The 57,671-nt window shown below is 46.5% G+C and carries 46 protein-coding genes and 1 pseudogene (1 of these 47 only partly in view); 15 read left to right on the forward strand and 32 right to left on the reverse strand.

Going from position 1 to position 57,671, the window contains the following annotated elements:
- Both OXH39_15435 and OXH39_15440 read right to left on the reverse strand, forming a co-directional pair.
- On the reverse strand, nucleotides 1-518 hold the beginning of the coding sequence (locus OXH39_15435) for a VWA domain-containing protein (GenBank protein MCY3551853.1). It extends 1,039 nt beyond the left edge of the window; 518 of the gene's 1,557 nt are visible here — the first part of the coding sequence; its start codon is at nucleotides 516-518; its stop codon lies off the left edge, out of view.
- A 28-nt stretch (nucleotides 519-546) separates the two neighbouring features.
- Nucleotides 547-1,500 (reverse strand): 50S ribosome-binding GTPase, encoded by a 954-nt coding sequence (locus OXH39_15440; protein MCY3551854.1) that lies wholly within the window; start codon nucleotides 1,498-1,500, stop codon nucleotides 547-549.
- Nucleotides 1,501-1,745: 245 nt separating this feature from the next.
- On the opposite strand from OXH39_15440, the gene OXH39_15445 reads away from it, so the two are divergent.
- The 4 genes from OXH39_15445 to OXH39_15460 all read left to right on the forward strand — a co-directional run bounded on the left by OXH39_15445 (nucleotide 1,746) and on the right by OXH39_15460 (nucleotide 8,511).
- The gene (locus tag OXH39_15445; protein MCY3551855.1) at nucleotides 1,746-3,248 is read left to right on the forward strand and encodes a M28 family metallopeptidase; all 1,503 of its coding nucleotides are present in this window, start codon (nucleotides 1,746-1,748) and stop codon (nucleotides 3,246-3,248) included.
- 130 nt (nucleotides 3,249-3,378) lie between these two features.
- Entirely contained in the window at nucleotides 3,379-4,998 is a 1,620-nt protein-coding gene (locus OXH39_15450; protein MCY3551856.1) for an AAA-like domain-containing protein, read from the forward strand.
- A 169-nt stretch (nucleotides 4,999-5,167) separates the two neighbouring features.
- Nucleotides 5,168-6,532 carry a trypsin-like peptidase domain-containing protein gene (locus tag OXH39_15455; GenBank protein ID MCY3551857.1) on the forward strand — a complete coding sequence of 455 codons (1,365 nt, stop codon included), beginning with the start codon at nucleotides 5,168-5,170 and terminating at the stop codon, nucleotides 6,530-6,532.
- Nucleotides 6,529-8,511 (forward strand): DEAD/DEAH box helicase family protein, encoded by a 1,983-nt coding sequence (locus tag OXH39_15460; protein MCY3551858.1) that lies wholly within the window; start codon nucleotides 6,529-6,531, stop codon nucleotides 8,509-8,511. The genes OXH39_15455 and OXH39_15460 overlap by 4 nt, the downstream gene beginning before the upstream one ends.
- A gap of 73 nt (nucleotides 8,512-8,584) precedes the next feature.
- Here the strand turns inward: OXH39_15460 and OXH39_15465 are convergent, their stop codons facing one another.
- The 5 genes from OXH39_15465 to OXH39_15485 form a co-directional block, all read right to left on the reverse strand.
- On the reverse strand, nucleotides 8,585-9,637 hold the full coding sequence (locus OXH39_15465) for a hypothetical protein (GenBank protein MCY3551859.1): 1,053 nt from the start codon (nucleotides 9,635-9,637) through the stop codon (nucleotides 8,585-8,587).
- Between the two features lie 218 nt (nucleotides 9,638-9,855).
- Nucleotides 9,856-11,973 (reverse strand): M6 family metalloprotease domain-containing protein, encoded by a 2,118-nt coding sequence (locus OXH39_15470; GenBank protein MCY3551860.1) that lies wholly within the window; start codon nucleotides 11,971-11,973, stop codon nucleotides 9,856-9,858.
- A complete protein-coding gene (locus OXH39_15475; protein MCY3551861.1) occupies nucleotides 11,966-13,264 on the reverse strand; it encodes a hypothetical protein in 1,299 nt (432 codons plus the stop codon). The genes OXH39_15470 and OXH39_15475 overlap by 8 nt, the downstream gene beginning before the upstream one ends.
- 82 nt (nucleotides 13,265-13,346) lie before the next feature.
- Complete coding sequence (locus tag OXH39_15480) at nucleotides 13,347-15,644, reverse strand: SPFH domain-containing protein (GenBank protein ID MCY3551862.1); 2,298 nt, start codon at nucleotides 15,642-15,644, stop codon at nucleotides 13,347-13,349.
- A gap of 176 nt (nucleotides 15,645-15,820) precedes the next feature.
- Nucleotides 15,821-17,236, reverse strand: a complete 1,416-nt coding sequence (locus tag OXH39_15485; protein MCY3551863.1) for a beta/gamma crystallin-related protein — start codon at nucleotides 17,234-17,236, stop codon at nucleotides 15,821-15,823.
- A gap of 339 nt (nucleotides 17,237-17,575) precedes the next feature.
- On the opposite strand from OXH39_15485, the gene OXH39_15490 reads away from it, so the two are divergent.
- Nucleotides 17,576-18,448, forward strand: coding sequence for an SdiA-regulated domain-containing protein (locus OXH39_15490; protein ID MCY3551864.1), 873 nt, complete (start codon nucleotides 17,576-17,578; stop codon nucleotides 18,446-18,448).
- A gap of 31 nt (nucleotides 18,449-18,479) precedes the next feature.
- On the opposite strand, the gene OXH39_15495 is transcribed toward OXH39_15490, so the two are convergent.
- Together OXH39_15495 and OXH39_15500 are read right to left on the reverse strand one after the other, a co-directional pair.
- Nucleotides 18,480-18,719, reverse strand: a complete 240-nt coding sequence (locus OXH39_15495) for a hypothetical protein (protein ID MCY3551865.1) — start codon at nucleotides 18,717-18,719, stop codon at nucleotides 18,480-18,482.
- Nucleotides 18,720-18,767: 48 nt separating this feature from the next.
- Nucleotides 18,768-19,607, reverse strand: coding sequence for an ABC transporter substrate-binding protein (locus OXH39_15500; GenBank protein MCY3551866.1), 840 nt, complete (start codon nucleotides 19,605-19,607; stop codon nucleotides 18,768-18,770).
- A gap of 182 nt (nucleotides 19,608-19,789) precedes the next feature.
- Here OXH39_15500 and OXH39_15505 point away from each other — a divergent pair, with 182 nt between their 5' ends.
- Nucleotides 19,790-20,731, forward strand: a complete 942-nt coding sequence (locus tag OXH39_15505) for a DNA methyltransferase (protein MCY3551867.1) — start codon at nucleotides 19,790-19,792, stop codon at nucleotides 20,729-20,731.
- 90 nt (nucleotides 20,732-20,821) lie between these two features.
- Here OXH39_15505 and OXH39_15510 read toward each other — a convergent pair whose 3' ends face one another.
- The 6 genes and pseudogenes from OXH39_15510 to ftsH all read right to left on the reverse strand — a co-directional run bounded on the left by OXH39_15510 (nucleotide 20,822) and on the right by ftsH (nucleotide 25,925).
- Entirely contained in the window at nucleotides 20,822-21,262 is a 441-nt protein-coding gene (locus OXH39_15510; protein MCY3551868.1) for a glycine cleavage system protein H, read from the reverse strand.
- Between the two features lie 34 nt (nucleotides 21,263-21,296).
- Nucleotides 21,297-21,887, reverse strand: a complete 591-nt coding sequence (locus OXH39_15515; protein ID MCY3551869.1) for an IMPACT family protein — start codon at nucleotides 21,885-21,887, stop codon at nucleotides 21,297-21,299.
- Between the two features lie 8 nt (nucleotides 21,888-21,895).
- Nucleotides 21,896-23,008 carry a hypothetical protein gene (locus tag OXH39_15520; protein ID MCY3551870.1) on the reverse strand — a complete coding sequence of 371 codons (1,113 nt, stop codon included), beginning with the start codon at nucleotides 23,006-23,008 and terminating at the stop codon, nucleotides 21,896-21,898.
- Between the two features lie 97 nt (nucleotides 23,009-23,105).
- Nucleotides 23,106-23,519: a holo-ACP synthase gene (gene acpS, locus OXH39_15525; protein ID MCY3551871.1), complete on the reverse strand. Its 414-nt coding sequence runs from the start codon at nucleotides 23,517-23,519 to the stop codon at nucleotides 23,106-23,108.
- The gene (gene folP / locus OXH39_15530) at nucleotides 23,503-24,327 is read right to left on the reverse strand and encodes a dihydropteroate synthase (protein ID MCY3551872.1); all 825 of its coding nucleotides are present in this window, start codon (nucleotides 24,325-24,327) and stop codon (nucleotides 23,503-23,505) included. Before folP ends, acpS begins: the two co-directional genes overlap by 17 nt.
- A pseudogene (ftsH, locus tag OXH39_15535) lies at nucleotides 24,324-25,925 on the reverse strand (ATP-dependent zinc metalloprotease FtsH). Before ftsH ends, folP begins: the two are co-directional and overlap by 4 nt.
- 692 nt (nucleotides 25,926-26,617) lie before the next feature.
- Here ftsH and OXH39_15540 point away from each other — a divergent pair.
- On the forward strand, nucleotides 26,618-27,328 hold the full coding sequence (locus OXH39_15540) for a hypothetical protein (GenBank protein ID MCY3551873.1): 711 nt from the start codon (nucleotides 26,618-26,620) through the stop codon (nucleotides 27,326-27,328).
- A gap of 81 nt (nucleotides 27,329-27,409) precedes the next feature.
- Entirely contained in the window at nucleotides 27,410-27,592 is a 183-nt protein-coding gene (locus tag OXH39_15545; GenBank protein MCY3551874.1) for a hypothetical protein, read from the forward strand.
- 14 nt (nucleotides 27,593-27,606) lie between these two features.
- Here the strand turns inward: OXH39_15545 and OXH39_15550 are convergent, their stop codons facing one another.
- The 3 genes from OXH39_15550 to OXH39_15560 form a co-directional block, all read right to left on the reverse strand.
- Nucleotides 27,607-28,497: a hypothetical protein gene (locus tag OXH39_15550; protein ID MCY3551875.1), complete on the reverse strand. Its 891-nt coding sequence runs from the start codon at nucleotides 28,495-28,497 to the stop codon at nucleotides 27,607-27,609.
- A 101-nt stretch (nucleotides 28,498-28,598) separates the two neighbouring features.
- Nucleotides 28,599-29,420 carry a phytanoyl-CoA dioxygenase family protein gene (locus OXH39_15555; GenBank protein MCY3551876.1) on the reverse strand — a complete coding sequence of 274 codons (822 nt, stop codon included), beginning with the start codon at nucleotides 29,418-29,420 and terminating at the stop codon, nucleotides 28,599-28,601.
- A 3-nt stretch (nucleotides 29,421-29,423) separates the two neighbouring features.
- On the reverse strand, nucleotides 29,424-30,182 hold the full coding sequence (locus tag OXH39_15560) for a HEPN domain-containing protein (GenBank protein MCY3551877.1): 759 nt from the start codon (nucleotides 30,180-30,182) through the stop codon (nucleotides 29,424-29,426).
- Between the two features lie 182 nt (nucleotides 30,183-30,364).
- On the opposite strand from OXH39_15560, the gene OXH39_15565 reads away from it, so the two are divergent.
- From OXH39_15565 to OXH39_15590, 6 genes are all read left to right on the forward strand, one after another.
- Nucleotides 30,365-31,153 (forward strand): phytanoyl-CoA dioxygenase family protein, encoded by a 789-nt coding sequence (locus tag OXH39_15565; GenBank protein ID MCY3551878.1) that lies wholly within the window; start codon nucleotides 30,365-30,367, stop codon nucleotides 31,151-31,153.
- A gap of 11 nt (nucleotides 31,154-31,164) precedes the next feature.
- Entirely contained in the window at nucleotides 31,165-31,920 is a 756-nt protein-coding gene (locus tag OXH39_15570; protein MCY3551879.1) for an SDR family oxidoreductase, read from the forward strand.
- Nucleotides 31,921-32,025: 105 nt separating this feature from the next.
- Complete coding sequence (locus tag OXH39_15575) at nucleotides 32,026-32,421, forward strand: NUDIX domain-containing protein (protein MCY3551880.1); 396 nt, start codon at nucleotides 32,026-32,028, stop codon at nucleotides 32,419-32,421.
- A 103-nt stretch (nucleotides 32,422-32,524) separates the two neighbouring features.
- The gene (locus OXH39_15580; GenBank protein MCY3551881.1) at nucleotides 32,525-33,361 is read left to right on the forward strand and encodes a phytanoyl-CoA dioxygenase family protein; all 837 of its coding nucleotides are present in this window, start codon (nucleotides 32,525-32,527) and stop codon (nucleotides 33,359-33,361) included.
- 15 nt (nucleotides 33,362-33,376) lie between these two features.
- Complete coding sequence (locus tag OXH39_15585; GenBank protein ID MCY3551882.1) at nucleotides 33,377-33,889, forward strand: N-acetyltransferase; 513 nt, start codon at nucleotides 33,377-33,379, stop codon at nucleotides 33,887-33,889.
- Between the two features lie 432 nt (nucleotides 33,890-34,321).
- A complete protein-coding gene (locus tag OXH39_15590) occupies nucleotides 34,322-35,140 on the forward strand; it encodes a LamG domain-containing protein (GenBank protein ID MCY3551883.1) in 819 nt (272 codons plus the stop codon).
- 70 nt (nucleotides 35,141-35,210) lie between these two features.
- Here the strand turns inward: OXH39_15590 and OXH39_15595 are convergent, their stop codons facing one another.
- From OXH39_15595 to OXH39_15640, 10 genes are all read right to left on the reverse strand, one after another.
- Entirely contained in the window at nucleotides 35,211-35,981 is a 771-nt protein-coding gene (locus tag OXH39_15595; protein ID MCY3551884.1) for a hypothetical protein, read from the reverse strand.
- Nucleotides 35,982-36,098: 117 nt separating this feature from the next.
- Nucleotides 36,099-36,827, reverse strand: a complete 729-nt coding sequence (locus tag OXH39_15600) for a DUF4159 domain-containing protein (GenBank protein ID MCY3551885.1) — start codon at nucleotides 36,825-36,827, stop codon at nucleotides 36,099-36,101.
- A gap of 489 nt (nucleotides 36,828-37,316) precedes the next feature.
- Complete coding sequence (locus tag OXH39_15605; protein MCY3551886.1) at nucleotides 37,317-38,051, reverse strand: DUF4159 domain-containing protein; 735 nt, start codon at nucleotides 38,049-38,051, stop codon at nucleotides 37,317-37,319.
- Nucleotides 38,052-38,065: 14 nt separating this feature from the next.
- Nucleotides 38,066-40,531 (reverse strand): BamA/TamA family outer membrane protein, encoded by a 2,466-nt coding sequence (locus tag OXH39_15610; GenBank protein MCY3551887.1) that lies wholly within the window; start codon nucleotides 40,529-40,531, stop codon nucleotides 38,066-38,068.
- Nucleotides 40,532-40,543: 12 nt separating this feature from the next.
- The gene (locus tag OXH39_15615) at nucleotides 40,544-41,707 is read right to left on the reverse strand and encodes a PA14 domain-containing protein (GenBank protein MCY3551888.1); all 1,164 of its coding nucleotides are present in this window, start codon (nucleotides 41,705-41,707) and stop codon (nucleotides 40,544-40,546) included.
- A 162-nt stretch (nucleotides 41,708-41,869) separates the two neighbouring features.
- A complete protein-coding gene (locus OXH39_15620) occupies nucleotides 41,870-42,592 on the reverse strand; it encodes a DUF4159 domain-containing protein (GenBank protein ID MCY3551889.1) in 723 nt (240 codons plus the stop codon).
- Nucleotides 42,593-42,674: 82 nt separating this feature from the next.
- Nucleotides 42,675-45,044, reverse strand: a complete 2,370-nt coding sequence (locus OXH39_15625; protein MCY3551890.1) for a hypothetical protein — start codon at nucleotides 45,042-45,044, stop codon at nucleotides 42,675-42,677.
- A gap of 238 nt (nucleotides 45,045-45,282) precedes the next feature.
- Nucleotides 45,283-47,580, reverse strand: coding sequence for a hypothetical protein (locus OXH39_15630; protein MCY3551891.1), 2,298 nt, complete (start codon nucleotides 47,578-47,580; stop codon nucleotides 45,283-45,285).
- Between the two features lie 191 nt (nucleotides 47,581-47,771).
- Nucleotides 47,772-48,548, reverse strand: coding sequence for a hypothetical protein (locus tag OXH39_15635; protein ID MCY3551892.1), 777 nt, complete (start codon nucleotides 48,546-48,548; stop codon nucleotides 47,772-47,774).
- Between the two features lie 30 nt (nucleotides 48,549-48,578).
- A complete protein-coding gene (locus OXH39_15640; protein MCY3551893.1) occupies nucleotides 48,579-51,716 on the reverse strand; it encodes a sigma-70 family RNA polymerase sigma factor in 3,138 nt (1,045 codons plus the stop codon).
- Between the two features lie 283 nt (nucleotides 51,717-51,999).
- Here OXH39_15640 and OXH39_15645 point away from each other — a divergent pair, with 283 nt between their 5' ends.
- Nucleotides 52,000-52,212 (forward strand): hypothetical protein, encoded by a 213-nt coding sequence (locus OXH39_15645; protein ID MCY3551894.1) that lies wholly within the window; start codon nucleotides 52,000-52,002, stop codon nucleotides 52,210-52,212.
- On the opposite strand, the gene OXH39_15650 is transcribed toward OXH39_15645, so the two are convergent.
- From OXH39_15650 to OXH39_15665, 4 genes are all read right to left on the reverse strand, one after another.
- Entirely contained in the window at nucleotides 52,209-52,778 is a 570-nt protein-coding gene (locus OXH39_15650; GenBank protein MCY3551895.1) for a hypothetical protein, read from the reverse strand. The two genes, OXH39_15645 and OXH39_15650, sit on opposite strands and share 4 nt — an antisense overlap.
- A gap of 42 nt (nucleotides 52,779-52,820) precedes the next feature.
- The gene (locus OXH39_15655; GenBank protein ID MCY3551896.1) at nucleotides 52,821-55,937 is read right to left on the reverse strand and encodes a sigma-70 family RNA polymerase sigma factor; all 3,117 of its coding nucleotides are present in this window, start codon (nucleotides 55,935-55,937) and stop codon (nucleotides 52,821-52,823) included.
- A gap of 253 nt (nucleotides 55,938-56,190) precedes the next feature.
- On the reverse strand, nucleotides 56,191-56,934 hold the full coding sequence (locus OXH39_15660; GenBank protein ID MCY3551897.1) for a DUF1080 domain-containing protein: 744 nt from the start codon (nucleotides 56,932-56,934) through the stop codon (nucleotides 56,191-56,193).
- A gap of 18 nt (nucleotides 56,935-56,952) precedes the next feature.
- The gene (locus tag OXH39_15665; protein ID MCY3551898.1) at nucleotides 56,953-57,450 is read right to left on the reverse strand and encodes an NUDIX hydrolase; all 498 of its coding nucleotides are present in this window, start codon (nucleotides 57,448-57,450) and stop codon (nucleotides 56,953-56,955) included.
- Between the last annotated feature and the right edge of the window lie 221 nt (nucleotides 57,451-57,671).

Below are 57,671 nucleotides of genomic sequence, written 5' to 3' on the forward strand. Positions count from 1 at the left end.
AAAGCTAAAGTGCCATCGGCATCTAAAACGACTGGGCTTGTATCCCCTTGTGGTGATACATAGTCTGTTTTCGGTGTGGCGGGTAAGTCAACCGTTGGTTGATTCGGCGAATCCACCTTCACAAGATTTTCAGTCCCGTAATTAACAGGTTTTCCCACTACCGGAGATAGTCCATCCCCGATTTGTCGCGCGTTAGCGGGACCACCTTGTTTGCGTGCTTCTGTTTTTGGAGTATCTGCTGGATGCTGCGTCTCCATCTGCCACAAGCCTGCTTTCGGTTTCGGCGGTGGTGGCGGTTCCTCTTTTGGTGCAACACTTGGAGCAGCAGGCTCGACAAAAGTCACTGGCTTAACCGGTAGTGGCGGTCGCTCGACATGCGTTATCGAAACCTCTATATCATCATGGAAGGGGACCAGCGGAACCTGCTTCGGAACTGCCCACCACATTGCCAACAAGAGTATGGCATGAATAAGGAGTGAGTATATGAGGTATGGAGATGTCCTCTTTCGTCTTAACATCTATACGAGTCCTTTTTGTTTAGAGGAACTATAGGTGAAATTCAACTACATCACCATCGTAAACAACATCATTGCGACTGACAGATTGTCCATCGTGCCATTGGGGACCCCATATCCGTGCGAACTTGAATTCAGCAAAGTCTTTGTGTAAACCGATAGCGGCATCAAGGACGGTCGAACCGGTGGGAAGCACAATCGGATCGTCATGTTCTACTGCTTCACCGGGAGCCTTGAGATAGACCCGCAAAATGTCTAATGCCCTATAGATTTCTTGCAATAAAACCTCTTTGCCTAAGTCGGTTTCGGCAGAAATTGGATAGATCTGAAACGATTCACCATAAAATTCTTTGAGAATTTCCAATCTATCCTCTGCTCCTACGGCATCCAGTTGATTCGCGACAATGAAGGGTTTAGTCTCTAACGTCTCGCAGTCTGCTTCGTCAAGAAACGCTACCACCATATCAAGATCGTCCAATAGATTATCGCTCGCGAGACTTACGATCGGCAAGACAAGATCGGCGTTACGGGCGAGCGTTAACACTGTTGAAGAAATAAAGTCTGACATGATAGAGGGTGTATCAATAAGTTGGAATTGGATGTTTTCGTATTGTAGCATTCCGACCATAGGTAGCGTCGTCGTATAGGGGGTCGGTGAAACTTCGGGTTTGGCGTTTGTGAAGTTTGCCAGTATTTGTGACTTGCCAGCGTTCGGTGGTCCGAAGAGGACTATCTGTCCAGCACCCTGCTTTGGAATATGCTCACTGTGGCTTCTTTTGCCGGATCCCTTGCTGCCTTTTTCTGAAGGATCTTTTCTGTATCTGGCGATACGGCGACGAAGATCGGAAACCACCTTTTCTGAACCTTTGTGTTTCGGAATGATCCGTAACATCTCCTCTAACAGGCTCAGTCGCTCTTCATCGGTTTTGGCGGCTTCGTGTTGGTGTTTGAGTTTATAGTAGGTCGGGGGCAGATTTGCTGGCATTTTTCGTCCACTTCCATAGGCGCGTAAATTTCAACACGCGTCAGTTTCGGAGCAAGAGAACTATCTTTATTTACAACCGCAGTGAAATCTGTTAAAATGAGAGAAACTCTTAAATAGGATACAAAATTTTTGCGCTTATGTCAAGGCAATTAAGACGCAGTTTGCAAGCCGCGATTAAAAAATGTCAAATCTTTTTCCTCCTCTGTATTATCCTTCCTGCCACCGCGGAAGAGGGAAACCAGTTCTTGAACCGTGGTGATGAACTGCTCAGACTCGTACAATCTGAGGCACTTGAGGCACAGGTAGTGGCATTGCAGGAAAACATCGCTCCAGGACGTAACTTACGCGCCTACCGCACACGCAGCGCACACCACCGAGAAGCAACCGATAATATCGTCCGTTACATTATGAGTCAGTTTAGCCGTTCGCCACGCTTGAAAGTCAGTGAACAGGTCTTTGGGGGCATCAGAAATGTGACGGCTGTTCTACCCGCGCGGTCAACTTCGTCCAGCAATCGCATTTTTATCGTTTGCGCGCATTATGACTCGCAAGCTGAGCGTGATCCGAATTGGAATCCGTTAGCCTCCACCGCACCGGGTGCAAACGATAACGGGACTGGTGTTGCGGCTCTGTTAGAAATTGCCTACCTTCTAAGTCGTTATGAATACAATCACGAACTAAGATTCGTTGCCTTAGGGGGCGAGGAACTCGGTTTTCTCGGCAGCCGTCACTACGTTAGAGAAGCTTCCGCTATAGGCAAGAGTGATGAAAACGACACCGCTTCTGTTCGCGAAAACATCGTCGGGGTTTTTAACTTAGATATGTTTGGTTTCAACTGGAAAAGCGACCTCGTTGAAATCGTCACCAATAACGATTCTGCATGGATAGGTCGCGCTCTCATAATTGCGAATACGTGGTATAACATCGGTTTGAAGATTCGTCGGACCCAAGATGAATTCGTTGATATTTCCTCTCACAAACCCTTCTGGGACGCTGGCTACAACTCTGTTACTTTAACTGAAAGCTCAACACCGTGGCGAGATTCTCAGAACTATGATGCCAATCCTTTCTATCACACATCCAACGACACTGCTGATAAGGTTAACTTCGGTTTAGTGAGAAAAGTAACACAACTTGTGCTCGTTACAGTGGACAGTCTCCTCACGTCCATGTTTGAAGCAACACGGGAGATTCCACAGGTGACATTGGCACTTCCAACGACTACTAAAGAGAGTAAATTGGAAATCAATGGAACGTTTCATTCAGATTTTCCGATTGATATCATTATTCATCCGAGTCAAACAGTGGCTACCTTGGATCGAGAAACGCAAACTTACACAGCAACAGTGCCATTACATCCTGGAGAGAACACGCTCCGTGTGACAGCACGCTATCCACTTGGTGCGACTTCAGTCGCACAATCGGTTATTTTGACAGAACCGTTCGCTTGGAGAGATGTAATCGTGTTTCCGAACCCCGCACGTTCAGACGGTTTAACCGAATTCCGCGTCACTGCAAATGTAGACATGACAGACATGCGGGTACACGTTTATGATTCCGGTGGGAACCTGATAAAGCGGATTGAAGGTGTCGCTGACAGGTTAGATCAACGTATCTGGCGGACATGGTGGAATCAGCAAACTTCTTATGGGTTAGCGGTATCGCCGGGTGTTTATGTCTGCCATATTTCGGTTGTTTCAAAGGGAGGGACGTATGCCTACCTGGAGAAATTGGCGATTTTGCGGTGAGGCATATTATGTGCTCAAGTAAACTTTCAAAAGGCAAGTTTTTTGGGGTGGAACAGAAACTTACATGTAGACTTTCAGTCCGTGATGTAGTAGGATAAATAACAGAAAAGACTAACAATAAGGAGAAAAAATGCGAAGTTTCGGAACACATGGACGCGTACGCCCTGAACAGCATTATATCGTCTCACGCAGCAAGGAGATTGCTGATTTCATCAGTCGGATCAAAGATGGCAAGTATATCGTGTTGTTCGCGCCGCGGCAAACCGGCAAAACTACTTTTTTTCGATTGGCAATTGAGGCCCTCACACAAGCGGATCCAACCTATTTCCCGATTCAATTGGACTTCCAAACGATGCGAAATGCCTCCCCTGCTACTTTTTACGATCGACTCTATCAAATGATTTGCATGCAAATTGAGAGCGTTTTCCAAAAACGCAGGGGCGTGCTTTCTCAAGCTTTAACACAGTTTCTGGAAAACACAACATTAACCGATGATTTTTCGATGCTGCTGTTTTTTAAACAGCTCACAGGTTTGTTGAACAGCGATTCTCACCAGGGTGTGCCTGCTTTCAAGAGGGTTGTACTCCTTATTGACGAGTTTGATGGCATCCCGAAGACGGTTGTGAGCGATTTTCTGTACGCGCTTCGTCAGATTTACCTTTCTGATGAGATGCAATGTCCGCATAGTGTCGGTATTGTAGGAGTAAAGAGTATCACACAACTTGACTACGATAGGTCCATTTCGCCTTTCAATATCCAAGACGAGTTCCGTTTACCTAATTTTACGGTTGAACAAGTGCAAGAGTTGTTTGGGCAATATACGGTTGAAGTCGGACAAGCCTTCGCACCGGAAGTCATTAAAGCCCTCCATAAACAGACAGCTGGACAACCCTTTCTTGTCAATCGGTGTGCACAGGTACTCACGGAGGAACTGGACATTCCCAAAACAGAAACGATTACAATGATAGATTTTGCCAAGGCACATAAGCGGCTCCTGGCGGAAGGGAATACCAACATTGATCACCTACGAACTAACGTCCGTCGCGACCGCCGCTTTGAAACACTCCTCTTGCAAATCGCCTCTTATGAAAACGGTTTGCCATTCAGTCCAGATGACACTCTCATGAATGAACTCGTCACGTATGGGGTTATCGCAGAAGGAGTTGACGGTATGTGTGAGATTGTTAACCCGATTTATCAGCACCGCATCCTCCAGATATTCAAACCTACTTTTAACGGGCTTGAAAACGTGTACTTTCCGGAAGATAGCGGGGAAAATTTTATTGATTACCTCACACCTACAGGTGAACTTGCGATGGAATCCCTTCTCGATAACTTTCAGGCGTTTATCGCGCGTGCCGGTTTCCGCATACTGCAGGTACCGGATACCCCACAAGAATACGTCGGTCAGCACCTCCTTTACGCCTATTTGGATCACTTCGTCCGTGTCGTGGGTGCCGATATGTTTCTTGAAGTTCAAACCGGGCGGGGTCGAATAGATCTACTCATCGTATATAATCAGCGAAAATACATTGTTGAAACAAAGATATGGGAAGGTGTCCGGTATTATCAGGCAGGTAAAAAGCAACTTGCCGCGTACATGAAATTAGAGACCGCGGTAGAGGGATACTATGTCGTTTTCGATCATCGTCAGAATCCAGAAGCACAAGTAGAAACAGAGGAAGTAGATGGCGTAGAAATTCGGAGTTATGTCATTCCTGTTTTACAAAGACCGCCATCAGCAGTTTAGACGGCGTGTCGCAATTAAGAGAAAACCAAAAGACTGAGAAGAGAGAAAACACTTTGACAATTCCTCAAAAGTTGTGTTAGAATACACTATACAGAAATGGAGATAAAGGGAATTGGACAATGCTGGAAAACTATCGGATGGTAATATTTTAACCGATGGAGGTAATTTAATGAGAAAAAATATCAATTTCTATTTTACCTTGCTACTTACTGTCGTTATAGTTTCTTCGTGTGCGCAATCTGTTGATCAACAGAGCGATTTGGAACTGTTGACTTCTGTCGAAAACGCTTTTGTGAACATTGTAAACCGAAGTAAACCTGCTATTGTCGGAATTTTTGTTACAGCTCCGGAGGGATCTGAACCTCAACATCGTGTGGGATCAGGATTTATTTTTCGGGAAGAGGGCTACATTCTAACAAACGACCATGTTGTGCGGGACGCGCGACATATCATGGTGACATTGTTAGATGATACCAGATTTGAGGCAGAGCTTGTCGGGACAGATGTAAATACTGATGTCGCAGTTCTGAAGATTGAACGGGAAGAAGCCTTCCCCGTGCTTCCATTAGCGGATTCATCGAAGGTTCGGGTGGGACAATTCGCTATTGCTATCGGCAACCCATTCCGACTTGATTACACTGTAACGACGGGTGTTGTGAGCGGTAAAGGACGCGCTATTCTTCGCGGTTTTAGTTTGATTCGATACCAAGACTTTATTCAGACAGACGCTTGGATTAATACCGGTAGTAGCGGTGGTCCGTTGCTGAATATCCGCGGTGAAGTTATTGGCATTAATGCATTAATTCGGCGGCTTGATAGCGGTGAAAATACACCGGCTCCCGCGATGGCAGGGGCAGGATTCGCTATTCCCATCAATCTCGTGAAGACCGTTGGCGATCAACTGATTGCCAGTGGACGTGTTATCCGCGGTTACCTTGGTGTTTCGATGCGGGAGACAAGGCAAGGCATCCGCATCAGACCTGTCGGCGAAAATACACCCGCATACCTTGGGGGACTCCGACGCAACGACATCATTTTTGAATACAATGGCGAAAAAGTGCAGAAGTCCGTTGAACTCCAAATGCTTGTTGCTGAATCACAGGTAGGTAAGCGATCTGTGATTAAGGTTTTGCGGCAAGGACACGAAAGAACATTGAATGTGACTATCGGTGAAGTGCCACCTGAATGGACAGGGCAGGCTATTGATGTTGAATCTGTCTCTTGGAAAATGCTCGGTTTGTCGGTTCGGAAGCTGAGAACAGGCGATTTTGAAAGATATACTTACTTAACCGATGAGGATCAGGGCGTTATCGTTGAGAGCGTTAAGGAAGAGGCACCCGGAGACAATGCCAAAATTCCACGCGGTGCACTCATTGTTGCGGTTAATGGGCAGAATATCACCAGCATACAAGAACTTGAAGCAGTCCTCCAAAAGCAACAGGAACTTGAACAAGAGCTTGAGCAACTAATCCTCGATATTAAGAGTAGCCACGGTGAGGAAAAAATCACTGTAAAGTTAAAACCTGAAAAATGAAAACAGCAACTCCTCTGACGCTTAGAGACATATTTAGTCCCGGCGGACTTATATCGCAACAACTTGAAGGATATGAGTTCCGCCAAGAACAACTACAGATGGCACATGAGGTCGCTCGAGCTTTTGAAGCTTCCGAGCACCTGGTTGTTGAAGCCGGAACTGGTGTGGGTAAAAGTTTCGCCTATTTGATTCCCGCGATCTCCCTTGCACTCAAGGCGGAGCAGAAAGTTGTTATTTCAACAAATACCATCAGTCTACAGGAACAACTCGTCACGAAAGATATTCCTTTTCTACAGCGTGTACTCCCGCGCGATTTCAATGTAGTGTTGGCAAAAGGACGGCGTAATTACCTGTCCCGGAGACGGCTCAAAAATTTGCTGCATTACGAACGCGGATTGTTTGATACATACGAAGAGGTGGAAGAGGTCGCAGGGATTGAAGAGTGGGTAGACCGAACAATAGACGGGAGCAGAACTGACCTTGATTGGCAGCCTCAGCCGCAAGTGTGGGATAAGGTCGCTTCCGACAGGGATAATTGTCTCGGACGCAACTGTGAGACCTACGATACCTGTTTCTATTTCAAAGCTCGACGGGAAATGCACGATGCCGACCTGCTTATCGTGAACCACCACCTCCTTTTCAGCGATCTTGCGATCCGTAAGGACACCGAGGAAGCGATAGGAGTCCTACCTGATTACGACTACCTCATTATTGATGAAGCACACCACTTAGAAGCAACAGCAACCAACCACGCGAGCGTCAATTTCAGCAACACCCGTGTCAAATGGCTTCTCGATTCCCTTTACAATGATCGGAATGAAGGAGGTTTAGCGAAGAGGTTCACTTCACCACAACTGATGCTTCAAGTCGAGAAGGCGCGTGAACAGGCGAATATCCTTTTCAGTAATATCATTGATTTCATGGAAGAAATTGATGCTGCGGGAAGTTCAACTACGCTTACGCAGCGCATTGATGAAAGCGATTTCGTCAGAAATGTATTGGATGCTCCACTTGCTGATATTACAAAAACGCTGAAACGTCTCCATGAAAATGCCATCACGGACGATGATGAACAAGAAATTACTGCACACCACCGCTATTGCGAACGCCTCCGTGATGAATTAGATATGATAATTCGGCAAAGCGACCCGGATTATGTCTATTGGACTGAAATATCAACGCGCGGGCTGACACCGCGCATCCTTCTAAATGCCACGCCAGCAAACGTGAATCAGATACTGCAAGATCATCTATTCACTTTAAAAAGTAGTATCGTGATGACAAGTGCGACGTTGTCTACCAATCGTAACTTTGATTACTTTAAAAAACGGGTCGGGATAAGTGACTGTCGCGAACTTCTCGCCCATTCACCCTTTGACTTTAAAAAACAGGTCCAAATCCATATACCGCCTGGCATGCCACACCCAAACAGCAATGCGTTTGTACCAGCAACGATCCAAAAGATTAAGCACTATCTCAAGTTGACCCACGGCAAGGCGTTTGTCCTCTTCACGAGTTATAAGATGATGGATGAGGTGTACGAGTCCGTCGCACCTGACTTGGAGGAGATGGGGATTGACACTTTCAAACAGGGAGGCGATCTTTCACGAACAGCTATGCTTCAAGCATTTCGCGAGGATACGGACTCCGTTCTATTTGGAACTTCCAGTTTCTGGGAAGGCGTTGACGTGCGTGGTGAATCACTCAGCAATGTTATTATCACGCGGCTGCCTTTTGAGGTGCCAACGCATCCAGTAATGGAAGCACGGGTAAAACAGATTAAGGAACAGGGTGGAAACGAGTTCTTTGAATTCAGTTTACCGGAAGCAGTCTTGCGCCTGAAACAGGGATTTGGGAGACTCATCCGCACGCAAACCGATGAGGGAATTGTGGTTATTCTTGATCCGCGGATTAGAACAGCCAGTTACGGGAAACAGTTTTTAGATTCACTGCCAAACTGTGAGATTGTAGAAAAATAAAAACAATGCCCGCGGTATGTGTTACCACGGGCATCGTAATTCCTTCAATTTTCTCTTGCGAACGCGACTCTCATTAATAGCGTCTCGGTGCCGGTTGTGCGACGCGAATTCCCTTATCATGCGTGAAAGGGAACTTGAACTCTATTGTTTGATAGCGCTGTGCCCCGCCCGGTGGTGGAGCCTTCTCAATCGGTAAGATAACTTGCAATTCGATCGCGTTCGACTTGGTTTGTACAAAGGGTAAGAAGCCTTCAGCACTCTCACCTGGTGGGACACCCGTCCGACGTTGACCCACCTGTTTTTCAACGATAGGCATCCGTTTCTCAATTAAAATCCGTCGTGCAGTTTCAAGCCCATTTTTGACATAAAGCCCTGTTGCACGCGCCATGTATAAGAAACGCTCTTCTAAATCATCGTAATCCATCCCGTTATAGAGATTCTCACCTTGGTCAATGATTTGGCACTTTTTGACATCAAAGATGATATTTTCGCTTCGATTGTTAGTAATCTTCACGTAAAATACATCGGTTTTGTCGCCCTGAGGGAGTGCTTCCGTCTCATAAAAAGGTGAAAAAGCATTTCCTCGATTGTATTTCCGATCAAGATCGGGCCGCCGCCAATACGCGATGGAAACGGTGATCCCATCCTCGGTTTTGGTTAGGATTGGCTGTCTCGACTGAACGTCAAAGAGCTGGGGATAATCAGACATCATGATGACGTCAACGATCTTCCTATCTTCACCTGAACCTATTTCAATCTGAGTTTGCGTCTCGGGCCACTCGCTAAGGAAATTAGTCCATTCATTGTCGGCGTGTGCAAATTCGTCAAACGCGACGATGTAAGTTAACGCTTCCATGTTAGCATCACGCGCTTTTCCAATCCGGAATCCAACAGTACTCATACCGTATTTGTCCAGCACCGGTTTCGCGAGTGCCTCAGAAGGAACAGCTGGAATAACTACCTCTTCACTCGGGTTTTTACTCTGTTCCGTCATTGCCTTCGCTATATTGTGGACAGGTTGAATCGGTGATAGATTACTGAGCGCAGTACCACAACCCGCAACGCTAAAGGCGAGTATAAATAGTAAAGCGAAATTGAGTGCTGTAGATTTATTCAACCATTTCATTGATAATATTGCCTCCTTGGTTACCATTCTACGAATGGCAAGTTCGTTTTTCGCTCTCTACTCCGGGGCTACTCAACGAATCAGCACGTTATCATTTATGACTGATTTTGAGAACGCCGGATTAAAGTCCAACTGGCGCGTCTAAAACTGAATTTGCTTATTAAGTTAGCATAACTACAATTTTTAGTCAAGAAATATATGAGAAGAATTTGTTGGGATTATTTTATGACACTCAACTTCCCAATTTCTTGGACAAGCATATCCGCTTGCACTGCAGAAATACGATAGATATAAACACCTGATGCGACAGGCGCGCCGCTGCGGGTTGCAAGCGACCATTCAAACTTTCCTTGTGCGCCTGCATTCTCGTGCGTTTCACTATAAACAAGAGCACCTGTCGGTGCGAAAATCTCAAGGTTGATGTTATCCGCAACCTGTGAAGCAGAAAGCCGGTAGGCGAACGTCATCACTGTATCACCCGCACGGAACGGATTTGGATACACCCGCGTATCCTCAAAGGCGAAATCCCCCGCCTGAAGCTGCTCTATGCGCAATCTGTAAGAATCAACACTGCTGAATCCACCGTCGGATTCCACGACAAGGTAAAATATCCCTGTCCTATTGGGCTGGTAAATAATTCTCAACCCAGCGATGTCGGTAGCGTTTTCTCCAGTCGCATACACTTCACCCATCTCTGAGTAAAGAGATAAACGATAACCTTTGCCCGGTGGAATGTCAGCCAATGTTACTAAAATAGTGACATCGCGAACTGCCTCCAGTTTGTAAACGTCGCGCGTATCATTCAGATCGAAAAGAAAGGATTCGTAAGTCTGCCCATATTCAATACGGAACGCAGTCGCAAACGTATCGTTTGGTTCATAAGTATCCCCAAACGACACAAGGATTGGAATCGTAAGCCCTTCTGCTCCAATATTCGTAACTGAGATACCGGTAACAGTTCCATCGTTTGCATTACTGTTCGGCACGGTGCCGGGTGTAAAGGCAGTCTGTTCATCGTCAGCAGAGTAAGCGGCACCATCCGTTATCATTTGCACATCTATAAACTCAGCACCGTCTTTTTGAGAGATACCGAGGTGTTCAGGATCCGAGGGATCCTCAAGCCATATCTGTTGGGAAGCATCAAAGGTGCCAAGTGGATACGGGTTCGTTTCGTCAATATGCCAAATCAGAATACCGGACTCAGGCAGATGGGTATCAAAGGTCGCCCCTGACGTTTTGTTCCGATTTTCTATAAGGAAAAATTCTGTCGATTCACCACGAACGGGAGTTGCCGACGAGTGAATATCAATCTTGAAAAGTTTATTTGTTCCGGGGGCAAGTTCAAAGCTGGGGACATCAATTTGTTGGTTTTGTGTAATCTGAACGGGTTGAATCCAACCGAGACGACCGTTTTGAGGTCTCGCATCGAAATCCCATTTGAGGTATCCCATAATATGACTCGGTTCTAAGCCATTTCCGACTCCGAATGCCTCAGGTCCCTGATAGGGTCCGAACTGACTCATCAGCCCCCATTTATGGTCCCGTGCGTCTGTAAAATCGAATCCATAGACATCAGGCGCGCCGAAATCATGAAAAAACTCATGGAAATAGATTCCCAAGTGTGGGTGCTCAAAATCAGGTTCTTCAGCCACAATAGCAGCCGTATTGACGCGAACGCCATCATGAACAGCATTAACGGAAGGTATTAGAAGAGACGCAATGTCATCAATAACGCCCGTGGAAGCCTGGTCGTTGCCTGAATGAATAACGAAAACATGGTCTACAACACCGTCTGCGTCTCGATCATATTTTGAAAAATCGACACTTGCATCTACTGCTTCACACGCTTCGCGAACTAACTCCCGGTAACGTTCAAGGATTCTACTACCTTCGCCGTAATAGGTCATCGGCTTTTTGGCACGGATCCACGCGTTACCAGCCGGAATAACGCCGCCCATTGGACCGGGTTGGACATCCATCTGCCCGTAAGAATTTTCACGATAATAGGTTTTGAGAGAAACGCCTTCTGTCGCAAAGAGGTATCTATCAAATTCTGCGCCCTTTCTACGTCCCGGCATGTCAACAAAATCTATTTTCAAAGCGAGGACATATTCTATGCCGTCGGACTGCAAAACCCCTTGCTCTTTGACAAGACAACACCCGTCTAACGCTTCGAGAAACTTTGCTCTACTTTGAGGTGCTTTGGGGACCAATTCACCGCTTGCTGAGTCTTGATTAAAAAATAGATAGGGATTTGGGGGTGCCGTGATACCTAATGAAGAAAAAAGAAGAATAAGGATAGAGACGCAGCAGGTAGCTAAAAAGTGCTTAATCAAACTCGCCTCCGCACTTCCGGCACAGGATGTAGAATTGAATATCATCGGATTGGGCGTGTTGTATCATGAGATCGACTGCCTGTTGCGGCAGATCCGCTTCACATTTGGGACATTTGTAGATCGAACCTTCTGTTTCCGGGAATCGGGTAATATCCCCCCAAATATCCTGAAGCCAGTATTTGAATTCCCAAGGTATTTCGGTGTTGACAGCGGTCGCGATCTGAACAGCATGGCGGATTAGTTTTTGGCATTTGCGAATAGAAACAGGTTCATAGAGGTTCGGGGAATACTTAAGTGGAAGCTGTTTTCCCTCTGTCTCAGTTTGCGGGTTGAAATCTCGTGCGCGGGTCAGTAAGATTTGGTCTAAGAGTGCCCCTTCTTCCCTTCCTTTCGACCAAAGACGATAGTAGCCTGTCCGTTTAATATGAAAAAAAGCAGGGGGGTCGTTCGGTTTGTTACCGGTTGTGTCGTCTGATGCCGTATCCCACAGCCAACGTCCCCACTTGGAGGTATCATTAGGTTCAACCCAAATTTTCATGGCACCTGGTCCCCCTGCTCTATCCCACGGTTTTGCGAGTGCCTCATCCATACCGATCCAATAAGAGTCTTTGCTATATTCAAAGAAGGCACGTGCCCAGAGGTACCACTTGCCGGTTTTAGGCATATAAATTTCGTGTATTGCTCTTGTCCCTTCCTTGCTGTCAATAGCTTTTCCGCGAGAGGCTTCGCCATGGTCAACTACTCTCACACCCCTATCAAGATGGACAGCAGTATCTGCCTCAATAACAAGCGTATCCTTGGGTAGACGAGCGAGTTCTTTATCTCCGTCTGGCTCGCCCGGTTCTGTGGATTCCATGAGATTATAGTTTTTCGCAATCCTTTGGGAAACCTTCTCGAACTGTTTTTCAGAAAGATTTGCATCAAAAAAACAATCTCGGATGCCCTTCTTCCAGAGATCCAGCAGTAGGAACATCGCTTTCAGGTTACCATCTGGCCGTCTCCGAGTACCAACCACGATTAACATACCGGTGTCGTTAGAACGGCTGATTAAACACCGATGTAATGGAAAATCAGGGGCTTTGTGGGTTCTACTTGAGACAATAAGGGGTGAGTAATATTGGCACCTGTCGTCACACCCGGGGATCTTAGCGCGTTTGGCTCTACAGCATTCCGGGCAGATTAGCGTGCCATTAAGTGCTGGACAGACGCGTTTGCCTTTGTCAGAACGACACGTTCGACAACGCTGGCTTCTGCGCCGTTTTGCTGATGTTTGCCGTGTCTGACGTCGCATGTTTTCCCCTGAAGAATTGGTGCGGTTGAGAACGCGCACAAGAATTCAATCAAATACTCACACTATTAAGATAGGTATGCAATCAACTCGGACGATTGACAAGATCTGCGAGATATTCAGCAATCTTGTCTGTAATCTGTTGTGCATCCACATCCGCAAAGTTAAACAATTCCTTAAGCATTGGAGAGATGGCACCGGTATCAAGCAAGGCATTCGCGAGTCTCCCCATATTGCTCCGGTTGATACCGCCTTGTCCATCACTACCCATATCCAGAATTTTGATGCTATCAATTTTCTCAACGGGCTTCATCAACTGCTCAATAATATCATCGGCATCATTAATGAGTTCTAAGATCGCCTCTTGGACAAGGACGCGTTGTTCAGCAACATTCCGCGCTTCATATTCTGCCATTTCACCCTGTGCTTTTGCACGGGCTTCGGCAAGTACCGCGTCAGCGAGACGTTCAATAGGTTGTGCCTGTGCTTCTGCACCGATGACTGCCACTTCACGCTGCCATTCTGCCGACATCACCTCTTCCGTGGCTGTCACATTCACCTCGGCACCCATACGCTCGGCTTCCGCAACCAATTGTTCCTTCTCAGCGAGTGCAGTCACCTGCTGTTTATTAGCGACATCAATCTTTCGGTCTTCATCGCTTAAGGCAACACGCAATTCTTGATTGATACGGGACTGCTCCACATTCAGCATCTTGGCAATCTCAGCGAGTTCGACTTGCCGCATCTGGTCAATCTGTGCGGTTTCGACAACGAGGTTCTTTTCTATCTCACGTTGTTGGACCTGTTGTTCTTGAGCGAAACGCGTTGTCTGTACCACTAACTCACGTTCAATGTCTCGTAAGGATACACCCTCTTCTTGGGCTATCTTTGCTTTCTCTACCATGAGTTCTTTTTCAATCTCGCGGGTCTCAACCTGTTGCTCCTGGGCGATTCGGGTTATTTCTACTGCTAATGTTTTGGCAATTTCGGCGAGTTCGACTTGTCGCATCTGGTCAATTTGTGCGGTTTCAACGACGAGGTTCTTTTCTATCTCACGCTGTTGGACCTGTTGTTCCATAGCAAGCTGTACCGTCTGGACTGTCAAATCACGCTCAATGCTACGTAAAGATACACCCTCTTCTTGGGCTATCCTTGCTTTCTCTACTATTAATGCTTTCTCTATTTCGCGAACTTCAACGGTCTGTTCCTGTTCAATCCGCTGCATTTGGACAACGAGATGCTGCTCAATTTCAGCAAGCTGCACAACCTTGGATTGTTCAATCTGTTGTGTCTCCACGATGAGGTTCTTCTCAATCTCACGTTCAGCGACAATCTGTTCTTGTTGCACGCGAGCGACCTCAACGTCACGGTTCATCTCAATTTCACGTTCCTGGACGACCTGTTCCTGCGTGATACGTGCGCGCTCAACCTCTTGCTTCATCTCATATTCACGTTCTTGCACACCTTGTTCCATTTCAAATTGGAACTTGAGTGTCTCTGCTTCTCGTTCAGCGGCATAGATAGCGATATTCTTTTGCTGGTCGGATTCTGCCCACGCCTGCTCCTGTTCTGCTTCAAGCTTCTCTATACGGGCAGCAACTTCGATTTGAACGACAGCGACTTCTTTCCGTTCTTCTATGTCTACCTTTTCTCGATATTGATCAGCAGTGATTTCGGTAATTTTACGAATACCGACAGCGTCAAATCGGTTTTCAGCATCAAGTGTTTCGACGGGGGTTTGATCTACTCGAATGATCGAGACGGTCTCAAGGGTCAAACCGTTTTGCGTCTCCAAATCCTCACCGCATGCCGCTTGCACTTTGTCGGCAAATTCCTGACGTTTCTGGAGGAGATCCTGAATCTCACTTTCAGCTGCAACACTTCGCAATGCCCCTTCAAGTTTTGGTTCAATTAATTCTCGCACTGTCTCCGGTGTCATAGATTTATCACCGAGTGCTTGTGCAGCGCGCAAAATATCGTTTTCCTCAGGCTCGACTTTAAGGTAGAAAACGACTTCAACATCACCGCGGTTAAAGTCGTAGGTAATTAAAGCCTCTGTTCCCTCTCGAATAACCTCAATTCGCATGGTGTTGAGGGAAATCTCTTTGATTTCATGGATAATGGTGTTAACCCAAAGCCCGCCGGTGATACGGATTTTTTCTTTTGCACCACCAGTCCGTACCAACGCGATATCGGCTTTCGGTATCCGGTAGCGAATGACTATAGCGGCAAAGGTCACCAAACTTGCAAGCAGTACGACGAGGATAGCTGCCAACCATCGTATTATTTCGTTTTGTCCAAACTGATCGAGGTTATCGTAGGCAAACCAGCCAACAGCGATTGCTACAGCGATCAAGAAAACGATAACGGCAATGAAACGCATTCAATTCTCCTTTTTAGTTGTCAGTTATTAGTTATCAGTTTTAACCATCAACTCGTGCTTTCGCAAAAGTATCTGTAGACGAGTTGATGGTTAAAGTCACCCGTTTGTGAAGGACATAACACTTGCCCTGCACACGTTTAACCGAAAACTGAAAACCTAAGACTGATAACTATTCCCTACCGGAAAATCGTTTCGCTGCTGAGGTGCGTCCGGTAACGCCCCTTGAGCGGTTGACGTGGAGAAGTCTGCCACGCGAGGTTTGCTAAGTAACAGAGAGCGTTCTCAATGAGAGGTCTTGCTATCGTGGTCCGATGTGCATCACGGGTATCAACCGCAAAAGCGACGTAATAGCCGTCTCCCCATTGCAACTGGACACTGACAGCATCTCCATTATCCTCTCTAACTGCCAATTTTCGGTAACTTCCGTCATTCGTTACCCAGTGGTCGTCGGTTACAAGAGCGTCTACATTCACCTTATGGGGCCAGGTAAACATGCCTGTTTTCTGCCCATCATCAGTAATTCGTACATTTACATCATTGGAATTAATTACGCGGATTGGATGGCGCTCAACCGGGAGCCAGTCACCCCGCCATTGGGGTTCGGTCGTGTGTACACCATCGGGTCGGACAATATTGTTGTCCATCGCCGAAGCCCAGACGATTCCTCCCTTGCGAACAAAATCTTGAATTGCATCATCCGCGTCTTCAACGAAATATTCACCGTCATGTCCTGTTGCGAACCAAGTGAACCAGATGATGTCATACTCTGAAAGCGTAATACTTGAGAGTTTGATCGCATTGTTGGGATCACCCCGGTTGTCGGGATTGTCATTGACATGCACGGTCGTGAATTGGAATTCTAACCCCTCAAGCGTAGTGAGTGATTCCAATATTGCTGGCTCGCCCGTCATATTATCGCCAACAACAATTAGCACTCTGAATACGCCTAATGGCACAATCTTAATAGAAGAAATAATATCTGAAAATGATTGCGAATGAGGGAGTGATCTGAGATTCCGATGTGCCACGCGAAATTCTTGCGAGCTTAAAGTTATATTCAGCCGCCGTCCTTCAAAATTCACATGCTCATAGAAAATAACATGACATCCACTGAACGGGAAACTGGGTCCCCGCTGGATACGAATCGACGAAACCGTATCGTTCATACCAACATCAAACATTGAACTGACATCGCGCATGACAACGCTCCGCTGTCCGTTATAATCTACGTCGCGAAATACTTCGATGATGACCGGTACCGCCCCATACTCCGGTGGTGTCGGATGTGCTGATGGACTAAAACTAATAGCCGTGATCGCATCCCCGAAGTTATAGGGGATGTCGTGAATATTTGGATAGAACCCAGGGGCAAGTACGAGCTGGCGCCCCCTATAGTTCTCATGTTCGTGAAAAATGGCTTTGTAGTTCGGTGACGCGTTGAACCCCGGTCCCTTGTAGATCTTAATGGAAGAGATAATATCTTGTGCGCCAATCTCTCCGGTGTTTGGGATCGATTCAACCAGCGTAACCTTACGTCCATGAAAATTTACGTGTTCAAAGACTTCAACGACCAGCCTCGGCATATTGGTCATAACCCGCTCCTTGTTTTCAGGCGTAACCCGCAAACGCGATTGCGAGTTAAAATTAAAATACCATTCGCAGAGGCAGTTTGTCAAGGAAAAACGTTAAGAACTTCCCACGAGTCGTCTCTACTTCTTAATTGTAAACTTTTTTATATATTTCAGGTATAATGAAATACATAGTTAATGAGAGACTTTACTGCCGAATCCAAATATCCTTTTCACATTATAACTGAAATTCTGCTGAATGTCAAGGTGTGTTAATTTTCTTGATTCTCCGAAAAGAATATGATAAAGTATGCACAGGGACTTAGAAAGAACTCTTTGCCAATGCAAGATAGAGGTGCCGCGATGTCTTACAAAAGAGTACTTCTGATTATTTTAATTACCGGTATCAGCAGCGCGTTAGTCTATTTTCTCGTCCAAATGGAACAGGCGACAAAGAAAAAGACTGCAGAATCACGTCCAATCGCGCTTCCCTATAATTGGGTTGGGAGTATCACGAAGAAACAGATAGCAGAACCCTCCGGTATCACTTACCATCCGACTCGGCGGACGTTGTTCCTCGCTGATGATGCCGGTATTATCCACGAACTGAGCCTAAATGGAAGGCTTATTCAATCAAAAGGACTGAATGAGCGGGACATCGAAGGGATTACCATGGACCCAAGCACGGGTTTGCTGTATGCCGCGGTGGAAGACGATGAAGCAATCCTTGAACTTGATCCCAAAAACCTTACGATTCAAAGAGAATTCAGAATCGGCAGGAATTTTGAAGGGGAACTACTCCTGAAGAAAGGAGGCATGGGAATTGAAGCGATCGCTTTCGTGCCGGATGATTCGCATCCAGAGGGGGGTACTTTTTGGGTCGGCAACCAAACCTTTAGTCTCAAAGCGAGAGACGAGCCGTCTGTTGTATGTGAAGTCCTTGTCCCACTCCGGTCCTCAACAGACAGACAGACAACCGCCACTATCGTCCGTGCTCATAAGATGAACTTCATCGACATTTCTGGACTTGCTTACGATGCCCAAGGCGATTTTCTGGTGCTAATCAGTGACACAACAAATCTCTTAGTTGAACTCAAGCCGGAAGGCACCATTTTAAGCCAATACCTCTTGCCCGGGGACGAGCAGGAAGGGATTGTGTTGGATGGACTCGGCTATATGTACATCGCGCAGGAAACTGGGGAAATTATCAAATTAGCGGATCTACGCCTTCGGTAAATAGATAATTTGTGTGATGTCTCATTCACTTTTATTCTTCAATCATCTTCTGCCCCGCGTCTTTCTTTTTATCATCACTTTCAAGACGCAGGACAGTGATTCCCGGCACTAAATCCAATACCAAATTGATGGACGCATACTGTTCTGCTGTGTGCCCACAATCGGCTCGCCATAAGAGCTGCACATTTCCTTCATCATAGAGAACTCCATAGGCGAGTCTCTTGCCCTCAGCATCTTCTAAATGAAAATATCTACGACGTTTGGTATCCATGAATGTTTGTACGTGGACAAAAGCCTTACCAGAAATAACAAGTAGAAGTTACTCAAGACTGACAAAGTCGGCATCTACGCGATGCGGAATTATCCCTGCTGCGTTACCGCGATGGAGCAATTCTCTGACACCAGCTTTACCGTTTTCACCGTAATCAAGTGTATAATTATTGACGTACATCCCGACAAATTTATCGGCGAGATCGGTTTCCATGTCGCGTGCATAAGTCATAGCGTATTCCAGCCCGCGTGATCGGTGGTCGAGTGAGTACTGAATGCTTTGTTTGAGTAATGCTGTTATCTTGCGAATTTTCTCTGTGCCGAGATTGCGACGAATCACATTAGCACCGAGCGGCAATGGCAGCCCTGTTTCTTCATGCCACCATTCCCCCAAATCAATGACTTTGTGAAGCCCTTCGCGTGCGTAAGTCAGCTGCCCCTCATGAATAATAAGTCCTGCGTCCACTTCGTCCTGTTGAACAGCGTCCAATATCTTATCAAAGGGACGGGTCTCTGCCTCAAAATTAGGTTCAAAAAGGCTAAGTGTGAGGTAGGCAGTCGTCATTTTGCCTGGAATGGCGATGCGTTTGCCTGCGAGAGTATCTATCGGTGCTTTGGAGACAACAAGGGGACCGTACCGATCACCAATACTCGCCCCGCACGGCATGAATACATAATCTTTTGCGACATAAGCGTAGGCGTGCACGGAGATCGCTGTAACTTCAAGTTCGGCAGCAAGCGCACGCTGATTTAGGGTTTCAATATCTTCAATAACATGGACGATCTCAAAAGGACCCGTTGGGATTAGATCTTTCGCGAGCGCATAGAACATAAAAGCATCGTCGGAATCTGGACTGTGCCCAATCCGAATTTTTTCTGTCTGTGACATAGTATTCCTTTTCGGTGTTCAGTTTTCTATCAATTTTGATGAAATTTGGCAATCAAGATCACAAACCCATCATTAGAAGAACCGAATGATTCTGATCGGTATCTGATTGCAGTTTTTTTCCAGATGGCGTTATAATGTAAGTATCCGAAATAGATTTAGCCAATTGGAGTAAGTCCAAAACTATGGTGTCTCAAGTAAAACCCACATACCTCTATCTGACCGCCACACCGCAGGGACTCACAGAGTTAGTAAACGCAGAGTGCACTGCCCTAACCGGATCTGCGCCAAATGAACAAGGCATAGCACTTTCGGCAAGGTGCGTTGATGTTGCTCGGGGTGCGTATCTGAAAAGTTGCAGCGAAGTTCTTTTTGAAACGGCGAGTCTTGCTGAACTCTGCGCAAACATCAGAGCCATAGGTTTACACGCCGATGAATTTCGGGTATCAGTCGTGAAAAAACCCCGTAACCTGAAGATAAATTCTATGACACTCGCGCGGGATATCGGCAATGTTATCGATGGCGGTGCGAACCTAAGCCAACCGAAAGTTACCTTTCTCACAGTGGTCACAGCCGAGAAAATGTGGTTTGGGCGACTCCTCTCCGAATCTGATAATATCTGGCTCGCGCACAACCAACGTCCTCATGTAACGTCAAGCTCACTGCCTGCCCGGCTTGCGCGTGTACTCGTCAATTTAGTGGCATCTCCAGGGGATAGCCTGCTCGATCCTTGCTGTGGGACCGGTACGATTGTGATGTCCGCTGCACATAGTGGCATCCACGCGGTGGGTTACGATGTCAACCCGCGCATGATAGGTGCGACAACGAAGAATCTTCAGCATTTTGGACTCTCGGCAGATGTAGCATTAGGTGATGCTACACAAATTCGCGGGCAGTTTGACGCTATTGCGACAGACTTACCCTACGGCATCAATCTCGTTAAAGACAACTCCCAGGAGGAAGATATTTTGTTGAATCTACGGACATGCGCGCCGAAAGCAGCGTTCATCGCCCTTCGAGATCTCAGTAAACTCCTGACCGATTTAGGTTACCAGATTGAAGCTGTCTTACCGGTGCCTAAACTCAGCATCGTGCGGCGTATCTTCATCGTTTCTGTGCCACAATAATGTGGACTTTTGCAGTGTTGGCATCTGTGATAAAGTTTAAAAGAACAACTCGGTAATGCCTTATTACAAATGAAAGCCTGCTATGACCCATCAATAGTCTTCAATGTTTTCATAGAAGTCAGTTTCTGGTAGATACTCGTCCTCATTGAGTTCTTCTTCTTCATGCGCTTCATATTCTTTCCGGTTAAGGAGAGCATCTATTTCATTGGGATTCTCGATCCGAAATTTACAAATCCATCCATCACCTTCTGGGAAACGGTTGATAAGTTCAATATCATCTTCAAGCACATCATTGATTTCATAAATTTCGCCGGATATAGGGGCGTAGATATAGAAATTCCGTCCATCCGATGTCTCAATGCGCCCGATAATCTCGCCCTGTTCATACTCGCCGAGAGTTGGCAATTCTATAAAAATGATATTGCTATAAACCTCCTGAATCCGTTCGGTAATCCCAATGTTACACTCTTTTGAATTGAGAAACTCAATCCATTCGTGCGTTGTTGTATATTTTATCTCAAGATTTTTCATCACGAATTTCCTCCCATTAGACCTGATGGTTCTCTTACGTGACAATTCCAAGACCTTCGAGTTGTGATTGGAAAGGTTCAAGAACATTTTGCCGGATCTGAATCTGGATAATTGGGTCCGGGTCATACTTTATATCTATTACTTTCCCACCTGCACGTTTACACAAATTAACAACAGTCCCAATATCTGGATGATTGACTTTTAAATGTAAGTTTCGATAAAAGATACGGTTTTCTATAGTAGCACTTTGGAGGCATGCTCTTGCACACCGCCCATAGGCGCGAATTAATCCACCAACACCGAGATTAATACCACCGTAATACCGAGTAACAACACAGATAGTATTAGACAAGTCAAAAGCACGAATTGCGGAGAGGATAGGGGGACCGGCGGAGTGAGTGGGTTCCCCCGCATCGGTCGCATACTCACGGAGCGTGTCTCCACTGCCAATACTGTACGCATAACAATAGTGTGAAGCACGTGGGTTCCGCTCTTGCGCTTGACTCAGAAAATCTTTAGCCTGCGCTTGGGTATGTACAGATGCGGCCTCTCCAAAAAATCGAGATTTCTTTACAACATGATGTGTGCAGGCTATCCCTACGACAGTTCTGTATTCGTCAGACATACATCTTTCTAAAAAGTTTGCCCGATTGAAAAGGCGTACACACCTTTCCCTTGCACAATATGGAGGCGTTCTTCTGCGCCGACAGTGGGTATGAGTTGCGGTGTATACGCTGCGTTGAGTGTTATACTTCCGAGTCTAACACCGAGTCCGAAGCATGGACCTTCCGCTTTCCAGAGTCGTTCTTCGGTTTCAAATGAACCGTCTTGTAAGAGAGACACTGATGTGTAACGCTTTTGTGTGTCCCGAAGGTAGCCAACTCTAATACCAATCCAGTGTTGGTACCACACTTCGGCACCTACATTTGTCCGGATACCGTCATGGAAGGGTGGATGTACATCTAAGCCGATGCGCAAAGCCGCGTCCGATATTTCGCGCTGATAGGCAATCCCCGTTACAATTGTGCGCTCCATCATATTTGGAATGGAAGCGTCAGAAAAGGAGAGTCCGTTACTCAAATTCCGAGCGACGATCCCTACCTGAACTGCCTCCCCAATCTGTTGGATAATACCAACATTATAGGCGTATCCGTGTCCAAGGTCCTCGTTCCCGTCAGTGCCGATTACTTTAGAACGCAGCCATTTCGTATCAACCCCAACAATGGTGCCGCCGAATATATTTAACCCGTAACTCAAACCGATAGCAAGATTATTTTCAGGAAAACTGTTGAGTGCCTTACCTTGATAGTCCACTCGGCGGAATGCCCCATCCTGTGCAAACGAGAACCCTAATCCAAGCGTCCCGAATTTGCTCATCGGAAACGTCCAGTTTAAAGTTTCAATCCCGTACGCGTGCTGTTCATATCGACTATAATCCTCATAACTCGCATTGAGGTTCGGTTTCGAGAGCAAGGCAATGGTTCGTGGAAAACGGGTCGCGTGGATAACAAATCGGTTTCCTTCTGTTGTACCGATGCCAGCAGGATTACTCCCAAGGGCATTCGCCCCGCGCGTTAATCCAACGAAACTTCCGCCCATCCCCTGATGTTCAGCACCGAGCAACTGCTTGAGAAAACCGTCTGCTGATGCTCTTGCGTCCACCATTGAGGCAATGCCACTTGAAACAAAAAAGTGGAAGATTAAGTAAAGTAGAAGAGTTGCAACGCAACTTTGGATATATTTCATGTCTCACCTCACACGAAAGGGCTGCCCATAGGACACCGCTTTCTTAGGAATATGAAATTTAGGTATGTGAATGCAAATTTTGATAATCCACTCTAAATTAAGTGGAACAGAGTGTAACCTGTGCTACAGCATAAACATTTGTGTGAGACAGAGAGACAAATATTGAATTAATATTGCGTTCGTGCGCATAACGTTGGACTTCGCCGTGTAAAATAAGTTCCGGTTTGCCAACAGCGTCGGCTCGAATTTCTATATCTTGCCAGCGCATGCCAGTCGTCAAACCTGTGCCAAGTGCCTTGAATGCCGCTTCTTTAGCAGCAAAACGGGCGGCAAGCCGCCAGTATCGGGAGGGAGCCTCCCCACAATATGTGAGTTCCTGCTGCGTGTAGACGCGCTGTTCAAAACGTGCACCCCACCGACGAGACGCGTCTCGAATCCGTTCAACCTCAACAATATCAATGCCGATTCCCTGAATTTTGTGCTGGTGCATCGGTTTATCTGTAGAGTGCATCCGTCATTTGTGCAGCTCGGACATTTTCTTTGACATCATGAACACGCACAATGTCTACACCGTGTGAGATAGCCCAACACACAGTCGCGGTTGTTCCTTCAACGCGCTCGGTTACAGGAAGCTCTAAAATGTTACCAATAAACGATTTTCGTGATGTGCCAATGAGCAAGGGTTTCTGCAACCCTCTGAACTCCTCAAGACGTTTTAGGATCTCAAGATTATGTTCCATCGTTTTGCCAAATCCAATCCCTGGGTCGATAATAATCCGCTCGGCAGCAACGCCTTGTGCTTCGGCAATCTGTATACTTTTCTGAAGGGACATACAAATCTCACCAACAACATCATCGTACTGAGGTGATTGTTGCATTGTGCGCGGTGTCCCTTTAATATGCATCAGGATGAGGCCTGCTTTCATTTCTGCTACGACAGCAGCCATTCCCGTATCGCCGTGCAGTGCAGTGATGTCGTTAATGAGATGTGCCCCAGCTTCCAGAGCACATCGGGCGACCTCTGCTTTATATGTGTCAACGGAAAGCAGGACATCAACAGTGTCAGCAACCGCACGAATGACTGGTAGGATTCGCGCCAACTCTTCATCAATCGACACGGGTGATGCCCCAGGCCGGGAAGACTCACCTCCAATATCAATAAGGGTTGCACCTTCCACCGCCATTAGTTCAGCGTGCGCAACCGCTCGTTCAACATCAAGATAGCACCCGCCATCGGAAAAAGAGTCCGGGGTGACATTCAAGATGCCCATCACATGTGTATGGAGCCCTAAAGTGAGTGTTCTACCACGACAGTTCATACGATTGGCTTCGCAGGGAGCTGTGGACGTGGCCCGAGAATTTCATCAATCTCCTCGGTAACAAGGGTTTCCCGTTCTAATAACGCATCCGCCAGCAACTTCAAACCCTCAAGATTCGTTTCCAAAATATTTCGTGCCTTCTTATAGCACTCCGTTACGATGTCGTGAACCGCTTTGTCAATTTCAATGGCAGTTTTCTCACTATAATCCTGATGGACACTCAATTCTTTGCCGAGGAATACCTGTTCATCGCGTCTACCGTAGGTGAGGGGTCCCATGTGGCTCATACCCCACTGCGTAACCATTCGACGGGCAAGACTTGTGGCTTGCTCAAAATCGTTTTGTGCCCCCGTCGTCTGTTCGCCAAATATAATCTCTTCAGCGACTCTACCACCAAGTGCGAAAATGATATGGGCGAGCAAACGTTTCTTACTCATGTTATGCCGTTCTTCGAGGGGTAGTTTCGCTGTGACACCGAGGGCTCTGCCGCGTGGGACAATGGTACACTTATAGTTCGGATCACTTTCCGGGACGAAGTGTAACATGAGTGCATGCCCAGCTTCATGATAAGCGGTGACCGTTCTTTCTTCATCACTAATGACAAGACTCCGCCGCTCGGGTCCCATAAGCACACGATCCTTCGCTTCATCAAAGCACATCATGTCAATTTCTTCTCTGTCACACCTTGCGGCAAGCAGTGCGGCTTCGTTTGCCATATTCTCAAGGTCGGCACCAGAAAAGCCGGGGGTTGCCTTCGCTAAGATTTCCAAATTAACATTTTCAGCGAGTTTATAGGGTTCTTTTGTATGTACCTTGAGTATTGCTTCCCTGCCACGAACATCTGGAAGGTCTACAACGATCTGTCGGTCAAATCTACCGGGTCGAAGGAGTGCTGGATCCAAAACATCGGGACGGTTCGTCGCCGCGATGAGTATCACACCTTCGGATGCCTCAAACCCCTGCATCTCAACAAGGAGCTGATTTAGGGTTTGCTCGCGTTCATCGTGGCCGCCACCGATACCGGCACCCCGGTGTCTACCGACTGCATCTAATTCATCAATAAAGATGATACAAGGTGCATTCTTCTTACCGGTTTCAAATAGGTCTCGGACACGGGATGCGCCTACGCCGACAAACATTTCGACGAAGTCAGACCCACTGATACTATAAAACGGCACGTCCGCCTCACCTGCGACGGCTTGGGCAAGCATTGTCTTACCGGTCCCTGGAGGTCCCATGAGGAGGACTCCTTTAGGAATTTTACCCCCAAGTCGTTCAAATTTTTTCGGTGCTTTTAGGAATTCAATAACTTCTTCAAGTGCTTCCTTCGCCTCATCGACCCCTGCGACATCTTCAAATGTCACCTTTGTTTGATTCTCAGAATGGAGCCTTGCCCGGCTTTTGCCAAAAGAGAGTGCTCGATTTCCACTCCCTTGCATCTGACGCGACAGGAAAATCATCAAACCTAAAAAAATAAGCAGTGGAACGACAGTTGTCCCGAAGATAAGGAGCCCCTGTGGGAACTTAGATGGCGGTTTCACATTGTAATGAATACCGGACTGATCAAGTTTTGCCTGGATGTCGTAATCATCGATCGCATCGCGGCTTGCTCTAAATTCGCCTTGCCATTTCTGTGGAAGAGGATTTTCTTGCTCCTCAGGTCCTACACTTCGCATAACATCGGCGCGGATATCAGTAAGTACGCTTGCATGAAATTTCCCTTCAATCCATTCCTCATCTAAAACCAGATACCCATCAAATAGATCTGGACCGCGCGTTATATATTGATGAAAATCAGAGGTCGCCAGTTGATACACTGGATCTCTGCGGTTAAATAGTTGGTAGATACCAAGAACAACAAGTCCGGCAACAACTACCCACCAAATAACCATGCTTCTTGTATTTTTATTCACAACCAATTGCCTCTCTGTTAAAATCTAAATCCTGACATAAACGCGATTTCAAAGCCTATTTAAAAGTATAACAAATTTTTTTTCAAATTTCAACTGAATTTAAAAAAACAGGTATTCGCAACCCTCACATTCGGTCGTACAAATTTTTACTGGATAAATAATTATTTTTAAGGTATACTATTAGAGTGAAGAAAGCAAGAAATAGATACAACAAAATTTTTAAGTTTGCGTTGGAATGTTTACAATACACTCCCACGCGATAAAAAAGATATAAGGTTAACGCAATTGAACCCTGATATAAAGAGGGATAGGGCTGTGCGATGAAACTCAGTCCACAAAAATCTGATTTTACAGGTTATCCTGGAAAGGTGGAATCTATGAACCTTAACAAACAGATACTTGCGATAATCATCTTTCTGTCAGCGACGATGCCTCATGCATTAGGGCATGTCACAGGCGAAAGACTTCAAAATTTTCAATACAATGCCGACCTTGCACCGGTTGCCCCTATCGTAGACGGTTATCTTGACGATCCAGTCTGGGAGAGGGTAACCCCCGGGAAATTGGAACGAAACTTAATTACCGGAGAACACTGGAACCCATCGCCAGATTTCACTGGATCTTTCGCGGCAACGTGGCGCAACGGCTTCCTCTACATAGCCATCAAACTCGTAGATGACCAGCTTGAAACGCGCCAAAGGAAACTGCTTCGTGAAGATCATCTTATCCTTTACGTAGATCCACATCACTCAGGACGAAAGGATGACCTCTACCGCTACGCAATCCCAATTGGGAAAGAGATGGGCACCCTAAAAGCCCCATTGATGCGCGTCGCATGGGGAAATGATGGACAAACATGCGAACTCAGTTTCCGGCTCGATAATCTCGCAAGAAAAGGCAATAGTATTGGATTCAGCATTACTTATAACGATGTTGATAACGGAAACCTTCAACATAAAATCACTTGGGCACCGGAAGGTTATACCGAGGAGAACGATTACCTTCCCGATCTCGTTTTCACCGCGAAGATCGAACCAAATAGACAACAACAATTAATCCAATGGGGACGCATCAAAAGTCTCTATTAATTCTGCCATCGTAGGGCGAGGCGTGAAAACCTCGCCCTATAGTTAAAAAATAGAATACCACCAAATAACATCGGAGAATTCGTGTACTATATCGGAAAAACTTTGGAACTGATGGGCATCGCGTGCTTGGGTGCTGGACTCTATTTAGGCTGTGTCAATCCCTTTGATTACAGCGAATCCAAAGCAATGGGTGTCGAGATGGGTTTCCTAACGCTTGGTGTTTTAGTCTTTTTTGTCGGAAGACTCATTGAAAAACGCTCTTAGAAATCCGATATTAATTAATCGTTTAGTCTTATAATCGCAATCCCCTGTTCACCTGCCACAGAATAGAGCAACCACATGTCTCCATCCTCACAATAGATGGCCGGATCACGGAGTTCATGCACACGCTCGCGATCTAACCCACCCGTTGACGGCTTAATCGGCAGATCCGCACCCTCAAAATCGTATTTCGGCGCAATAACCTCTATCGGTTCAGATGGATGCCAATCGTTCCAATTATCTATCAATTGCACGGTGCTTTTACGGATACGTTCTGGACTATCACCATAGAGTGAGTAATAGACGGTCAAGGTATCGCCTTCAAGATGGTTCGCTGTATGGCGTGGGAAACCGGTGTTATCCTTTTCTGACTTGCGGCGAAAGAGTGGTGTGTCTCGCGGCATGAACGATGTTGCCCATTGCGGGGTTTGTCCCCGACTTATCCAGCCGTGATATGTCGCATACGGATACCCCTTCCACCAGAAAACACGATAATAGGCTCCCATCTGCTTATTCCGTATATCCGAGGCAGTGTAGTTCACGCCATCAGTTGAGGTCGCCCAACAAGTTGACTGACCCCCATAACTCCCATGAAAATACATAACGAAACGGCGGTTCTCTTCGTCTATATGTACATCCGGTGAAGCGATGTGGTCGCCCTCTCGGAACACAGTGTTGTCCCGATGTAGCACGCCCGGACGGTGGACAGTATAAGGTCCTTCAATAGCATCGGCATACGCCAAGCGGATATAGGCACCTCGGTGATGGGCAAAATAGAGATAGTATTTTCCCAAAGGGTTCTGCACCCACTCAGGCACCCGAACGAGTGAAGGTCCGTTGATATTGGAGAAACCGTGTTCTCTATCAAGTTCAGGCATCTCTGGGTGAATTAGCAGTGTTCGTTCCATATCTTCCTCTCTTAGGGCTTACGCAATTTTTTAGGAGTAACTACGACTACACGCCGTTGGCGAGGTTTTAAATCTCGCCAGCAATGCAAGTACTGAGTTTCTTAATCATGTGCTTGAAACCGGTATACTTCTTGCGCTTCTTCAGACATGTTGTCCCATATTTCTCCTGGAACCCGTGCGCCGAAGATTCCCGGGGCATCAGGTGCATGATGAAGCCGCCGGAAATAAACCAAGGCGAGCATGTGTCTAACGGTAGATTCTGTCCGATTCGGCATCGCTCGGTGCCAGCACCGCATATCGCGGACAACAACCGAACCCGCGGGCATCTCTAACTGAAATGACGGGTAATTTGCCGCGCGCTCTTCCTCACAAACGTTGTAGGGTGTATTACGGACTGCTTCGTCGTCAACGATGAGATGCGAACCGGGCCACACTTCCGTCGCCCCATTCTCTACTGTGAAATCAACAAGCGGGATGTTAACGACAATCGTTGAAACGGGTAGGGCAAAGGGTAATTCAGGGAAGAGTTGTCCCGAATCTCGATGAATCCACTGGATTTCGTTCCCCGGACGAGTTGAGTTACAACCGTAAGGCAGATACGCAAACACTTTCTCACCCATTGCTGCTTTCAGAATCGGCATGGCGAAAGGACTATCAATGATGCGCGGGTCCATGAACGGCATTTTTAGCATTGGGTTCTCACCGTTTTGATCGTTCCCCTCATTACTCAGCACATTTTCCATAGCAATATTAAGCTCTGCTATCCAATCGCGTGGGAGAACGCCTTCAATGACCACCAATCCTGCCTCACGTAAGAGGCGCGCTCCCGCATCAATGCTTTCTGATGTGAGTTTATTTTTCGTGCGTTCCTGATTGGAGATTTCCAGTTTTGGAATGTTTACTGTTCGTCCTGTGGTTTCCATCTACTAAGCCTGCCCTTCTGTTTGGTTTTGAGGAAGTTTTAGTTCGGATCGAATCGCTTGCCGAACCTCGCTACAAATACGTGTCGCATGCTGTGCCTTCTCAGCAGTTGCTGACTTTCCTGGATAGCGAAATTCCACGGCATACGGAGCAATCACCAAAAAATCTGGTTGCCAAGCACGCCAACTTGGAATCGTCGGAACAATCATATCCAACAATGCCAATAAGTCATGCGACCTTAGGAGCGGAATATCTGCCCCTTGGAGCCAAGCCTTTAAATATTTCTCTATACACTGTTGGGCGTGAAAGCAGATCATATCAAAGTCAGGATCTTCGGCTTGCTGATGTAACGCTATTGCGGCGTAATCACGTTCTGCTTTCTGTGCCCATTCCTGTGTCAGTGGATTCATAAGACCTTTTTCCTTTTTCAACGGCTTTGGCAAGAAACTGGTAGACTTATAGAGCACATCACCTTTTTCAGTGATTTCGCGGAGAAACCAATCGTTGTACGAAATGCGATAGGCGATTTCTTCAGGTGACCGCACAAGCAAATCCATCCTGAAACGCCGCGGGATGCGTTGGAGAATCTCCCCGGCTTGGCGACTTGTCTCGGATTCTGGAATGTCCATGATGACGAGCAAATCAACATCTGAATTTTCGGTCGGCGTGCCATACGCATAGGACCCGAAAAGGATAACTTGTAATGGAGCGAATTCACGAACGATGTCATCACAAGTCGCCTGAATGTCTTCACGGTTAACCATCTGCCTTCCTCCTATTTTCTAAAGTATAGCATACGCCGTAAAGGAAGTCAATGCTTATTGCTAAGGCAAGTCTAATCAAATCATAGAAAAAATTGTTGTGTACTCTTGCGAATTTGTATAGAATAAATTACATTCTATTGGAATCAGTTTTACAACAGCATTTACAGGCAAAGGAGCAAATAATGACCCCTGAAGTCGCTTTAGAAAAACGGGAGCAGATGATTGAAGAAGGTTTCTGCGTTGTTGACGATGTTCTGACCGAGGAGTTCTTGCAGGAGCTCCGAGACGAGTCGGAACGGCTTATCGCAGGACACGTGGAACCCGAAGATGTGATCTATCAAGGACAGCACGTCAACGTCCGCGGCGAAGATAATCCTCACATTCAAAAATTGTTGGAATGGCAGCCTGCACGCGAGGCATTAGAACAGATTGGATTCGGAGATTTTACAACCTCTGGCGGGATTATTATTCTGACGAAGGAATCCGGGGGACCGCCACTCTATTGGCATCAAGATTGGATGCGCTGGAATGATCCACTCAGCATCGCGCCGTGGCCCCAAACGATTTTTCTTAATTATTATCTCACCGACACAAACCGAGAAAATGGCTGTTTAAAGGTTATTCCAGGCACCCATCGCAAGCGAATTGATTTACATGACATATTGGTGCCAGCACATGAACAAGGCGCGCGGTTCATTGATGAGGACCATCCGATCATGTTCAGCGATCATCCTGATCAGGTAGATGTCTGTGCAAAAGCGGGTTCGTTAGTCATGGCGGATGCCCGTATCTTACATTCCGCCCACAGAAACTTTACCGATGTTCGACGGACCCTAATTCTCGCATGGCACAGTCGTCCTAATACAGTACCCGACTATTGGGATCGCGAAATCCCTGAGATTATTGCCAATCGCGACGAGGACGCCAACTATCCGATGTCTCGTATTCCTACGCATCTTTTACAACCATAGAGGGAAATATGATTCCGATTGACCTCAACAATAAAGTAGCGGTAATTACGGGTGGTTCCGGCGCGTTGGGACGCGTTATGGCAAGGACTCTGGCGGAAGCGGGTGCGGACATCGCAATCTGCTACTACCGAGATCAAGAAACGGCGCACCTCCTGCGAGACGAAATCACGGCTAAGGGTGTCCAAGCAACCGTTGTGCAGGCAGATGTTACGAATCAGGACTCGATAAACGCTATGCGCGATCTTGTCTCGAAGGAACTCGGTGCAGCGGACATCATCGTTAATAATGCTGTCATTCAGTATACTTGGACCTCTGTTTTAGAGCAGCCTGCTGAAGACTACGAAAGCCAGTTCCAGTCATGTGTTTTACACAATGTGTATATGGCGCAAGCCTTTGTCCCCAGTATGATTGAATCGGGTTGGGGCAGGGTCATCAGCATTAACACGGAATGTTCAATGCAGAACTTCGAGAGGCAGAGCGCGTATACATCTGGTAAACGAGGTATGGACGGGGTCTTGCGGGTGCTTGCCAAAGAAGTCGGAGCACACGGCATTACCGTCAATCAAGTTGCCCCGGGATGGACTATCAGTGAAAAGAGTGAAGCGAGCGCAGCGGACGAACATTATTGGAGCAAAGTTCCGATGCAACGCCGTGGGACCGCTCAAGAGATCGCCAACGTCGTGCTTTTCCTCGCGTCGGATCTCGCGAGTTACATCACAGGTGCTTATATTCCGGTGTGCGGTGGGAACGTAATGCCCACGATTTGATAATTTTGCTCCCTATTGAGGTGGATAAGGACTCTTTCAAGGCGAAGAACTTCAAAAACTGAGAGATGCCTTGGATCGCTTAGAAGAATAAAAAAAGGACAACTCGTGGAATTAAAAGTTTGCGCGCTCGGAATCTTGTTCAGGAATGGGAAAATTCTGTTGGGCAAAAGAACTAAACACCGGACTTCTTATCCGAATGTCTGGGATATGATTGGTGGACACTGCGAAAGTGGCGAAACACTAACACAGACCCTCATCAGGGAATTGCAAGAAGAAATCGGTGTTACACCAATTCAGTTTGAACACATCTCAACCCTGTTTGATTCCAATAACGACCACACCTACCATGTATTTGTCATAACGGATTGGAAAGGTGAACCAGAGAGTCTGCAGCCAGAAGAGCACTCAATGATCGGATGGTTTGGAATCAATAAGGCGTTGGAATTGGAACTTGCCTTACCTGTATATCGCGAATTATTCATCAGTATTGAAGACAACTGATTATATCCCACACTGAACCGGAAAGGTATTTTCCTATCGTGTGTGAAAGCCATCGTTGCGCTGGACATGTAATATCTATTACTTAAAATTAAGTGAGGGAACCATGGAACGACATAAACTTCATTATGAAATGATGAACAGATTCGATCCGGATGGAGAGACGGGAGAGTACTGGAAAGTGGATGTACATGCCACTGCCGAGGAGCTGCAAACGTTTGTCGAGACAGGTTATCTCATTCGAGAAGGGCTCTTTCAAGGTAAAGCACTCCAAAAACTGAGAGATGCTTTGGATCGTTTGGAAGAACGGGAATGGGAAAAACGAGATAGTGCTATTGCGGGAAAAAAAGGCTGGGGCTTCATCCCTCGTCACCTTATGGACAAAGATGAAGTATTTCTTGAGCTCTTGAAATTCCAACCGACCTTGTCAATTGCACGAGCAATGATGGGACCGCTCGTCCGTCTGCGTGGTTTAAGCGCACGTATCACTTATCCGGGTAATGGTCGGGAACACCAAACACCGTGGCACCAACACATGCGAGTGATTCCAAACCCAATTCCGCCATGGTTCTCACGTCCACACTGCATCGATTGTCTCATCTACCTTGACGATTTGAATGAAGATACAGGAGCCGTCGCTGTTGTTCCGGGTTCCCACGACTGGTTAGACAAGGCATCACCGACTGTACACGAATCTGTAGAAGGTGAAGTCGAACTACGGGTGAAAGCCGGTGGTGGTGTCCTGATCCACGGCAATCTCTGGCATCGGGGACTGCCAACACTACACGCCAAGCGGCGAATGTTAATTTTAAGTTATACACCGACGTGGTTGCGGAAGTCGCCTCACGGGGGCGCGCAACCGGAAGATGGGTTAACCCATGCTTTTCTTGAAAATGCCGATCTGGAAGAGCGGATGCTGTTGGGTGTAGGCGGATATTCCTAAAGCACAGGAGAAATTATGGAAGTCAACATTAGAGAGGCAATCCCGGATGACGCGCAAGCCGTTGCTTCAGTCCTTAATTCGGTTATCCTCGAGAGGCAATATACCGCGCTAACGAATACTGTCACAGAAGATGAAGAGCGTGTCTTTATCAAAGGGTTATGTCCACGGAGTGCAATGTTTGTCGCTGAGGTGGATAAAAAGGTTGTCGGTATTCAAGTCATCGAGCCAGATGGTTTGGCACGTTATACCGATTCGATGCGACATATAGCCACAATCGGAACCTGGATACAGTCAAATTTTCGTGGGTATAAGATTGGACGGTTGCTTGCTGAGACATCTTTCACGTTTGCGAAAGCGAAAAACTATGTGAAGATTGCTATTCAAGTGATAGCAGACAATACGCGGGCACTTCGATTTTATGGGAATCTCGGTTTTGAGAAAATAGGTATCGCCAAAAAGCATGTGAAATTTGAGGATAGATTCTGTGATGTGTTCTATCTGGAAAAGTTCCTAATAGATGACCCCTGAACGTGGCGTGACGCTTCGCGCGGTGCTGATAGACTTGGCGGGAAAAATGATAATGTGGTTAAAAACAGGAAAAAATTATTGCTTTTTTGTATTCCTTATTATATATTCAAATTAGCGGATGTTAACCGCGTGAGATTAAATGGACACCTCAAATCGTATGATGTAGTCCAAGGTTAGGTCCATGAGAACACCTTTTTAGCGTTTTGGTCTGTGGCAGGATAGAAACACTATAAAGGTGTTCCCATGGCTTTGAAAGCAACTTGGGTTATTGGAACCGTAATTCAGTGCATCCCCAAGGAGGCATTCCTATGTCGCTTTCGTTTATTTAGTCAAATCTATTCGGAAAAAGTTCGCCTTTTCCATCTTTTGAAACACGAACAGTTTTAACAGCGCACACTGATGGCGTGTGCTGCTTACAGAAGGAGACCCTCAATGAAAACTGCGCTTATGTTTAAGTTATTGATGTTAGGGCTAATTTCAATTGGACCGGTGCTGGTAGTCCACGCCCAAGTCACGGAGGATGACCTTATCATCTACTACAGTTTCAACAAAGACACGATCAAGGGGGACGATGTCACTGATGTGTCGGGCAACAAAAATGATGGTCTCATCAAAGGCAATCAGATCGAACCAGTGAAGGGAAAGGTCGGGGACGGTTTAGAGTTTCCCGGTGTCGCGACAGATTACATTTCAGTTCGGGAACACCAATACGTTGACCCGATTGAGCAAATTAGCCTCGTTGCATGGGTTAAAGCGGATCGAAGGGGCATGATCGCCTCTTGGGATCGGAGTGAGTTCTTCCGTTTTGCTGTAGGTGATGATGTCGGCGGAAACAACGGGACAACTTTTGTTGCCTTTGACACCTGTTGTCCATGTTGTCATGATTGGTTTGGCAAAACAGATGTCGCCGATGACAAATGGCATCACCTTGTCGCAACATTTGATGGGAAAGAAAAACGGATATACGTTGACGGCAAGTTAGATCAAAAGGAAGGTGCGCCCGCCAAAGTCATCGGTGCCGGGGCAGCACGGTATGGGTTTATTGGGATTGGTTCGGAAGCAGGTGGTTTTGATGCCGGTGTGGGACCGACATGGGCATATAGCGGAATTTTGGATGAGTTTATGCTGTTTCACCGCGCCCTCTCCGAGAAAGAGGTTAAACACCTCGCCAACGGACCTGAAAACCCGTTTGCCGTCGATCCGAAAGGCAAATTAAGTACGACTTGGGCGGACATTAAAGACGTTGAATAGAAACTGGGTAGGAAATTAACGGGCGGTGCCACGGTGCCGCCCTTTTTTTATGCCTTCCGAAGAACGGTATTTAGGCATCTACCGAGATTGCTTCCTGAATGCCGGGCCACTCTTTCCATATATCGGTGTAAGCCTCATAACCGTTCTGCTCACAATCAACGTGGCGCAAACGGAAAATAACAGCGTAGCGAATATCTGCCGCTGCGTTGGGTGCCGCCGTGTGAACGATCTGGTGGTGTGTCAGAACGACATCGCCTGCTTTACCGACTATCTGTTTCGGTCCTTCAGGTAGTTCTGGTCTCGGCATCCCGTCCGCTAATATCTCATGCCCTTCCTTTTTGAAATAGTCAGCGAAGAAACTGTGCGATTTGGGCCAGACTGTGAAGTTCCCGCTATAGGGTTCCGGGACATCGGCGAGATAAATCACAGCGAGCGCAGTAAACCCACGCCGATAAATCCCCTTTGCCATACCATTTTTACCGCTCCCTAACCCGTCAAGGTGTCCGTTAGGTTCGTTTGGATCCACGCGCAACGGACCCGGGAAACGCAGTGCTATCTGTCCTGAGTTCGGGATTTGAACGTTCCCTTCACCCATTAACGACTCCGAAAGTTGGCGAACAGGCGTTTTACTGAAGAGATCAACGATTGCGGGCGCGTTACGAATCTCGTCGCAATAGGATTGCGCTCGGTAGCGCTCTAAGTCTCCTTCGTTCATACCAACAGTACCGATGGAATGATTAATTTCCTGCCGCGCCGCGTCTACCATCAATTGTGGTACCACACCGGGGATAGAAATATAGCCGTTTTCATGGAACTCTAACTTCTGTTTACGACTGAGCATATAGGTTTCTCCAGTTTATAGGTGTTAAAGTATTCTGCCCGCCAAAAGTTATAACATCTCTAACCCGAATTGCCAAAAATTTTGTTCGAGCATCGGGCTGCACACGGTTATAAAGCATTAATGTGTGAGGGCATAGACAACCGCATTGATACCCATTTTTAATGCCATATCGGAATACTCACGCGGATAAATATCCTCTGCAGCGTGTTCCCAGGCATCCCCAAGATCCGTATTGAAGTTTATCATCATCATGAGCCGTCCCCTGTCGTCATAGACCCCGCGGCAGTACGCTGGATATCCGTCGAACCGTTCATAGGTTCGTCCACTATAAAGCGAACGGAGTCCGGGAATCTGCATTAATTTGTCTATCTTAAAGAAGCATCGGAAGATGGGATGCGAAATAGGAATGTCCACCGGCTCACGTTTTGGAAAAATCTTCTTGAACTCTGTATAAAACCATTTCCATTCACGTTCCCCGTGGAAATCATCGATGAAGATAAAACCGCCGCGTAAAAGATATTCACGTAGATTCTTTGCTTCTGCGCGGCTTAACCTGAGACTGCCTACCTCCAACATATAGGCAAATGGATACTCAAACAGTTCTCCCGATCCGACTTCAATGATCTTTTCATAGGGATCGGCATTGATATTCGTCTGCTTACGGAGTTGCCAGATGAAATTCCGGTCAGAGGCAGGGTAATCCACACGCCAACTACTACGTCGCGTGAGCTGCCCACCATACTTCAGGCGAACGAAAGTAAATAGGTCGCTGTCATTTTCTCCGTCCAGAAGAACAGTGGGTGTGAACACTATAACAAGTATCGTTAGGATCAAAATTGTTCGCATATAGTTATTCTCCACTTTCGTTCTGTCCGAATAGCTCTCTAAGGGTACGGGGTAGGCATAAGACCTACTGCTACTGCACGCCTACGGGATGTGAGGATAAATATTTTAGAGTAAAATCCGAAAATATGTTTACAGGTCGTCAGGGAACAAGGGCCCTACCACCGCTGGCGAGGTTTGTAACCTCGCCCTTGTGTTGGTGTATAGGTAATTACGGATTTTACTCTAAAAGAAGTACATATAGTGTAGCACAAAACGAACAGTTTATGCTACAAGTGAAATTTTCACCAAATCTAAAACGCGGATTGGGAGTTAAAATAGGTAGGGAAATGCCGAGAGTAATGAATCACTCCCAACGGGACTTGCGCACAAAGCAAATATTGGGATGAAACGATGGAAGGAAAGGAAGGATGACAGGATGGGAGCCTTCCAATCTTCCGATTCTGTGAGGAAAGGAAGGAATTTTGCGTAAGTCGTATCTCAATTTACCTCTTAATGCGTAAGTGCGTAGACAACGGCGTTAATTCCGAGTTTAAATGCCATGTCTGAACGTTCACGGGGATAGAAATCCTCGGCGGCATGCTCCCATCCATCTCCGAGATCCATATTGAAGTTTATCATCATCATGAGTCTACCGTTGTCATCGTAGACACCAAGACACCGTGCAGGACGACCATCTCGTTTTTCATAGGTCTTTCCTCTGAGAGCTGCACCTGCCCCGGGAACCTGCATCAGTTCATCAATGTCATAGAAACAGTGAAAAAGTGGATGCGAAATAGGGATGTCCACCGGCTCACGTTTCGGAAAAATCTTTTTCAATTGCTTATAAAACTGCTTCCATTGTCTGCCCCCATGAAAATCGTCTACTAAGATGAAACCGCCGCGCAGGAGATATTCGCGCACGTTTCCTGCCTCCTCGGATGTCAGACGCAATCGACTCACTTCCAACATATAGGCAAACGGGTATTCAAAGAGTTCTCTGGAACGGATGTCAACAATTTTTTCTTTTGACGAAACGTTAATGTTCGTGTGCTTCCGAAGTTGGAAGATGAAGTTGCGATCTGAAGCGGGCCAATCTATATCCCATATACTTCGCCATCCTCTATATTTTAAACGGACGAAGGTAAACTCATCTTCGGACGACGGAGCAACTTCCCGTTCACCATCTGGAAAAGCGATAGGGACAAATAGTATACCGATAATAACAAAAACGGTTAAAGCGCGCATCGTTGTTGTGACCTTTAGAAACTGTAATACCAAGTTGTCGTAATTTGAGTACCTTGGCTGGATTCAAACGCTTTTGCAATGTTAACCCTAACGATAAAATCATTTTCTCCAAACTGTAAACCGATGCCAATATTCCCTTTGGGATCGAAGGTATATGCCGGACCGGACACATTCCAAACCTGACCTTCATCAAGAAAAGCAATGGCAAACGCGTTTCTGAAAATATTCCAACTGGATAGATTGGCTAAACGGTAGTGATATTCGACGTTAAGCAGAAACCCTCGATCCCCTGCAAATGCGTACGGGGAAGACCGATGACCACTCTTATAATCTATTATACCCGCAGATTCTTCTGTGTGCCTGAGCCAAGGGTATCCCCTGAGTCCACCCATACCACCAATTACAAACTGGCGTTGAATTGGTAGCGATGCGTCGGAAAATCCAAACAAGAAACGCGTGCGGATCCGATTTTCCGCTAACGGAAAAGCATACCGAAGGTGCAATAGTAGGCGTGTAAAATCAAAATCCGAACCCGCGGCAGCACTGCTATGTTCAACGAGGAGGGTACTGTGCCACCCCAAGGAATTTGTCCGCTTATCAAAATCGTATTGGAAAGTGAGGCTGCGCATCTGACCAGGGGTTATCGGTGGGTTTTCTCTCAATTCGAGGCTTGATTTCCAATTGGTAACAAACCAATCCGTGCTTTTCTGCAAATTCGCGTGTGATTCGGCAACCGCTGCCAATTTGAACGAATGGATTGACATAAGGGGTGCCCATTGCAAAGCCATTTCGGCACCTTGTCGCAAATAGTAATTTTGAAAATCTGGCATACCGATAGTGCGTTGAAAAATCGTCACTCCACGGTTGTGGCCCGGAAAAAGTTCGGGTGCGACTACTTCTGTTAATCGATGAACTTGTGCTGTTCCGCCAAGGTTCCAGCTGTAAGGTTTCCCCCAATTCGCTGTACCACCAACACGGTAATGGAGATGTGGATTTCCGAATGCATAACTTACCTTCCCAAAGAATTTTGACGTTTGACCGCTGATCGAATCCCCGACGCTCCACGCCCAAAGCGGTCCAATCTCTTTCCGTTTACCGACTTCAAAGCCGGTGCCGATTTCCCAGCCGGTAACGCGATTAAACCCAAAACGTAGTGGCGGATTGAGACCAAGATAGACATCGGTGGCAAGCGGCTTTTCATCAACAGTAATCGTTGCGATGTACTTTGAATCTTCCTCGTTAACCTGTAGGTTTATCTCCTCAAAATGGGGCATCACTTTAAACAACGTTTTAAGTGCCTGTTCAATGTCTTCGGAACCGTTTTCAAGGGTCCGCTGGATCTTTTCCTCTGGAATTTTTTTATTCCCTCGGACGCGGACCTCGTGAATAGGTGCCTCTCCTGCCCAAAATCGGGTTGCTACAAGTAATGTTTGCATATCTAATTTTTCGGGAACCGTCTTGTCGCCTATTGATCTGTGGATTTGATTGCCACGAGGTCCAGAAATTTTCAGAGATTCCAGTACCGATATGGTTTTAGGAAGATTGTCCACAATAATTATTGCGGTCCGTTTGGCATCTTTTTCTTCAATACGCAGAGAGACTTTTCTGTCACTACTAAGGAGTACATTCGCAAGGACAGGCATAACCTTCGTGATGTCTCCAGAGCCGTTTCCAAGAATTTTCATGATATTGGCTCTGGCTGCTCTTGTGTCCCCAATCTGTTTTGGATCCAGCCCTTCAGGTGTTGCCAGACCGTTCTGGATCTGCAGTTCATGAATTGGTTTACCATCAATTTGCCAATCCCAAGACTTTGTCGGTTTAGGTGCTTCTTGTAAAACCGGAGTCTTTTTTACTTCACTCCTATTCTCATTTATATCAGGAAGTTTTGGATCTAATTCGATGGATTCGGGTGCCGGAAGAACTGGAGGCGGTGCGAGTTTCAAATCACGAGGTCTGAGAGCCATCAACTCAGGAATTTCAATACCGAGTTGATTAAGATTGAGCAGCAATTCGCCGAGCTGCTTTTGCAGGATTTCACCAACGATATTTATCAAATATACACCGCTGTCGCTATTGACGATGACGAAGATTCCGGCAACAGTTTCACCTCTTTGGAGTGTATAGAGATGCAAATTGTCGCTTCCGACATCGCCTTGCCAGTGCTCGCCAAGTACGTTCCATCCGCGTCCCTTCAGTGTCTTTTCATAATACTGAACAACTTCCTTAAGATCGACAGAGCGGCTCCGATAATTGCGGAGGTGCAGGTTGTTTATAGTGTTGAACAGCGGGGCAACATCGGCAGTTGGGTCCTCCATCACAAGTGCGATGACACGCCGGTTCAAATCGAATTGAAATTCAGGCGATGGCAGATTTGGACAATCAAAAGCGACAGTTCCGTCATCCGTTTGGAGTTGTGAACGTACAATGGGACTGATAAGAAACAGAAGTACTATCAATGTTTTCGTAATCGCATATTTCATCCGGAATCTCCCTTACTGTTCACTGCCAATGTCCTCCAGACGTTGCTGTAGTTTCCGCAAAGCATCTGGAATGCGAGGCTTGCCGGGGCGATAGATAATTTCGGGTGGTACAATTTTCCCTGACCGGGTTGACTCCCAACGCCAATTCCATTTGGGGGTTGTTACTGAGATAGAAGAACGAGACCACTCAGAAACGGGTTCCTTCGGGGGTTGATAGTACCACTGTAGCGCGATGAATTCTCGGGGACCCTGAAAGTAGTGAATTTCAACAGGATAGATGCCAGCTGCGAGCGTTATGTATCCTTGTTTACTCATTGCTGGATGAACTCCGTCATTATCCACAACCAACCTTCCATCGACATATAATTTCGCGCCGTCATCTGCGTGAAGCCCGAAGGTATAACGCCCCGGTGTATCAATTGCTAACTCCGCACGGAAGCGAATCGCAAAATCCTCAACGACAGACTGTATTTCTGGCGTGGGAAATCCCTCGGTATACCTCCGTTGAGGAACATCAAGATTTGGTGTGACAAAGGTATAAACAGGGGTCAGAAGGTCGAAATCTGGCATCTGATGGATCGTACCGCCGGGGACGTAGACTTCCCCGATTAAACCGTGTCCGGGCATTGCATCTGTTCCGAAGATACCGAGTCCGGCACCTACACCGTCAAGGTTTCCGAGTCCCACATCGGCTGCGCCAGTTCCGTGTACGAAGCCTTTTCCTGTCCCATATCCTCCGTGCCCAGGGCCTCCAACACCGCCCCCTCGTTGTCCTTCAATGACGACAGGACCCGCCAATGCGCCATCGTCCTCGCCAAAACTGGCATTGGACACAGGACTCGGACTATCCGCTTGTGGAAGGTCAGTGTGTGTAACAACGTCAGGTGCTACATCAGCGTGAAGTGGTGCTTTCGGCACACTCACTTCCGGGGCGTATGTCGGTGAAGCTGGAGAAGAGGCTGATGCTTCAGCTTCACTCACTTGCGGCACTAAAGGTGTCCGTGGGGGTAAAACCCTTCGTCTCACCTCTTTCTCAGCTTCCGGCTCCAGTATTTCAGCCGATATGCTCTCTTTTTCTAACATAAAGTGATTGACGAGAAACGGCGAAACCGCTAACATCAATCCTATGTGGAGCGCAAATGATAATAATAAGGCACGATTTGTGTGTCTGCGCATTTTGTTATCCCACATGCATTTGGAAGCAACAAGGTTGTGAAGTTTACAAAAGAGGTCGGGATTCGGAGATCCCTCTTACAAATGTCCTTTCTCTGTTACTACAAACGAGCTCCCAAAAAGTTGCATATTTTTCCAAACTATCTCATATCGTTGTAAATATGCTTAGTGCGTGAGCGAATAGACAACGGCATTAATTCCCATTTTGAATGCCATATCCGAATACTTGCGTGGGTAGAATGAATCCGCGGCGTGTTCCCAAGCATCTCCCCAATCGGTATTGAAGTTAATCATCATCATGATCCTGCGGTTGTCATCATAGATTCCGAGACACTGCACGTGACGACCGCCATCACTTGCTCTTTCATAAGTTCTTCCTCTGCGCGCTGAGCCCGCTCCGGGAATTTGTGCCAATTCGTTGATTCGATAGAAGCAGTGAAAGAGCGGATGCGACATCGGAATATCTTCTGGTTCACGTTCCGGGAAGATTTTTTTTAATTGTGTATAAAATCGCTTCCATGCTCCTTTTCCATGAAAATCATCAACAAGGATAAAACCGCCGCGCGTCAGATATTCCCGTAAATTTCTCGCTTCAGCATTGTTGAGTTCCAAACGACTGACATCCAGCATATAGCCGAATGGATAGCGAAAGAGTTCACCTGAATTAATATCAACCACCTTCTCCTCAGTACTAATCCTGATATTCGTCTGCTTGCGGAGTTGGAAAATAAAATTTCTATCTGAAGCGGGCCAATCTGTATCCCATTTACCTCGATGTCCTCGGACACCCCTGTATTTTAAACGAACGAAAGTGAATACGTCAGTCCCTTGATTCTCGGATGCAGCTGCAGACGCAAGATGATCGTTAAGAACAGATGGTACTGTCAATATAGATACCAGATACAGCATAAAGGATAGTAATATAATACAATTTCTGCGTTGAGGCATTCGTTGGACCTTGTTGTTTTCTTTAGAAACTATAAAACCAGACCGTATTAAATCGCACGCCCTGTTCCGATTCAAAGGCTTTCGCAACGTTAAATCGCAAAAAGGAGTCGGTTTCACCGAACTGGAAACCGATGCCAGCATCGCTCTTCGGAGCAAGCGTGCGTGTCTCGTCAGTCACATTCCACGCTTGACCTGCATCTAAGAAAAATATCAAAAAGAGATTAAAATCAAAATTAAATTGCTGGTTTCCCCAAGTAAACAGTTGCGGTAAATAGAAAAAATATTCGATATTGAAGAGATAGCCGCGGTCACCAGCAACGGCATAAAATGGATAACCGTTCAAGAGTCCCGGTCCACCGATGACGAATTGGCGTTGAATTGGCAGCGAGTCGGTTGAAAAACTGCCGACAGCACGCGTGCGTATCCGATGTTCACGCCATGGATGGGCATAGCGTAGTTGGAGCTGATACCGGGTAAAATCAAAATCTGATCCGAAGGTGGCATTGCCGTGCTCAACCGAAAATGTGTTATGCCAACCGAGATGATTTCGACGGGTGCTAAGATCATATTGGAACATGACGCTCCGCATTCTTCCGGGCGTTATCACCGGATTTTCCGGTGCCTTTGATTTTGAACGCCAATTGAAGAAATGCCAATCCGTGCTTTTTTCTAAACTATCATGTGTCTCAGCAAGTAGAGATAGTTTAAATGAGTGCGTCGGCATAACTGGTTTCCATTCCAATGCGATCTCAATCCCTTGTCTCAAATAGTAATTCAAGGGATCTCGCATCCCAAAAACTCGGAGGGTATCCGTCCCACCACCATCATAGTGAGAAAGAAAGTTAGGGGTGATTATGTCCGTGGAACGATGGAGTTGGGCAGTTACGCCGAGATGCCATGAAGAGGGTTCACCCCAGACTGCACTGCCGCCAGCTCGATAGTAGGTTTGTTTATTGCCGAGCCCGTAACCAATCTGCGCGAAGAGTTTTGAATTGTCATCACCAGTGGCCTCAGGAGAGGAACTGATTCCAAAGCCAAAGGACATACTATTTTCCTTCTGTCTCCGAAAGCCGGATTCGATGCGTGTGCCGATCTCCCATCCAGTGACACGATTGAATCCAAGCTGCGGTGCCCCATCCATATAAAAACGAGGATCAATCGGTTTGTCCACGACGGTAATTATTGCTGTCCGTTGCAAACCTTTATCTTCAACCACGAGATCTACCTTTTCAAAAGTTGGCACTGCCTGAGGGAGCTCTTTGACCGCCGCCTCAATCTCTTCAGGTCCTTTCTCAAGTGCTTTTCTCACTGTGTTCGCCTCGGTCCCTCGAATTACTATCTCGTGAATTGGATCTCCTGTTCGGGTCCGAAACGACTTCGCAAGCATCATAGGTTGTGTGTCATCTAACATTCCACCGGCACTAATCGTAACACTCCGTTCCGCGGCGTTCACCATGAATTTCGGTGAATCAGCAGAGCCGTTTTTTGATAAGAGACTATCTAATAAGTCAGTGAGGTCCTTGGATCCACTTTTCAATCCGTCGCTTATTCTGGCAACCTGTTTTTTTCCTGTTGAGCGAATCTGAATGCTTTCGATTGGGTGTCCGCGGTAGCTCCAATGCCCTTGATGGCTCTCGGTGTAGGTCTGGATAGACGATAGGTTGAAGGTTTTCTTATACGTTGTCTGCCCGTTGACAGTGGAGGTGTTCCCAGTAACGCGGAAGATCGTTGGCAGCGGCATGCGTTTTACTGTCTTTTCAGTGCCAAGTTTACCGAGATTGACTAAGAGTCGATCTGTCTGTTGTAAAGGGACACTGCCAACCATATTTAGCAGCGTGCGTTCTACTGCCTCTTCAGATGTCTCTTCAGATTTCGGAAGGACGAGTTCACCCAGCGATTTCAATTCAGGGGTCTCAATGCCAAGTTCACTGAGATTTTCTAAGAGTCGATTTGTCTGTTGTAAAGGGACGCTGCCGACGATATTTAGTAGAGATATGTTCTCGTCGTTTTTTACAATTGCAAAGATCCCAGCGATAGTGTTATCGGATCGCCGGTTTTGCCCATCAGTTTTCGCCAGCATATAAAGATGGTGGTTATTCGTTTCCTGTATACTGTGCCAGTTTTTCGCTTTCAACTTCTCATCGTAATACCAAGCCAATTTATTAAAAACACCTGCATCGTAGCCATAGATGCGGATGTAGAGATCATCAACTGTATTGAAGGGTGTTGTCGTAGTGGCAAGTGCGATAATTTCACGCGTGAAGTGGAATTGAAACTTGGCGTTTGGCATATTGGGACAATCGAAAGGGATTGTCCCGTCCGACGTTGCAGCAGACATTGTTGGAGCCAAGATTATTAGGAAAAAGAATATGGCGAAAATGCTATCCTTCATATTTTTTAACAGCCTTTGGGAGAGTTGTGTCATTTTAACAGGTCACGGTTTTATTGTCAAACGCCAGAAGTAATCAGTCAGAACTATTTAACTCTTCGGTAGGAGGGAATTCCGATTCCCGACATATTCTTCTGGAATGATCAATGCTACCAATATTGATACCACATCAGCCACAAAGGATAGTCATAAAATACGATTTATATCTGTCAATGCATTTTGTTATACCTTGCGGGTTTGTTTAGAAACTATAAAACCAGACGGTGTTGAATCGCATGCCTTGTTCCAATTCAAGGGCTTTCGCAACACTAAAACGTAAAATACTATAGTTCTCACCGAACTGAAAACCGATGCCAACATCGCTTTTCGGCGTAAATGTGGATGTCTTATCAAGGACATCCCACGCCTGTCCCATATCAAAGAAAAACACCGCAAAAATATTCGCATCAGAAAGGTCTATTATATTTTTCCCCCAGGAGAACAGTTTCCAGATGAACAGCTGCGGTAAGTGGTAAAGGTATTCGACATTGAAGAGGAACCCGCGATCGCCAGCAAAGGCGTAGAGTGGATAGCCGCTTAATAGTCCCGCCCCCCCAATGACAAATTGGCGTTGAATCGGCAGAGAGTCGGTTGAAAAACTGCCGATTGCTCGCGTCCGTAGCCGATGTCTACCGAACGGATGCGCATATCTTAGGTGAAGTTGATACCGGGTAAAATTAAATTCGGATCCGATAGCGGTATTACTATGCTCAGCAAAGAAGGTATTGTGCCAACCGAGAAAATCGTGCCGGGTACTATAATCGTATTTGAACATCACACTCCGCATTCGAGTTGGTGTTATCACTGGATTTTCACGGACCTCTGATTTTGAACGCCAGTTGAGGAAGTGCCAATCCGTGCTTTTGCGTAAACTATCGTGTGACTCCGCAAGTAAGACGAACTTGAACGAATGTCTCTGCTTAACAGGTCTCCATTGCAAGGTGACCTCAAACCCTTCTCTCAAATAATAATTCTGATGATCTGGCACTCCAAAAACCCTGAGAATAGTCATCTCTGTATCGTCATAAACCGGAAAAAGATCCGGAGCAATGCTGCTTGTCGTACGATGCAGTTGTGTCGTTAACCCAAGGTGCCATGAATGACGTTCACCCCAAGCTGCCTTGCCGCCGACCTGGTAGTAAACCTGCTTATTACCAAATCCGTAACCAATCCGCCCGAAAAATTTTGAGAGATCATCTCCACGGAATTCACGAGGAACGCTGATGTGGTAGGATGTGTCAGAAGACTTCCCCTTCCGGTAACCAGAATCAATATGTGCGCCCAACTCCCACCCACTGACGCGATTGAATCCAACCCGCGGTGCACTGTCAAAATAAAAACGTGCCGGAAGCGGTTTTTCGACTATGGTAACCACCGCTGTACGTCGATCGCCTTCCTCCTCAATTCGGAAACGTGCCGCCTTTAAACCCGACATCGCGATCGGGAGTGCTACGATCGCCTTTTCGATTTCTTCGGGACCCTTTTCAAGTTCTTTTCTAACATCGTCCGGATGTGTGTCTTGATGACCTTGAATCCGTATCTCATGGATCGGTTCTCCTTCTCGGGTCCGAAACTGTTTTGCCAACATAGAAGGCTCATCTTTCTGATATGGTAGGTTCCCAACGATAATTGTAGCACTCCGTTCCCATGAACGTACAAGAAGCTTCCGCTTATATTTAGGTGTGTTGGGGGACGGAAGACTCTTGAGCACTTCTTCAATATCAGCAGTTCCGTTTTGAAGTGCCTGCTTGATCTGGGTAATACTATTTTTGTTGTCTGATCGAATATCAATACGTTCAATCGGATGACCATAGTAAGTCCAATGTCCCTGAAGACTCTCATTATGGTCTCTGGAGAACGTTAAACCGAACTTTGATGATTCTTCTTTTTTTGAAAACCCTATCGAAAAAAAATGCGGCAGATCATCGGCGGTCCGAAATAGAGTTGGGAGTGGCATCCGTTCTGGTGGCGTTTCAAATTTCTGAAATATCTGTGCATCAAGCGATTTTAATGCAGGTATCTCTATCCCGAGTTGATCAAGATTCGCCAAGAGTCGTCCTATCTGTTGCGGCGGGATATCGCCTACGATGTTTAAAAGATGGACATTACTGTCGCTTTCTACAACGGCAAAGATGCCCAAAATTGTCTTATCTGACTGCGCACTTTGTGCACTGGCTGCCTCAAGGATATAGAGTAGCACATCGTTATCTTTTTGGAGACTTTGCCAGTTTGCTGCTTTCAATGCTTCGTCATAATACTGCGTAAATTTATCAAATATACCAGCTTCAGTGTCATAGGTATGGAAATAAATATCTGACACTGTGTCGAAAAGTTCTGCCGTGCCAGCGAGAGCGATAAATTCGCGCGTAAAATGGAATTGAAATTTGGCGTTTGGTATATTGGGACAATCGAAAGGGATTGTCGCATCCGGTACTCCTGCAGACACTAAAAATGGCACAAGTAGCAGGAATAGAAATAAGACGAAAATGTAGTTTTTCACAAGGGTCTCCTATTGCCTTGGTGGGAGCGATTCACAATCACTTGTAGTAGATGAAGAGTTTTCCTGTCAAATATTACGAGGGACTAAAGGGCATTTATGGTAGATTTTAGAATTACGTGGACCTTGTGACATGTAAGCGGGCACCCACAAGGGGTGCCCCTACACGGTGTCTAACATTTTGACCTTCCGATTCACTCTCTCTTAAGTCGTCCCCAGAGCGTAGTAAGCTTGGCAGTCGGCTCAACAGCGAGACTCACGGGTTCTTCACCTTCATAAATCAGCAAATCATCCACATAACCCCGAGCAGTCATCGCCCAAGCAAGAAAAATGAACCATTTGGGGCGGGGCGCGAGTGCAGCATCCTGAAACGGTAGATTTCTTTTCGGTTGTGAAGCCAGAGCGGCTTCTCTACTGTCTCCAGTGTAAAAATCAAACAGATTTTTCTCAAAATTGGAGACAATCCGGACGTAGTTCCACCTATTAACAGGGAAGTCTATTATCTTCCGCCACGGATTTCCGTGATGGACATGGCAACGAGCAATACTTCCGTGCCAGTCAACATAAGGTCCTCCAGCATCATTATCAAATGGTTCCTCCGCAGAATGAACACTGATAGCGAAAGATTGCTTCCCTCTCTCAATATAGACCCAAAATTCAACCGAAACGATAGACTCGTCAGTTTCTAATTTGTAAGGCAGCATGCGAAGTCTTCCCTGCTCCTTGAAGAAAATCGCGAGCGATTTTTTACCGGTTTTGACGTTATCAATAGAGACTTGAAACGTATCTTCTTTTTCGCCTACAGCGTGATCTTCAAATCCGGTTTGTTTGAGTATTTTCTGAGCAGGCACACTCCTCACGCAAATGAAACCTAAAAGGACAGTTCCAACAACGACAAGATATTGGATAGAACATCGCTTCGCTACGCCAGCGACTCGTTTTGCTATCCGAACGATTTTTACTTCATTCATATACTCCAGTCTCTCCTTTGAAAATTTTGTCTAAATTTTATCAAGCGGGAAACGGAGTACACCACGACCGAGCGTTCCGACATAAAGCGTGTTATTATCAACAGTAAAGGAGATGATCGGGCTTGGAACTTCCGGCGTAACTTGTTCCCATGTGCTCGAATTCTCCTTCAATGCATACACCTGTCGTTCCGTTGCGCCATAGACGGTTGCGCCGTCCACCGCAAATTTCTCTATGACAACCGGCGTGCCTTCCGCATCGGTTACCTTATGCCAACGCGTCCCATCGCTTGAATATGCGACACCTTTATCTGTTGCTACGTAAACAGTTGACCCAGCGAAGACGACTGTGTTGTAAGCGGCAACAGAAAATGGGAGATCTGCGGTGACATCATTCCAGGTATCCCCTTCATCAAACGACTGCATGAGGTGTCCATCCTGTTTGCCAACATAGAGGGTTTTACCGGACACCGCGAGTTTGACACCGAGAGAGTGAATAAGATCAGTCGCCTCAGCGTGCTCAGCAGAATAGAGGTTAGAAAGAGAGGGGGGTTCGGCTTCATCTTTTAACCCGGTGTCGAACCAGGCAGTCATACCGGGTTTCCATCTGAAAAGTCGCTGCAGGTATTCAACATAGTAAGTATCACTGCTAACGGCAAAGTCACCAAAAAACGACATCATACCAGCTGTGGGTTGTTCCTGAAGTGCCTTATTGAGTGCTTCATTTTTTAGCCGCTGAAGATTGACGTTATTCTTAAGTGCCTCATTCAATTGGTCAGGATTGATCTCCTTGAGTGCCCCAATTAACTGGTTAGAATCAAGATCTTCAATCTCTTGCTTACTCTTATCTGTAACCGCTTCCAGCAGGGTCTTCATCAGTTCTTCGGTCATTGGTATCTCTACTGATGTCCGGACCGTATTACCTGGCCCGACTTTCCCAAAAGCAGGCATGTCAGGGATAAACTTTGGGATAGTGTCCTCGGTGGATAGCCGAGCTATGGGTGAAGGTGAATTCATATGATTACCCCTCTTTACATAGAGAATACCGTCAAATGCCTTAATAATAACACCGTGGTCAATACCACCGGGGAGCGGTGTCCACGACTCACCACTGTCTACTGAGGTGACGAATCCAGTCATTGAATTTGCGTAGAGCTTACCCTTAATAGCGATCAATGTCGGAACGGTAGTGTCCACGAATCCAGTATTAAACTGATGCCACGATTTACCGGCATCGGTTGTCCGCTGAACCCCAGGCGGGACACCTCTATAGAAGGTGTTCTTATCTAACATCAGCACAGGTGGGGCGATATTGTAATCTGATCCCAGCTTTAAATCTAAGGAATTCCAGGTCTCTCCGGTGTTTATAGAGTAGAAAAGTTCTCTGTTCGCGTCTACCACCATCACCTTTTCTGCTGCTGCGACTATCTTGATTTTCGAGAACATCTCCAGATCGACTCCAAATCCAACAGGAAACCCACGCTTCCTCTTTTTCTTTGTCTCATTCTCTAACCTCTTCCATGGATCTATAGAATACCAAGAATCACCTGAATCTGTTGAACGGTAAAGCGACCACCATGCGTTATTGTCCATTCCTGATTTGGATCGCATCTCTGCATCTCCAGCTGCAGCATAAAGCCGGTGCTCTGCAACTATCAAGGCATAGATAGTCGGTTTCTCCATGCTCACCCCTTCTGGACGAATGTACACTCTTTCCCATGTCCCAGCACCAAGGCGATAGAGTCCGTTATCGGTGCCAGCAAATACGGTGTTCTCAACGGCAGCGAGCGCGTGAATCCTCTTGGCATCCAATCCATCTTTCAGAGATATCCACGATGCGCCCCTATCTTGGGAATGATAAACTCCTTCAGTAAGCCCAAGATAAAAGCCTGCGTCGGTTATCACTAACCCTGCTGGCGCGCCTTTTGGATGGCTGCCGAGCGAGTTCCATGTGCTACCACTATCGGTAGAAGTTAATATTTCCGTATCGGTAGCGACATAAAGCGTATCGTTGTGCTCTACCATTTGCCCCCCGCTCGTTAGCCAATCTTGCACGCTGCGTGAGGTTTCCATTTCGGCACTAACAAGTTTCCATGCGCGCTGATCGTCCGACAATTTATAAAGACTGGTCGGTGTTCCCGCATAAATGTCCCCACCCGTTGTCGTAAAGAGGGTATTGACCGCGGCTCCCTCCGGTCCTTTTGTCTGTATCCATTGCGGTTTAGGCGTTGAAACTTCTGTTTCGTCAACGAGTGCTGCAGCGAAGAGGGGCGCGTCGGGTTTCTGACCGGCACCGGGGTTTTTACCGGGGGTAGCCGAACGACCCGCCTGATTCCGAATTGCGGGTTTCGCTGGTGAATCTAATACAAACGCTGCTTCAATAATCTCAACCGTCCGTTCCGATGTGGCGTTTAAACTGTATGGTCTCTGAAAGCGGGAGAGGTATTGTGTACCAACACCCATCAGTAGGAAAATCAGAACCGCTGAGGCGGCAGAAAGCAACCAAGGTCCCATCGGCTTATTTGCAGTAGGTGCGGTGGGGGCAATACGCGAGATTTCACGCATGATATTCTCTGTTAGGTTAGTGGGCAGTTGGAAGCTGCCAAGGTTTTGTCGAATCATATTTTCTTCCTTCTTTAGGCGGTTTCGTGCGCGGCTAAGCCGGCTTTTAACGGTATTTGGAGAGACACCGAGAAATTCGCTGATGGTTTTGATTGTCATTTCACCGAGGTAATGGAGCGTCATCACTGTCCTTTCACTCTCAGGCAGTTTTTGGAGCAGTTCCTTGACGACTTCACGACGCGTCTCATCGGCTTCGGCTTCCTGTTTCTGGGCTACATATCGAGAGTATGACGCTCGATTCACCTCATTCATATCAGTGACCTCCAAGGATTGTTCCGGTAAGGATTTCTTTTGGAACCAGTCAGAACACAAGCGCGCCGCGATGACATAAAGCCATCCTCCAAACAAATTGTGATTTTTTAATGTTTCGAGTTTTTGGTATGCCCTGAGAAACGCGTCCTGCGTGATTTCCTGAGCGATGTGAAAATCACCGATTTTTCGCCACACGAGGGCATGCACACCCTTCTGATACTTGTTGACGAGAAGAGCGAACGCCTCTTGATCGCCTTGGAGTACCTGTTGAATGAGTTGTGCATCTTTCTGTTCCATTGCGAGCTCCTTTGGAATCCTAACATCTTTTAATTTAAGTGACAGGTTTTAGATATTAAAAGGTTGCATTATTTAACGATATTTTCAGAAAGAGGGTTTATGCGAATGAAAAGGCGCGCTTGGCAGCGCGCCTACGGTAATTTATTGGCAAAGTCTGGTGCGGTTAGGAGGGAAACACTCCAGCAAAACACCGCACCATAGGTGTCAATTTGAGAAAAACTGTATCATGGCATGTAGGTTGGGTTGAACGGATACCACCAAAACCCTGAAGAACAATAGAAAAATGAACATGGTCGATATGTGTTACGTCAAACACAAACCGAGTGAAACCCAACATTTTTGTGGAAACCACCGAGACAATGACGGTATGAAGTTGGGTTTCACTCGGTTCTTGATTACATACGACAACACACCGGATTTGAGAGGTATTTGGGGAACACATCAGTCTTCTGAGTTCCGTTCAACCCAACCTACTGCTTTGCCAACCTTTCGCTAATTGAATCCGAGCGTGTAACGCTTCATAGAAGTCGCCTCACGCACCTCTATGCTTTCTACACTTGCCTCAAAACCTAAGTCTTCAACAGCCTCGATTAATGCTGCCTTCACACGGTTTGAAATTACATCACTTACGCCATTAGCAGGATCTGCACCAGCGAGTGCCTGCACGACAACAATAAAGTACTTCGGTTCATCGGGTTTCAGATGCCAACCTATTTTATTCTCCAAAACAGGCTTGGTTGGTTCATCTGTCTCTTTTTTAAACGAAACCTCATTCGTAGAAGGCGTATATTTTACCGAAACTTGTGCTTCATTTCTCAACTTACCAAATGGTAGCGTTGCTTTCACTACCTTGTAGGTAGCATCTTCGATAACCAGATTATCAATTTTCTGCAACGAACTCATAACACTGAAAGCAGATGTAACTCGCGTCATACCGGTAACCGATAACGTGATGTCAAACCCCGTTTTGCCGAATTCTTCAGTAGTACACCCGAACTTAAAAACCAGCGACACAGCAAATAAAATAAATAAACAAATAAGTAACCATTTTATCTGACGCATCTCAATTTCCTCCACATTTTATAGTAAAATCTACAGTCCACACTACTCGTCAAGCGTGAAACGTAGCACACCACTGCTGGAAGTTCCAACATAAAGCGTGTTGCCATCAACATCAAACGACAAGACAGTATCAGGGATTTCAGGTGTAACTCGTTTCCACATGTCAGAATTTTCTTTCAACTGATACACGTATTGTCCGGATGTCCCATATACCTTCGTGCCATCTACCACAATTTTTTCAATAACAAGTGGGCTGCCTTCAATGTCAACTGCCTCGTGCCATTGGGTTCCATCGCTTGAATAAGCGACCCCTTTATCGGTTGCTACATAAACAGTTGATCCCGCAAAGGCAATTGCCTTGAACTTCTCCACAGGAAACGGAAGGTCTGCGGTGGCATCGTTCCAAGTCTCCCCCTCATCAAATGATTGAGAGAGATGTCCATCTCTTTTTCCAACGTAAACGGTTTTACTTGCAACCGCGAGTTTGAAACCCATAGAATTAAAAACATCACTAAAAAGAGAAGTACCCGCCGAATAGTCAAAAGGGGTGGACATTAAAGATGAAATAAAATTTTCGCCTTTATCTACTAACCCGGTGTCATACCAGGCATCTGTACCAGATTTCCATCTGAAGAGTCTCTGCTTGTATTCAACATAATACGTTTCGTCGCTGACAGAAAAATTTCCGAATATTGATGTCATAGCGTTTCCAATTGACTCTTGGACCATCTGATGCGCTGCTTTACTTGCCTCCTCAATATCCTTAGTATCGAGAATCTCACCGCTCTCAAGGTCTTGGTTAGCTATATCCTTGAGTACATCGCGTGCTGCCTTCTCGTTTTTTCGGTTTAACCGATCCGTTAGTTCATTATTCAGCGGATCAACTTTTTCAAAAATCTTAGGGATCCCAGGAATAGGAATAAATTTGTCACCCTCTGTAGATAAACGCAGAATCTGAGGTTTTATGACTGCCATCCCCTTCATATAGAGCGCATCGTCAAATCTCCGAAAAACCGATATACCTCCCATAGGCGGAGCATCAACGGTAAATGGTGTCCAAGACTCACCACCGTCAGTCGAGGTGACAAGTCCGTCCATTTCAGAGGCGTAGAGTTTACCGTTAATAGAGAATAGATCCATAACGGTAGTCCCAGCGAGTCCTGTATTAAGTTGATGCCACGATTCGCCTGCGTCAGTTGTGCGATAGACTCCAGTTTGGCTGCCTCTGTAGAAGGTATCTGCGTCCAACATCACAATTGGTGGCGATATATTGTTCATTCCAGCAGACCTATCCTTTAAATCTAAGGAGGTCCACGTCTCGCCAGCATTAACTGAATAGAAAAGTTCACGTGGATGCGCTAACATAACTTTAGCGCCAGACGTGATTATTTTGAAATTTGAATAGGTAAAATCAACAGGCGTTGAATTGGCACCCTTCGGGGGAAATAGAGTTGAAATTCCGCCCTTCGGCTTTCTCTCATTTTCTGTCCTTTTTCTTGGATTTATAGCATACCACGTATTACCCAAATCGGTTGAGCGATAAACTGACCACCAGTTATCGCCTGTCATTATCGCTTTGCCTTGGGTGCCGATCTCATTTGTAAATTCCCAACCCGCGGCAACATAGAGACGGTGTTCAGAGGCTGCTAAGGCGTGGACGGTCAGTTTTTGCCCGCGTTTATCTGCAGGACCCACTGACAACTGTTCCCACGCCTCAGCATTGCGGCGATAGAGGCCGGTATCGGTGCCGACAAATACAGTGTTTTCAACGGAGACAAGTCCGCGAATCTTCTCGGTTTCTAAGCCATCTTTCAATGATACCCACGCTGTCTGATTATCTTCGGAAAAGAAAATATCTTCAATAAACGCGATATAAAACCCCGCATCGGTGACCGCCAAGCCTCTGGGGGCTCCTTCTGAATGGGTACCCAGCGAATTCCACGTCTCACCTCTATCTGTGGAAGCTAATACTTCGGTATCGGTGGCAAGGTAGAGCATATCACCATGCTCCGTCATCTGTATCCCACCCGCTATCCAATCTTGGATACCGAGTGAACTGGCACTTCTTGCATTAACGAGTCTCCATGTGCGCGCATCGTCCGCGAGTTTATAGAGGCTGGTGGGTGTACCTGCGTAAATATCACCAGAAATTGTGGTAAAAAGGCCGTTAACAAGACCACCTTCCGGTCCCTTTGTTTGTATCCACTGCGGTTTAGGTGTTGAAACTTCTGTTTCGTCAATTGCTGCGGCGAAGAGTCGAGCGTCGGGTTTTTGACCGGCACCGGGGTTTTTACCGGGGGTAGTCGAACGACCTGCCTGATTTCGCGCTGCAGGTTTCGCGGGTGAATCTAAGACAAAATTTGCCTCAATAATCTCAACTGTCCGTTCCGATGTCGCATTCAAATCGTAAGGTCTCTGGAAGCGGGAGAGGTATTGTGTACCAACACCCATCAGTAACAAAACTAAAACAGCCGAAGCGGCAGAAAGTGCCCAAGGAATCACCGGTTTATTCGTAGCAGGTGCGGTCGGAGTCATACGTGAGATTTCTCGCATGATGTTTTCTGCTAATTGTGAAGGTAATTGGAAACTACCAAGGTTTTGTCGAATCATGTCTTCCTCCTTCTTTAGACGATTTCGTGCGCGGTTGAGTCGGCTCTTGACGGTATTCGGCGAAACACCGAGGAACTCACTGATGGTCTTGATCGTCATTTCTCCAAGATAATGCAGTGTCATCACTGTGCGTTCGCTTTCTGGCAGTTTTTGGAGCAATTTCTTGACGACTTCACGACGTGCCTCATCCGCTTCCGCCGCCTGCTTGCCTGCTATGTATCGAGAATATGACACTTGATTCACCTCGCTTGCATCAGTAATTTCCAAGGATTGCTCCGGCGGGGGATTCTTTCGGAGCCAGTCGAGACACAAGTTTGACGCGATGACATAAAGCCAGCCACCAAACGACTCATAGCTTTTCAAGGTTCCGAGTTTCTGGTATGCCTTGAGAAACGCGTCCTGTGCAATCTCTTGTGCAATGTGAAAGTCCCCGACTTTCCGCCACGCCAGCGCGTGAACACCTTTCTGATATTTGTTGACCAACGGCGAAAACGCGTCCTGGTCCCCCTCTAATATCCGTTGAATGAGTTTGGCATCTTTCTGTTCCATTACAAGCCCCTCCGAAATCGCCTCGCCTATCTTTTGTTAAAAGTGACGAATTCTGAGTATTAAAAGGTTGCATTATTTTTCGGATAGGGAATCAGGGTCAGGAAAGTGACACTAATAGAAACGATTAAAGGAGAGGAGAACGGCGTAACAGCAATTTTGGGAGGGTGGAAAACAATTCTATATGTATAATCTCCTGACAAGGGTAGGGAGGCTCCCATTCGTTACTGAAAGGGGGCATAAGAGGGTTGGGTGTTTAGAACTGTTTCAACTCTCCCCATGTTGTCGCGAGTTTTCCTTGAGGCGTTACGACGAACCCACCGCTGTTCGGAATGCTATCGCCGGTGACGGTGATATTATCAAAGCGCGCCGTATAATTCGCAAGACCGAAACCCACACCACCCGTCCGAAAGTCAGGAAAGTCCTTAAAAGCCGCAACTTCTCTGAAAATCTGGAGTTTCGTAGGTTCCATAACCTGCTCCCGATTAATCCAAAAGGTGAAACTATCGCTTTGGACCCTTAATTTTAAATGTGACCATTTGTTCAACTTTAAGAGTGGATGTAGAGCATCGTGGAGAGGTGCGAATGACACGCCGTGTAAATTGCCTACTACACAACCTATTCGTGGTTTGTGAACCGGAGGCTCATCACCGATTATAACCACTGGGTCCTCAACACTGCAGTAAACTACCCATGTCCCCTTAACCCGTGCAGCAATTGAGATACTGGAAATACCGTGTTTCTTAAGCGGCTTGACATCAAACTCAACGGTGTAGTCTTCCCATGTGTCATCTCCGGTCGTAAGTAAACGTTCAAACGTTTCACGGCTTACGGCGTGCAGTTCATTGTCAACAATTTCCCAAGAACCAGGAGCTTTATTCAACTGTACGAGTTCCTTCCATCCTTCCAGATCACCATCACCAAAGGTTTCTACAAACGTCCCTGCCCAGACAGAACAGGTAAAGAGAAAAAGGATTGCTACAATAGACACAAATTTCATAATCATTTTCCTTTCGATTTAGAGCAATTTCTTTTCCCGCATCAAATTCAAGACGGCGGCTGTCATTTCATTGAATTGGTCAGGATTGTCCGCTAAACGGCTGGCAAGTTCAGCCTCAGGCATCCAGCGGACGGCACGTGTGCCATCGCCTTCCGTTAGTAAGCCCCCTTTAGCACGACAGCGAAAGTATACGCCCATGCCGTTGAAACCCTGTGTTGTCTGATAGACAGCAAAGGGTTCGAGACATTCTACTGTAGACTCCATACCTGAGTGCTTTACTGCTCGCCCTTCAATCTCCTCCACCTCCAATCCCGTTTCTTCACGTACTTCACGACGGAGTGCCGTCAGCAATGATTCGTGCGCCTCTACTGTTCCGCCAGGGAATTCTAAACTCTGTCGTTGACCGGGGCGGTCTCGCATTTGCACCACGTACTCGATGCCGTTTTCTCCTTCGCGCCAAAGGATAGCGCGAGCATTTACAAAGATCTGATGAGCGCGTGGAACTTCAATTGTCATTATCGTTTTCAAGCCTTTCTAACGTAAGAGGGTTTTGGTTAAATAATAACCTAAGTTGCTACCTTTGTAGCAGAATGTGTTAGATTGTGCTGGTTTTTGTAGCATAGACTGTTAGTCTGTGCTTCTGCGTGCGCAAACTGAAAGTTTACGCTACAAAGACACAGGTTTCATAACTAAAATCTTGACGGAATAGCAGGTGTTTTGCTTCGGTATTTCCGCAG

Source organism: Candidatus Poribacteria bacterium (assembly GCA_026702755.1).
GTDB lineage: Bacteria > Poribacteria > WGA-4E > WGA-4E > WGA-3G > WGA-3G.

Coding starts and splice junctions, on each gene's coding strand:
- OXH39_15440 (MCY3551854.1), bottom strand. CDS start 1,500: ATGCCAGCAAATCTGCCCCCGACCTACTATAAACTCAAACACCAACAC.
- OXH39_15450 (MCY3551856.1), top strand. CDS start 3,379: ATGCGAAGTTTCGGAACACATGGACGCGTACGCCCTGAACAGCATTAT.
- OXH39_15455 (MCY3551857.1), top strand. CDS start 5,168: ATGAGAAAAAATATCAATTTCTATTTTACCTTGCTACTTACTGTCGTT.
- OXH39_15460 (MCY3551858.1), top strand. CDS start 6,529: ATGAAAACAGCAACTCCTCTGACGCTTAGAGACATATTTAGTCCCGGC.
- OXH39_15465 (MCY3551859.1), bottom strand. CDS start 9,637: ATGAAATGGTTGAATAAATCTACAGCACTCAATTTCGCTTTACTATTT.
- OXH39_15475 (MCY3551861.1), bottom strand. CDS start 13,264: ATGCGACGTCAGACACGGCAAACATCAGCAAAACGGCGCAGAAGCCAG.
- OXH39_15480 (MCY3551862.1), bottom strand. CDS start 15,644: ATGCGTTTCATTGCCGTTATCGTTTTCTTGATCGCTGTAGCAATCGCT.
- OXH39_15485 (MCY3551863.1), bottom strand. CDS start 17,236: ATGACCAATATGCCGAGGCTGGTCGTTGAAGTCTTTGAACACGTAAAT.
- OXH39_15490 (MCY3551864.1), top strand. CDS start 17,576: ATGTCTTACAAAAGAGTACTTCTGATTATTTTAATTACCGGTATCAGC.
- OXH39_15495 (MCY3551865.1), bottom strand. CDS start 18,719: ATGGATACCAAACGTCGTAGATATTTTCATTTAGAAGATGCTGAGGGC.
- OXH39_15500 (MCY3551866.1), bottom strand. CDS start 19,607: ATGTCACAGACAGAAAAAATTCGGATTGGGCACAGTCCAGATTCCGAC.
- OXH39_15505 (MCY3551867.1), top strand. CDS start 19,790: ATGGTGTCTCAAGTAAAACCCACATACCTCTATCTGACCGCCACACCG.
- OXH39_15510 (MCY3551868.1), bottom strand. CDS start 21,262: ATGAAAAATCTTGAGATAAAATATACAACAACGCACGAATGGATTGAG.
- OXH39_15515 (MCY3551869.1), bottom strand. CDS start 21,887: ATGTCTGACGAATACAGAACTGTCGTAGGGATAGCCTGCACACATCAT.
- OXH39_15520 (MCY3551870.1), bottom strand. CDS start 23,008: ATGAAATATATCCAAAGTTGCGTTGCAACTCTTCTACTTTACTTAATC.
- acpS (MCY3551871.1), bottom strand. CDS start 23,519: ATGCACTCTACAGATAAACCGATGCACCAGCACAAAATTCAGGGAATC.
- folP (MCY3551872.1), bottom strand. CDS start 24,327: ATGAACTGTCGTGGTAGAACACTCACTTTAGGGCTCCATACACATGTG.
- OXH39_15540 (MCY3551873.1), top strand. CDS start 26,618: ATGAACCTTAACAAACAGATACTTGCGATAATCATCTTTCTGTCAGCG.
- OXH39_15550 (MCY3551875.1), bottom strand. CDS start 28,497: ATGGAACGAACACTGCTAATTCACCCAGAGATGCCTGAACTTGATAGA.
- OXH39_15555 (MCY3551876.1), bottom strand. CDS start 29,420: ATGGAAACCACAGGACGAACAGTAAACATTCCAAAACTGGAAATCTCC.
- OXH39_15560 (MCY3551877.1), bottom strand. CDS start 30,182: ATGGTTAACCGTGAAGACATTCAGGCGACTTGTGATGACATCGTTCGT.
- OXH39_15565 (MCY3551878.1), top strand. CDS start 30,365: ATGACCCCTGAAGTCGCTTTAGAAAAACGGGAGCAGATGATTGAAGAA.
- OXH39_15580 (MCY3551881.1), top strand. CDS start 32,525: ATGGAACGACATAAACTTCATTATGAAATGATGAACAGATTCGATCCG.
- OXH39_15585 (MCY3551882.1), top strand. CDS start 33,377: ATGGAAGTCAACATTAGAGAGGCAATCCCGGATGACGCGCAAGCCGTT.
- OXH39_15590 (MCY3551883.1), top strand. CDS start 34,322: ATGAAAACTGCGCTTATGTTTAAGTTATTGATGTTAGGGCTAATTTCA.
- OXH39_15595 (MCY3551884.1), bottom strand. CDS start 35,981: ATGCTCAGTCGTAAACAGAAGTTAGAGTTCCATGAAAACGGCTATATT.
- OXH39_15600 (MCY3551885.1), bottom strand. CDS start 36,827: ATGCGAACAATTTTGATCCTAACGATACTTGTTATAGTGTTCACACCC.
- OXH39_15605 (MCY3551886.1), bottom strand. CDS start 38,051: ATGCGCGCTTTAACCGTTTTTGTTATTATCGGTATACTATTTGTCCCT.
- OXH39_15610 (MCY3551887.1), bottom strand. CDS start 40,531: ATGAAATATGCGATTACGAAAACATTGATAGTACTTCTGTTTCTTATC.
- OXH39_15615 (MCY3551888.1), bottom strand. CDS start 41,707: ATGCGCAGACACACAAATCGTGCCTTATTATTATCATTTGCGCTCCAC.
- OXH39_15625 (MCY3551890.1), bottom strand. CDS start 45,044: ATGAAGGATAGCATTTTCGCCATATTCTTTTTCCTAATAATCTTGGCT.
- OXH39_15635 (MCY3551892.1), bottom strand. CDS start 48,548: ATGAATGAAGTAAAAATCGTTCGGATAGCAAAACGAGTCGCTGGCGTA.
- OXH39_15640 (MCY3551893.1), bottom strand. CDS start 51,716: ATGGAACAGAAAGATGCACAACTCATTCAACAGGTACTCCAAGGCGAT.
- OXH39_15645 (MCY3551894.1), top strand. CDS start 52,000: ATGAACATGGTCGATATGTGTTACGTCAAACACAAACCGAGTGAAACC.
- OXH39_15650 (MCY3551895.1), bottom strand. CDS start 52,778: ATGCGTCAGATAAAATGGTTACTTATTTGTTTATTTATTTTATTTGCT.
- OXH39_15655 (MCY3551896.1), bottom strand. CDS start 55,937: ATGGAACAGAAAGATGCCAAACTCATTCAACGGATATTAGAGGGGGAC.
- OXH39_15660 (MCY3551897.1), bottom strand. CDS start 56,934: ATGAAATTTGTGTCTATTGTAGCAATCCTTTTTCTCTTTACCTGTTCT.
- OXH39_15665 (MCY3551898.1), bottom strand. CDS start 57,450: ATGACAATTGAAGTTCCACGCGCTCATCAGATCTTTGTAAATGCTCGC.